We start from the raw sequence: 56306 nt of genomic DNA, 5'->3' as shown, positions 1-56306 counted from the left end.
GTGGCGGTGGTACTGCCCAACCGGGTGGAGCTGGTGGTCGTCCTGTTCGCCGCCTGGCGGCTCGGGGCCGCGGTCACGCCGGTCAATCCGGGCCTGACCGAGGACGACATCCGCTACCAGGTCGAGGATTCGGGCGCCGCGGTGGTGATCGGCGAACCGGGCCGGGCCGCGGTCACCCTCGATGTCGCGGCCCTGGCCGAGTCCGCGGGTCCGGTCGCGTCGGCCGCGCCGAATGACGGTCTCGCCCTGATCATCTACACCAGCGGCACGACGGGCAGGCCGAAAGGTGTTCTGCTCGGCCACGACAACCTCGCCGCCATGTGCGCCATGATCATCGACGCGCTCGGCCTCGACGAGACCGACCACAGCCTGCTGATCCTGCCGCTGTTCCACGTCAACGGGATCGTGGTGAGCGTGTTGTCGCCGTTGCTGGCCGGCGGCCGCACCACGATCGCCGGAAAGTTCTCCGCCTCCGGATTCTTCGACACGGTCGCGGCGGTCCGCCCGACCTACTTCTCCGCGGTCCCCGCCATCTACGCGATGCTGGTGGCCCAGCCCGAAGGCCCGGACCATGACGTTTCGTCGCTGCGCCTGGCGATCTGTGGGGCGGCACCCATGCCCGCCGAGCTCATCGGCCGCTTCGAGCAGCGCTACGGCGTGCCGATCGTGGAGGGCTACGGACTGTCGGAGGGCACTTGCGCGTCGACCCTCAATCCGGTTGCCGGGCAACGGAAACCGGGCACGGTCGGGGTGCCGCTGCCCGGCCAGGCCGTGGCCATCATGGATGCCGACGGTGTGCGGGCGGCCCAGGGTGAACCCGGGGAAGTCGTGGTCCGCGGTCCCAACGTGATGCGCGGCTACCTCGGCAAGCCGGGGGAGACCGCCGAGACCGTGGTCGACGGCTGGCTGCGCACCGGCGACGTCGGCTACTTCGACGACGACGGCTACCTGGTCCTGGTCGACCGGATCAAGGACATGATCATCCGCGGCGGCGAGAACCTGTACCCCAAGGAGATCGAGAACGCGCTCTATCGGCACCCGGCCGTGCATGAAGCCGCGGTCGTCGGAGTGCCCGACCCCGTGCTGGGCGAGGTACCGGTCGCCCACGTGGTGGCCGCCCCGCAGTCCGCGGTCACCGTCGACGAACTCCTCGGCCACTGCCGCGCCGAGCTCGCCGCGTTCAAGGTGCCCGCCGCGATCGTGCTCGTGACGGAGCTGCCGCGCAATCCGGTCGGCAAGATCGACAAGAAGCGGCTGCGAGCGTTGGCCGCCTCCGTCTGAGCGGTAGTGCACCGCAACCCAATTCGAACGAAAGACAGACTTTCGGTCGCGGTCGTCCGCGCCCGTGAGCAGGGAAGAAAGGAACCGGGCCATGGGATTCAAGACAGGCGATTTCCCGCCGGTGGATACCGAGACATTCTTGGATCTACCACTGCGCGAACGCGTTCGGACGCTGGCATTGCACTGGGCCGAATACGGCTTCGGCACGCCCAAGATGATTCACACGATCTATCTCGTGAAACTGCTCGTGCTCTACATCTTCGGCGGTGTCCTGATCGCCACCGCGACCTCGGGTGCCGGGCCGTTCTGGGATGTGGCGCAGTGGTGGAACCAGCCGATCGTGTATCAGAAGCTGGTCCTCTGGACGGTGCTGCTCGAAGCGGTCGGTGTCGCGGGGTCCTGGGGCCCGCTGGCAGGCAAGTTCAAGCCGATGACCGGCGGTCTGCTGTACTTCGCCCGCCGGGGCAGCATCCGGCTTCGGCCCTGGTATCGCGTGCCGTTCACCAACGGTGACTCGCGCACGACGGTCGATGTCGTCCTGTATCTCGGCTTCCTCGCGTCGCTGGCGATCGCTCTGGTCGCACCGGGCCGCACCACCGCCGCGCTGCTGGAAGTGTTGCCGGACAACACCTCCGGACTCGTACGACCAGCGCTGCTGATCGCGCCGATCGTGCTGTACATCCTGTGCGGGCTGCGCGACAAGACGATCTTCCTGGCGGCCCGCGGGGAGCAGTATCTGCCCGCGCTGCTGTTCTTCGCGGTGCTGCCGTTCGCCGACATGATCATCGCGGCCAAATTACTGATCGTGATCGTGTGGGTCGGGGCGGGCATGTCGAAGTTCGGCAGGCACTTCTCGAATGTGGTGCCGCCGATGATGTCCAACAGTCCGTTCCTGCCGTTCCGCTCGATCAAGCGCGCCCACTACCGGGACTTTCCGCGCGACATCCGCCCGTCGCGAGTGGCCTCGTTCATGGCGCACGTCGGCGGCACCGCGGTCGAGGTGATCACGCCGATCGTGCTGCTGTTCTCGACGAATTACTGGCTGACCCTGGCCGGTGTCGTCATGATGGTGATCTTCCACCTGTTCATCACCTCCACCTTCCCGCTGGCGGTGCCGCTGGAATGGAACATCCTGTTCGCCTACCTGACCGTGTTCCTGTTCCTCGGCTTCCCGAACTCCGCGGGCTACGGCGTTTTCGACATGTCCTCGCCCTGGCTGACGGTGGCCGTCGTCGCCGGGCTCGCCTTCTTCCCGGTGCTGGGCAATCTGCGCCCGGACCTGGTCTCGTTCCTGCCATCCATGCGCCAGTACGCGGGCAACTGGGCCTCGGCGCTGTGGGCCTTCGCCCCGGGCGCGGAGGCGAAACTGAACACCATCGCGCACCGTCCCGCCGACAATCAGGTCGACCAGCTGCTGGCCATGGACTACCCACCGGCGGTCGCCGAGATCACCATGCAGCAGACCATCGCCTGGCGCTCCATGCACAGTCAGGGTCGTGGCCTGTTCTCCCTGCTGTACAAGCACCTTCCCGAGATCGACCGCTGGACGGTGCGCGAGGCCGAGTTCGCCTGCAACTCGCTGATCGGCTTCAACTTCGGCGACGGCCACCTGCACAATCTCGACCTCATCGACGCGGTGCAGGCGCGCGTCGGGTTCGCACCGGGAGAATGGATCGTGGTGTGGGTGGAATCGCAGCCGATCCACAAGAGCACGCAGGAGTACCTGGTGATCGACGCCGCGCTCGGCGTGCTCGAACGAGGGACCTGGGAGGTCGCCGATGCGGTGGAAGCACTGCCGTGGCTGCCGAACGGGCCCATCCCGCACCGGGTGACCTGGCGGCGTGAAGACGTCACCGGCGCGGTCGCGCCGAACCAGGACACCGTGGTCCAGCCCGCCGAATAGGGCTGTGCCACATCACATCGTGAACGAGAGGACGAGTCGATGACAACGGCGACAGTGGTCGGCAGTGGCCCCAACGGGCTGGCCGCGGCACTCACCCTGGCCAGGGCGGGCGTGGACGTGACCGTGCTGGAGGCCGCCGACACGATCGGTGGCGGCCTCCGCTCGAGCGAGGCCATCGTGCCGGGTCTCCTGCACGACCACTGCTCGGCCATCCACCCGATGGCCGTGGGATCGCCGTTCCTGCGCGGTGTCGATCTGGAACGGTACGGATTGCGCTGGGCATGGTCGGAACTCGACTGCGTCCATCCGCTCGACGACGGCACCGCGGGTGTGCTGCACCGCTCGGTCGCCGAGACCGCCGCGGGACTCGGTGCCGACGAACGCCTGTGGCGCACACTGTTCGAGCGTTCGGTCGCGGGCTACGACAAGACCGGGGCCGACATCATGCGCCCCCTGCTGCGGATTCCCCGCCATCCGATCCGGCTGGCGCGCTTCGGTATTCCGGCGACCGCGCCCGCCACCCTGCTCGCGCGTGCCTTCCGTACCGACGCGGGGCGGGCGCTGTTCGGCGGCGTCGCCGCGCACGCGTTCCAACCGCTCGAACGGCCGTTGAGCGCCAGCGTCGGCCTCGGCATCCTGACCGCGGGACACCGCTACGGCTGGGCGGTCGCGGTCGGCGGCTCCCAGCGGATCGCCGACTGCCTGGCCGCGGCGCTGGCCGATCACGGTGGAAAGATCGAAACCGGTGTCCGGGTGCGCTCGGTGGCCGACCTCCCGCCTTCGGACATCACCATCTGGGATGTCGCGCCGACCGCCGTCGCGGAGATCTTCGGTGACCAGCTGCCGTCGCGAATCGCCCGCGCCTATCGACGATTTCGCTACGGCCCCGGCGCTTTCAAAGTCGACTTCGCGGTCGAGGGCGGTGTCCCCTGGACCGTCGAAGCCGCGCACCGCGCAGGCACCGTGCACCTCGGCGGCTCCTTCGCCGAGATCGCCGCGGGCGAACGCGATATCCACGCGGGCCGGATGCCGCAGCACCCGTTCGTCCTGGTCGGCCAGCAATATCTCGCCGATCCCCAGCGTTCGGCCGGCTCGGTCCACCCGGTGTGGACCTACGCGCACGTCCCGAACGGCTACACCGGCGACGCCACCGAGGCGATCATCGCCCAGCTCGAACGCTTCGCCCCCGGCTTCCGTGATCGTGTGGTCGGCCAGACCACCCGCACCCCTGCGGGATTCGCCGACTACAACCCCAACTATGTCGGCGGCAACATCATGACCGGCGCCAAGGACATCCCGCAATTGATCTTCGGGCCGCGAAAGACCCTGCAGCCCTACGACATCGGCATCCCCGGCCACTACCTGTGCTCGGCGGCGACCCCACCCGGACCCGGCGCCCACGGCATGTGCGGCGCCAACGCGGCCGAACGGGCCCTGCGGCAGCTGCCCTGAGGACCCACACCACGTGCCCTCCGGCGTGCGCTGGCTCACCTTCGGCGGCCGCGGGGCCGAATGTGTGGCATGGTGGGTGTCGAGTACGAGTTGTTGCAGTGATCGCTCGGCTTTCAACAGGAAGTAATACAAAGTTCATGACGCAAGGCAGTGTTAAGTGGTTTAACGGCGAAAAGGGTTTCGGTTTCATCGCGCAGGATGCCGGTGGTCCCGACGTTTTCGTTCATTACTCCGAGATTTCCGGCTCCGGATTCAAGTCCCTCGAGGAGGGACAGCGCGTCGAGTTCGAAATCGGCGAAGGCCAGAAGGGCCCGCAGGCCCAGGGCGTCCGCGCCATCTAGGAGCAGACACACCGAAACCCGCGCCACGGCGCGGGTTTCTTTGTCTTCCGCCGGTGATGCACAATGTGTGGGTGAGCGTAGGACCTGAGACGAAGCCCGGGGTACCGGCCGCCGTGCGATCGGCGGCCGTCGCGACCCCTGTCCGCGGCTAGTTCGATGTCGGATCAGGAAGTCGGTACGGGGTCCGCGATGGAGTCTGGCGGAAGTCCCTACGACGCGGTGGAGCGCCTGCGTCGGAAGTGGGAAGAGTCGAAGGCGGCCGAGGGTGGTCCGGACGCGGCAACAGGTGGCGCGTCGAATGTCGTCCGGCTGCCGAGGCGGCCGCGGCGCGGCGGCGAGGACGTCGGCGACGCTCGGCGCCGGCCGTGGTCCCCGGAGGCGGTGTACGACCCGGCACCCACCCGTCCGGTGACTCGCGCGGAGTTGCAGGGCGAAACAGGCACCTGGCCGGTCGACGCGCCCGCGCCGGTGGACGGCACCACCGAGCAGGAACGCAATGTCATCGATCTGGGCGCGTCACGCCGGAAACGCGCGGACGCTTCGCCCGGGGGTTCTCGGCCGAAGGTGAAGCCGCGCAGAATCGGGCACGGCGAAAAGAAGCCCGGCAGCAGCGAATAATCGCGTTCTCCGATCGGCCGAGCAGGAACACCGCACGCTATTCCGCACAGGTCACTCCGGAGGTAGATTCGATGGGCGGACAGTAAGCGCGAAACCACACTGCGAGGTGGAGTTTCCGATGACACCCGATGAACTCATGGAAGAGGCGTGCAGACTGGCGAAAGAGTCGGTCGACAACGATTGGGGCGGCCCGTTCGGCGCCGTCATCGCCAAGGACGGCGAGATCATCGCACGCGGGCAGAACCGCGTGCTGCTCACCGGTGATGTCACCGCGCACGCCGAGATCGAGAGCATCCGCAGAGCGACCCAGATGCTCAACGGTGAAGCCCCGAGCATTGCCAAAGAACACCAGAACGAGTCGACGCTCGAATTGATCCCGCGGCCCGAGGGCTCGGTCGACAAGGTGCCGGAACGCGCGAAGATGTTGATGGGAATGGAGATCTTCATCAGCGGCGCTCCCTGTCCCATGTGCATGAGCGCGATCTATTGGGCGCGTCTGGACGCCGTGCATTTCGCGAGCGACCTGGCGGACACCAGCGAAATCGGCTTCGACGACGCCTATCAATACGAGGATTTCACCAAACCGCTGCCCGAGCGCCGGGTGCGAATCGAACAGTTCCGCAAGGATCTGGGCGCCGAAGCGTACAAGACCTGGGCGGAAAAACCCGACAAGCACCCGTACTGACATGTCGGCCGCGAACGCCGGATCGCCGAGGCCGGTGCCGGCGACGGTGGTCATCACGCAGCAGCTTCGAGCCGGTCGCGAGGCCGAGTTCCGGCGCTGGCAGGCGGAGGTGAACGAGGCCGCCGCGACCTTCCCTGGATTCCTCGGCGCCGACGTGACAGCACCAGGCGACCCGGAATCCGACTGGTCGGTCGTGTATCGATTCGACGACATCGGACACCTGAAACGGTGGCTCGACAGCGATACCCGAGGTGAGCTCATCGCGCGCGGAACCGGGCTCTTCGCACGGCCGTCGACCCAGCACGTACTGGTCGACGAACCGGACGACACCGTCGTGACGGTCGTCGTCTCGCATCCGGTGGCGGTAGACCGGGAAGCGGAATTCATCGCCTGGCAGGACCGCGTGACCGAGGTCGAGCGGACCTTTCGAGGGTTTCGTGGCTCGGAGCTGCACCGGCCGATTCCCGGTGTCCAGAACGAGTGGACGATCATCTACTCCTTCGCCTCGGCCGGCGACCTCGACGATTGGCTCGAGTCACCCCAGCGGCAGGCACTGCTCGCCGAAACCCCGGACTTCAGGGACTTCGAGGTCCATCGGATCGCCAACCCCTACGGTTCGTGGTTTCCGCCGACGACGACCGGCGAGCAGGGCGGTCCCGCATCGTGGAAGACGGCACTGTCGGTCCTGGTCGGGCTGTATCCGACGGTGGTGATCCTCACCGTGCTCATCGCCGAGATCTGGCCGGGTGCGCAACTGTGGATCAGCCTGCTGATCGGGAACATCCTGTCGGTCAGCCTGCTGACGTGGGTGGTGATGCCGCTGGTCACCCGCGCGCTCGGGTTCTGGATGCGACCGCGACCCCGGCGCGATCCCCGCATCGATGCGGTGGGACTCGCCTGCTCGGTGGGGTTCCTGACCGTCGCCGCGATCTTCTTCTACCTGGTGACCCGGGTGTTCTGGACGCTGCCGTGAGGTTCTCCGCGGGCGTTCCCGATGAGCGGGAGGACATGCGGGTGCCGCCGATGTCGCAGTCATACGGTGACGGACGGCGCGGCTCGGCGTCCGGTGAGAGAGGAATTCGTCATGGAGCTTTCGGACAAGGTGGTGCTGGTCACCGGTGGTGCGCGTGGGCTGGGTGCGGCCTTCGCACGGGGGATCGTCGCCGCGGGCGGCAGTGTGGTGATCGGTGACCTGCTCGACGAGGACGGCACCGCGGTCGCGAGCGAACTGGGGGAGCGTGCCCGGTTCGTGCACCTCGATGTCACCGACCCCGCCTCGTGGCAGCAGGCGGTCGACACCGCTGTCGAGGCGTTCGGGAAGCTGACAGGGTTGGTGAACAATGCCGGGGTGACGGCCTCGGGGGTGCCGCTGGTCGAGGAGCCACTGGAGACCTTCCAGCGGGTGATCCAGGTCAATCTGGTGTCGGTGAACATCGGCATCCACGCGGTGGTGCCCGCGCTGCGGTCGGCCGGTGGTGGATCCATCGTCAACATCTCCTCGGCCGCGGGATTGGTCGGCCTGGCGCACACGGGTGCCTATGGTGCCGCCAAGTGGGGCGTGCGCGGGCTCACCAAGGTGGCCGCGATCGAGCTGGCCGGCGACCGGATCCGGGTGAACTCGGTGCATCCGGGGATGGTGCTCACGCCCATGACCGCGCCGACCGGGATCGCCCTGGCCGAGGGTGGTTTTCCGAACGCGCCGCTGGGCCGGGTCGGTCGCCCCGAGGAACTCGCCGGAGCGATCGTGTACCTGCTCAGCGATGCCGCCTCGTATACCACCGGTGCCGAGCTGGCCGTGGACGGCGGCTGGACCGCCGGACCGCCGGTCGTGACGATGGGCTAACCCGTCGGCTCCCGCTGTGCGGGAACGGCCGATGCCGCGCGCGCTGTCGCGACGCTAGCTTTCCGCCATGATGCAGCTGACTCTTCTCGACGGTGTGACCTTGGTTTTCGGCGGCAGCGGTGGTCTGGGCCGCGGTGTCGCGACGGACTTCGCGCGCGCGGGCGGTGACGTCGCGATCTGCTATCGCAGCAAGCGCGAGGTCGCCGAGGCGACCGTGGCCGAACTGCGTGGACTGGGAGTCCGGGCGAGTGCCCACCAGGTCGACGTTCGCGATGCGGCCGCGGTCGACCGGGTGGTCGGCGAGGTGATCGCCGAATACGGGCGGATTCGCACGCTGGTCTGGGGTGCGGGGCCGGTCGTCGACCAGATCACCCTCGCCGAGACCGAACCCGCCCGCTACCGGGAGTCGATCGAGGTGGAGACGCTCGGCATGTTCACGGCCGTGCACGCCGTGCTGCCACACCTGCGCGAGCACGGCGGCGGTTCGGTGATCCACCTCGGCTCCGCGGGTGACCGGTGGTGGCCGCGGCTGGACGGGCTCTCGGTGCTGCCGAAGGCGGCGAACGAGGCGCTGGTGCGGGGGATCGCGAAAGAGGAAGGCGTGCACAACATCCGGGCGAATTCGGTGCTGGTCGGCGTCATCGAGGCGGGCATGTTCCTGGAATTGAAGGCCGCGGGCGTCGTCGACGAGGCGTGGGAGGCCGAGGCGCGTCGTTTCGTGCCGATGAAACGCTGGGGCAAGCCGGCCGATATCGGCGCGGCCTGCGTGTTCCTCGCGTCCGAGCAGGCCGGTTACATCACCGGCCAGCAACTGTCGGTCTCGGGCGGATTCGGCGTCTGATCGGGTCGGAAGGCCCACGCCGGCCCGCGGTCAGTACGGAAGTGGCTTGTTCGCCTCCGCCCAGCCGCGCTCGATGTCGCTGCCTGCGGCCGGCGGGAACATGCCCGCGATCATCCAGGTGTCCCTGGGGACCTCGGTGACGTTGAACTCCAGATGTAGTCCGCGATCGTGGGTGTAGGGCGCGATGAGGTCGTGCAGGCGCTCGGTCATCTGCCGACGCAGGTCCGGATCGTCGAGCTGTCGGGCCAGGTGGTCGATGGTGATGCGCACCGACGGCATCGATACCCCGCCCACGTAGCAGGAGTCCGCCGCGATCTCGTGGAACAGTGCCACCGCGTAGAAGGGTGGCAGTCCGAATCGGGTGTAGAAAGCGGTGATGTCGGTGGCGAAGTTCTGCTTGTCCTGGACAGTGAGGGTATCGGGGGTGTGGTGGATGTGCCACAGGGGCATGACGAATTCCTTTGGTAGAACGTGGGTTTCAGCGGGCGAATGACAGCGCCAGGTCCTCGACCGGGCCGGACAGCGAGGCCTTCACCTTTCGAGTGAACTCGTCCACGAGCACCTCGGTCGCGCCGGTCTCCAGCCCGTCGGCCATCGCCGCGGCGACCTCGGCCGGACTGATCTTGGGTGCCGAAACGGCCTTGACCATGTCGGTGTCCGCGAACCCGAGATGCACACCCACGACCTGTGTGCCCTGTCCCGCCAGTTCGATGCGCAGGGAATTGGTGATCGACCACAGTGCGGCCTTGGACGCCCCGTAGGCGGCTGCTCCGGAACTCCACGACAGCACCGAATGGATGTCCACCAGTGCCCCGCCGCCGTTCGACGCGAGGATCGGCGCGAAGGCTCGTGCGATCCGCAACGGCCCGAAGACGTTCGCCTCGAAGGTCTCCACCACACCCGCCATCTCGCCCAGCAGCAATGGCGCGGGCCGCAGGACGCCCGCGTTGTTGACCACGATGTCCACATCGCGTGCCCGCGTGGCGAGTGCCGCGATCGACTCCGGGTCGGTCACCTCCAGTTCGAGCGGCACGATTCGTGGATCGTCACTCGGGCGTGGTGCGCGGGCGGTCACATACACCTTCGCCGCGCCCCGGTTCAGGAACTCCTGTGCGAACGCGTGGCCGAGACCGCGCTGCCCGCCTGTCACCAGTGCGATCGAACCCTTGATGCTGGTCATATCTGCCTTCCTCCGTCGTTCACTATCTGACTATAGTGAACTATAGCCACATGGAGCGGATTGCGACAGTGCCGGAGATCTTCGAGTGATCGACTCGGCGCATCTCGCAATGTGCTTGCGCTGCGCCGAATCCACTGCGTGCGGCGATGCCGTTTCCGGCCGGTTCGAGCAGCGGGAAGCCGCCGCGCACTCAGTAGGGTGTGCCCAACTCGATACGTTCAGGAGGTCCCGCCGTGGCGGTTCGCACGCTCGCCCAACAGGTGGCTACGGCCGACGGTGTCGCCGATGCCTTCCTCGCCCATCCGGACGACGGCGCCCCGCACCCCGCGGTGCTGGTGTTCACCGACGCGTTCGGGCTGCGGCCGGTGGTCCGCCGTGACGCCGAACGTCTCGCGGGCCTGGGTTTCACGGTGCTCGTGCCGAATGTGCTGTACCGCAACGGTTCCGCACCGGTGGTCGACCTGCCCGACTTCATCGGTGCCGAAGACCGCGGCGAGATCTTCGGCACCCTGCGCCCGCTGCTGACCGCGTTGACACCCGAACTCGTCGTCGCCGACGCGGCGGCGTACCTGACATGGCTGGCGGATTCACCCCTGACCACCGGCGCCCCCGTGGGCCTGTCCGGCTACTGCATGGGCGTGCGCAACGCGCTGCACACCGCCGCCGCCCACCCCGACCGGGTGGCCGCGGTGGCGGGCTTCCACGGCGGACGCCTGGCGACCGATGACCCCACCAGCCCACACACCGTGGTCGACCGGATCACCGCCGAGGTCTACCTCGGTCACGCCGACGCCGACCCCGGCCTCCCCCCGGACCAGATCGAACGCCTCGACGCCGCCTTCACCGCCGCCGAGACCACCTTCCGCACCGAGGTGTATTCCGGTGCAGGCCACGGCTTCACCCAATCCGACACCGACGTCTACAACCCGCAAGCCGACGCCCGCCACTGGACCGAACTGACCGCCCTCTTCACCCGCGTCCTGCACTGAACCGCTGGGAGTTCCAGCGTCGGCGCGCCGATATCCTCCTGCCCATGACGCAGAACTGGACGTCCGCATGGACGCCCTCACCGACGGTGACAAACCGGGTGTGGGTGTCGAAGGTTCCGGTGGGGGAGCGGCGTGTCGGTGATCACCGCTAGGCTCGACGGAATCAGCTCGGCCCACGAACCCAGGGGGAACACCATGATCGACCCGCAGTCGGGCTCCGCTGACAGCATGCCGGTGCCGCTGTTCAGCGCACCGCACCACAGCGACGCATCGTCGTCGACCACGGACCCGGTCCCCGGGAACGTCCTGCCGACCTTCCTGGCGGCTCCGCTCGCCTCGGACACCTCCGGACAGGATCGACCGTCCTGACCCTGCCGTTCTCGGTGATCGTCGGCGCCGAGGTGACAGGTGGCCGCTCAGTTCCCACCTGGAGTGGTCTCACGCCAGATAGCCGTCGGGGCGGATGAGGATGCGGTCGCCGGGGGCTGCGTCGTAGGCGGTGAAGGCGTGGCCGTCGATGTCGGTGAGGGAGCGGGCGGCGTTGTTCGCGCCACCGGATGTCGCGCAGCCGGAATCCGGTCGCAGGATCGTCCATGCGTGTGTTCGGGCTGTGGGCGCCGGGGGCTGGCAGTCGAAGCACAGGAGTGTGGCGTGCGGCCCGCGAAACAGGTCGAACAGCCGGGCCGGGCGGCCCGCGGCGTCGCGCAGTGGCGCGTCCGGTGCGCGGTCGCCGGTGGTGAGGCGAGCCGGGAGATCGGGGTCGCGGTAGCTGATATCGAGCTGCTGGGTTTCGGCGCCGCGGCGGTGGGCGTCGTCGGCGCCGTCGGCGTGCTTCCGGAGCAGCGCGGTGCTGATGCCGAGCACGCGCGCCGCCACCTGCCTACGCTCGGTCTCATAGGTGGCGAGCAGGTCCCGGCTGCCGTCGGCGAGCTTCCAACCGAGGTTGTAGGCGTCCTGGATGCCGGTGTTCAGTCCCTGCCCACCCGCGGGCGGATGGACGTGCGCGGCATCGCCGGCGAGGAAGACCCGGCGATCCGCGAAACGTTCCGCTAGCCGAGTGTTCGGCCGCCACACCGTGCTCCAGCCCAGGTCGTCGATGCGCAGATCCGTTCGGCCCGAATACTTGTCGAGGTAGCCCTGCAGGGTTGTGGCATTCGGTTCGACCTGTCCGGACAGGGGCGTCCCGAACTGGAAGTACCGCCCGCCGGGCAACGGTGACAGCACGATTCCTTCCCGCGGATTGTCCGGCGCCGCGAACCAGTAGCCGTATCCGTGGTCGAGGCCGGTGACCTGAACGTCGCCGAGCAGCATGCGGACGGATTCGTCGGTGGTGCCCTCGAAGGTGATGCCGAGCTGTTTACGGACGATGCTGGATGCCCCGTCGGCACCGACGAGATAGGCGGCTCGAACGGTTTCGCTGCCGTCGTCACTCGCGAGGGTGGCGGTGACCCCGTCGTCGTCCTGCACGAATCCGATGAGTTCGGTGCCCGATTCGACCTGAACGCCGAACTCTTCCAGGCGGTGGCGCAGCACGGCTTCGGTCTGCGACTGCCCGAGAACCCAGGGGTTCGGATAGGGCACGTCGGCGGTCGGATCCTTCGGATCGCTCATCCGTATCTCACGGATCTGGTGACCGCCCTGGAAGACCCGGAACACCGATTGTGGTGCACCCTGGGCGAGGACCGCGGGCAGCACGCCCAGATCGTCGAAGACCTCGAGCGTGCGCGGCTGGATGCCGTCACCGCGTGAGCCGTCGAAGTATTCGGTCGCCTTGTCGACGATGCGGACGGCGAGACCGCGGCGGGCGAGATCGATGGCGAGGGTGAGGCCGGTGGGTCCGGCACCGGCGATGAGGGTGTGGATCGGCATGGTGTGCTCTCCGGATCGGTTGGGGTTCGGGTCAGCCCGGGGTGACCAGGCCGATTTCGTAGGCGAAGATCGCGGCCTGGGTGCGGTCGCGCAGGTGGAGCTTGGCGAGAATGCGGCCGACATGGGTTTTCACGGTTTCCTCCGCGATGACCAGGTCGGTGGCGATCTCGGTATTGGAGCGGCCACGGGCGATGAGTTCGAGCACCTGTGTTTCGCGACCGGTCAGCTGATGCAATCGGGTGTCGTCCGGCCGGGGGCGGGCGCCGCCGAGCCGGGTGAACTCGTCGAGCAGCCTGCGGGTCACCGAGGGTGCGAGCATCGCCTCGCCCCTGGCCACGGTGCGGATGCCGTCGGCCAGGGCAGCGGCGGGAGTGTCCTTGAGCAGGAATCCGCTCGCTCCCGCCCGCAGGGCACGGAAGACGTACTCGTCGAGGTCGTAGGTGGTCAGCACGATCACCCGGGTCCGGCTTCCGGAATCGACGATGCGGGCGGTCGCGTCGAGCCCGTCCACACCCGGCATGCGGATATCCATGAGGACCACGTCGGGGTCGAAATCGGCGGTGAGTTGTTGTGCCGCCGCGCCGTCGGCGGCCTCGCCGACGACCTCGATGCCGGGTTGGGCGCCGAGCAGCACCGCGAGTCCGTCGCGGACCAGGGCTTGGTCGTCGGCGATCACCACTCGGATGGTCATGGTGCGGTCCGTTCTTCCAGGGGCAGCGCCGCGCGAACCCGGTAGCCGCCGTCCGGCTCCGGGGCCGCGGTGAATCGACCGCCCCAGAGCGCGACCCGTTCACGCATGCCGACGAGTCCGTGGCCACCGGCACAGGATGTGGCGGGAGTCGAACCCGGACCGTTGTGGACCTCGATCCGGAGTTCCTCGGTCCGATAGTGCAATTCGACGGAAATCGCGGAGCCGGGCGCATGCCGGAGCGCGTTGCTCAGCGCTTCCTGCACGATGCGATACGCCGACACCGCGATCCCGGAGGGCAGCTCGGCGGGTGTGCCGTGCCGGAGCAGGGTGATGTCGCGGCCGGCGCCGCGAATGCGGTCGACGAGTTCGTCCACCTCCTCGAGCTGTGGTTGCGGTTGGGTCGGGGACTCCCGATCGGCCCGCAGGACGCCGAGGATGCGGCGCATCTCGCCGAGCGCGGCCGCGGCACTGGTCCGGATGGCGGTCAGACTGTCGAGCAAGTCCTGTGGTGGGTCGGCTACCCGGTACTGCGCGGATTCGGCTTGGATCGCGACCACCGACATGTGGTGAGCGACCACATCGTGGAGTTCGCGCGCGATCCGGGTGCGTTCCTCGAGCAGCGCGTTGCGCTGTCGTTGCCGCTCGGTCTCCCTGGCCTGGGTGATGGCGTCGTGGCGGGCCTCGAACAGGGCGCGCAGGGCGGCTCCGGCGAGCAGCACGATGCCGGTGAGCAGAGTCGTGGCGACCACGTCGGCGAGCCCGCCCCCTGGTACCGCCGCGACGAGCGCGATCCCGGTGACGGCGGTGGCGGCGAGAACTCCGAATGTCCATCGCCACGGCACCAGCAGCGCGAAGATGCCGACGACGAGGAGGTAGCTGTTGAACATCGCGTCCACCCAGGGGGTTTCGCCCACGAGGAGAGCGGCGGCAACGACAGCGCCGAGGCTGATCGCCCAGCCGAGCAGGGGAAGCCGGATCTGCAGGACGATGGCCAAGGCCTGACCGAGCGCCAGTGCGGCCGCGGGCCGACCGCCGAGATCGGTGTCGGAGACCAGCGTGTGGCAGACGACGGCGAAGACGAACGCCGCCGTGACGACCAGGGCGGGCAGGCGCCAACGGTCCGCCTTCGTGATGCTCACATGTCCTCGCGTTCCAGGATCCGCCGGGCGATCATGATGGCGATCAGGGTGGTTCCGATGACGATCACCAGTCGTGGCCAGCCGCCCAGCGATCCCATGAGTTCGGCCGCGCCGTCCGAACTCTGTGACAGTTTCGCCACCACCGCGCTCGGTGCGAAGAGCGTCACGACCTTGTGCAGATCGCCGAACGCCTGCGCCGAGGACAGCTGCGGTAACAAGATGTGGGTCCCGACGACGGCCACCGCACCCACCGAACTGCGCAGCATCACCCCGGTCGCCAGTCCGAGCAACGCTACCGCCGGGAAGCAGGCATGAATGCCGAACATGCCGGGCAACGCCGTCCCGTGCGCGTACTGTCCGGCATCGATGGTGGCGCTGCCGACCAGATACGCGGACGTGGTCGTGAGCAGACCGATCACGGTGGCGACGAGGGTTACCACGATCGCCTTGGCCGCCAGGACGACGCCACGCTGCGGCGTGGCCGCCAGCACGGGACGGATGGTTCCCGAGGTGAACTCGGTGGAGATGACCAGGGCACCCCATGCGGCGACGACCGCCAGTGCCAGGGGGATCGCGGTGAGCGCGCCGCCGAGCACGGTGTCGTCGGCTTGGAGACTGCCGGTGTAGCCGACGAAGACCGCGGCCACCGGACCGAGGACGACGGCGATGATCGGCAGCAACGTCAACGAGCGCGCCGAGCGAATCTTGATGATCTCGGAACGCAACTGGTTGCGGAGATCGGCTCCTACGGTGCGGGAATCGGCCAGGGCGGTCATGCGGCGGTGCCCTTCGGCTCGGCGCCGTCGAGGTGGGGCGCGGTCGGCTCGCGATGACCGAACTGTTGATGGTCGGTGACGAGGCGGGTGAAGACCTCCTCCACGGATTCGTGCAGCGGGGTGAGTTCGTCGAGCACGACGCCGGATGCCACGGCGCGGCGGCTGATCTCGCGTGAGCCGATCCCGCGCACCGTGGCGGTGTCGCCGCGGACCTCGGCGCCCGGGCCCAGTCGGTCGAGCAGGGGTGCCAGTGCGGCACCTCGGATCCGGACGACCGGCTCGGTCCGGCTCTCGATGAACTGCGCGGTCGACTCGTCCGCGAGCAACCGGCCCGCGCCGATGACGAGGAGATGGTCGGCGACCAGCTGGGTTTCGCTCATCAGATGACTGGAGAGCAGGATTGTTCGACCTTCGTCGGCCATGGCTCGCAGCATGGTGCGGATCCAGCGGATGCCTTCGGTGTCGAGGCCGTTGACCGGCTCGTCCAGGATGAGGATCTCCGGGTCGCCGAGGACGGCGGCGGCGATGCCGAGCCGCTGCCGCATACCGAGGGAGAATCCCTTGACGCGTTGGTCGGCGACATCGGCGAGCCCGACCATCGCGAGTACCTCGTCCACTCGGCGGCGCGGAATGCCGTTGCTCGCCGCGAGGAACGCCAGATGCGCGGCGGCCGAGCGGGTCGGCAGAACGTCGCCCGCGTCGAGTAACGCGCCGATCGTGTGGAGTGGCCGCACCAGGTCACGGTATCGCTGACCGGCCACGGTGATCCGCCCGCTCGACGGAGTGTCGAGACCGAGCGCGAGCCGCATCGTGGTGGTCTTGCCCGAACCGTTGGGCCCGAGGAAGCCGGTGACCCGACCGGGCCGCACGGTGAACGTGAGCTCCTCGACGGCGCGGGTGCGGCCGTAGTACTTGGTCAGATCTCGTGCTTCGATCACATGTCGACGGTAGGACGCCGATTCCGCGATGCCATCCCGCTCGAGGGTGGTCTTGCCCGTAGCTCTCGAGAGGGATGGGTCCGCGTCGCCGGCGACGGGTGTCAGTGCTGGTTCACGCCCGCGCTGAGCCCGGCCGCCACGAATCCGGTCAGGTTGTCGATCCCGGCATCGGGATCGCCGTGCCAGGTCTGGATCATCGTCTCGGCGGTCGCCGCGATCATCGCCGCGGTGGTCGCCGGGTCCGTCGGCAGGTGCACCCCACGGTCGGCCAGCTCGGTGAGCCACGCGATCCACGGCTGCAGCTGTTCGGCGCGGAACGTCCGCATCCGTTCGGCGAAGACCGGATTGGCCAGCGCCGCCTGCTCGATCGCGGCGAACACGTCACGGTGGGCCGCGTAGGTGCGCCAGAAGACGGCGATGTGCCCGCGGGCGGAGTCGTGGATCGACACCGCACCGGATTCGGGCCGCGCATCCTGTGCGTCGCCGGCGATCTCGTCGGCCTCGGCGCCGAGATCGACTGCCAGCGCGGCAAGGATCTCCTCCTTGTTCTCGAAGTGGTTGTAGAACGAGCCCGCCGCCCTTCCCGCCTCGCGGGTGATGTCGACGATCTTGGTGTTGAGATACCCCTGACGTGCGAAGACGACTCGCGCCGCGGCCTTGAGATCTGCGGTCGTCTGAACAGCTTTGAGCTGTCGCATGGTCGGCCGGTTCACGGGGGTGTCGATGGCGATCACTCCTTGACAGTGTTCAGCAGGGGCGTACGATAATGAATCGTAGCTCACTGAATCGTCATTCATCGAAATTCTTCACAGGGGGACCCGTGAAAGCTGCGGTACTGCATCGATATGGTGTGCCGGAACTCGGGGATTTCGCCGCCCCCGACCCGGCTGCCTACCCTGACAGCGTGCTCGTCGAGGTCCGCGCGGCGACGATCAACGCGATCGACCGGGTCACCGCCGCGGGTCGGCACTATCTGAGTCCCACGACCTTTCCGGTCGTCGCCGGGATCGAGGGCGCGGGCGTGACCGCCGACAATCGGCGCGTCTATTTCGGAAGGCCGGTCAGTCCATTCGGCTCGATGGCCGAAAGTGCCGTCGTGCCCGCGGGATTCGTGATGCCCATTCCGGACAGCGTGGACTTTCCCGTCGCCGCCATTCTCGGCAACAGCGGAATGGCCGCACTCATGCCGCTCACCGATGCCGCGCGAATGAAGCTGGGCGACAACGTCGTTGTGCTCGGTGGCAGTGGTGTCGTCGGCAAGCTCGCGATCCAGGCCGCACGATTACTCGGCGCAGGCACGATCACCGTGGTCGGCCGCGACGAGGCCGCGCTGGCGGCCACGCTACCGCTGGGTGCTTCGGCGATCGTCTCGACCGAGGGACTCTCGGCGGTGCAGTTGACCGCGGCCATTCTCGAGGCATCCGGTGGCGTGGACGTCATCGTGGACTACACCTGGGGCGAGCCCGCGTCGGCCGCGCTCGCGGCGGGCAATCCCGGTGTGCACCTGGTTCAGGTGGGGGATCGGGCGGGTGCGACCGCGGTCCTGGCAGCCCAGCGGTTGCGATCGCTCGGCGGCTCGGTCACCGGTTTCATGCCGGTGCACCACGGGCCGGAATCCATGATCCGCGCCTATCGACAGCTGGTCGGATGGGCCGACCGCGGTGACCTGATCGTCGACTACGAGATGGTCCCCCTGGCCGACGTCGCCGCCGCCTGGGAACGCTCGGCCACTGTCCGGCACAAGCTGGTACTCGCTCCGTGAGCCACTCGGGGGTATGGATCGACCGCAGGCCGCTGGCGTACCCGGCGTTCCGTCGACTGTGGCTCAGCGGGGTCGTGTCGATCTCGGGTGCGCAGCTGACGGTGATCGCGGTGCCGTTGCAGGTCTACGCGATCACCGGATCGTCGGCGTATGTCGGCCTGGTCGGTGTTTTCACGCTGGGGCCGTTGATCGTGTTCGGGTTGTGGGGCGGTGCGCTGGCGGATGTGATCGACCGGCGTAAACTGCTACTCGGCAGCTCGTACGGAATGGTTCTCGCGACCGGTTTGCTTTTCGTTCAAGCGTTTCTGAGTTTGAACAATATCTGGCTGCTCTACGCGATCCTGGTATTGCAACAGGCGTGCATCGCGATCAATCAGCCGACCCGCAATGCGATCTTCCCGCGCATTCTTCCCGCCAAGCACATCGCTGCCGCCAATACGCTCGAGATGACCGTCATTCAGATCGGCGGCATCGTCGGCAGCATCGCGGCCGGAGTGTTCATCACGGTCGGCGGGCCCGCGCTGGCGTATCTGCTCGACTCGGCGGCCATGCTGGTCGCGGTCTGGGCCGCCTACAAGTTGCCGGCGCTGCCGCCGAGCGGTCAGGTGACGAAGTCGGGACTGCGGGAGATCTGGTTCGGCTTGGTCTACGTCTCGTCCCATCGCCTGATCATGGCGGTGTTCGTGATCGATCTGATCGCGATGGTCGCCGGTCTGCCACGGGCACTGTTCCCGGAGATGGCGGAGAAGAGCTTCCACGCGGGGCCCGGCGAGGGGAAGATGATCGTCGGCGTGTTGTTCGCGGCGATGGCGATCGGCTCGGTGCTGGGTGGTGTGTTCTCGGGCTGGGTGCCGAAGGTGCAGCGGCACGGGGTCGCGGTGATCGTCGGCGTCGTCATCTGGGGCGTCGGCATCACCGGATTCGGGCTCAGCGCCCTGCTCGGCAGTGGCGGGCTCGTCCTCGCGGTCTTCTTCCTCGCGATAGCCGGTGTGGGCGACCTGATCTCGGTGATCTTCCGCTCCACCATGATTCAGCAGATCGCCACCGACGACGTCCGTGGCCGCCTGCAAGGCTTGTTCAATGTCACGGTCGCGGGCGGTCAACGCCTGGGCGACTTCTCCCACGGCATCACCGCGGCACTGGTGGGCACCACCATCGCGGTGTCCGGCGGCGGTGTCCTCGTCGTCCTCGCCGCCATCCTGATCCTCCTGGTCGTCCCCATCACGTACCGCTACCGTTTCGACCCCACCCGCCCGATCGCCGAAACCCCGGCCCCCGACCGCGAGTCGGTGCCGGCCAAGGAGCCGTAAGGGCCACGACGGCCCAGCCGGCCGCGGCCATCGAATGGTGGCAGGTCGCAGGGTATTCCACGAACTCTCGCAGTGGGGTGCGCCGCCCGGTAGGTTGGGCCTCGATGACCGTACGACATGCCGTGAGCCTTCGACGACCAGCGATGCGTTCGAAGAGAGTTCTGGCCATCGGGCTGATCGGCGTGCTGCTGCTGGTGTTCAACGGGTTCGCGGCGCCGGCGGTGTGGGCGTTCACCGTCGGGCATCGGACCGAGGCGCAGATCGTCGACTGCACGCGCGGTACCAAACAACGGACGTGCGAGGGGGTCTGGACGACAGCCGACGGTGATCTCCGGCGGGACACCGTGCGCAGCGGCAGTGGTGGCCGGGTCGGCGAGCAGGTCGCGATCCGGATCGGCCCGTTCGGCGAGGCCTATCGGGACATCGTCGCGGGGTGGGGGAACCGCGTGTTCTTCGCGGTGGTCGTCGATGTGTCGGTTGTCGGCTCGCTGCTGTTCATGGCATTGATGTCCCTGCGCGCCCGCCGCCGTGCCGTGGAGTTCGCCGATGCCGCCGCCGGTGACGAGGTGCTGTGGCGGGTCGATGAGCACACGGTGACGGACCGTAGCGGGAAGCGAGTGTGGTCCGCCCAGCGTGTGGGGCGACGACTCGACGCCGTGCGGGCGGCCGACGGGGGAGCGGCGTACCCGGTGCACAGCTCGGAAGGTGCGCTGCGGATGGACCACCCGGCAGGTGGTTCGGTGGGAGGTATCCAGGTCCGGCGGGACGGTGGAAAGCGGCTGAGCTTCACCGTCTTCGACGGCGACGATGTGCCCTTCGCCGTCATCGCGAATGTGTCGGTCCTCGATTCTCGGTGGGCGGTCACCAGCACTGCCAGGGTGCGCTGTGCGGAGTTCGTCGTGGCGCCCGGTCATCACCGGATCGTGTTCGCGCCCACCGCACCCGCGCTGCTGTCTCCGCTCATGGCAGCCTTCCTGCTGGACTGCCGGCGCATGCTGCTCGAAGGCACACCTGGACCCTTCCAGCGGCGACGAGTGGTGTCGACTCCCTCGGACTCCCCTCGGCAGCCCGGACCCCGGCATGCCGGTGGGGCGAACAGGGTCACTCAGTCGATATGGTCCTGAGTTGGCGGTTCGGGCCACTCCTCGCCAACGCGCACTGCGTCGTGAGCGGACAGCCACCCCACCGAACATCCCAGCGCGCCCAGGCCGAACACGGTGGCGCCCGCCAGCTTTCCGAACCACCCGTCGTTGGCGACGAACGAGGCCGCGGTCAACGCGCCGAACAACGCGACACCGAGTCCGTAGTAGCGCGGTGCCTGACTACCCTTGCCCGACCCCGATCGACGGATGGCCGCTCTGCGTTGCATGGCCTGCTGCCACTGCTCAGGCGTCGGTGCCGGGCCCACCGCACCGGTGCGGGTGTGTGCCCGGGCACGCACCAGGTCCGCGATCGACTCGGCATCGTCGACCGGTAGCACCCACTCCTGACCCGAGCCGGTGATCCGCAGCCCGGGCCCCTCGGTGAGTGCCACGGCGGTGCCATTGGGCATTCGATGGAATTCGGGCACACCGGAGAGGTGGACGGGGCCGACCGATTCCACACGCGTGAACGGAATCGCCAGGGTGTTCAGTTCCTTGACCCGATTGTGCGCGGGATCGATCACCCGAGGCCGCAGGAGGCGGATCCGGTCCTCGGCCACGATCAACCGGGCGCCATTGCCGCGCAACCGAAACCGCAGGCGCACACCGGACTCGGCGACATCGAGGGCGAGCGGCCGGGTCAACACCCGCCCCGCCGCGGCGGCGAGCAGAAATCCCGCCGCGACCGTCAGGGCGCTCCACGCGGGCGCACCCGAGACCACCACCCGTTCGGTGCCGTGCAGGTACTTCGCGCCGATCGGTGGGAAGGCGGTGATCAGTGCCGTCGGCACCGTCGCCAGCAGCGAAACCCGCGCCCACAGTTGCGGACTGCGCCACAGCAACGCGAACGCCACCACGGCCCCGCCCGCCCACGGCAGCAGCAATTGCAGGGTCATCGGCGAGTCGACCAGTGTTCGCGAACGCCACCCCGGCCGCACCGCCGCGGTCAGGTCACCGGCGTGATCCGCCAGCCACAACCGACCCAGCACGATGGCGACGATCGACACCAGCAACAGTCCCGCCACCGACCAGCGCACCGACATTCCCGGGCCGGTCGGCGAATTCCCCGTCAACACAGGCGAACCCTACCGGGAACGGACGAACCGGGCAGTGGATGGCGGGTCGGGTCAGCGGGATTCGCGGGCGGCGATGGCGGCTTGGATTCGGCGAAGGGTGCGCAGGCCCTTCTTCGCGGCGACGCTCACCATGCCGTCGAAAACGGTCGAGCCCCGGTCCTGTGCCATGAGCCGTTCCAGCGTCGGCACGGCCCGATCGTCGCCGGTCGAACCGAGCGCGACGGCGGCCCAGTAGCGCTTGTCCGGGTCGTCGCTCTCGGCGGCCTCGCACAGTCGCGGGATGATGTCGGGGGTGAAGGTGGACAGCGCGCTGGCGATGTAGCCGATGCGGTAATAGCGGCGGTTCTCGAATTCGTCCCAGAGCGCGGCCAGGGCCGCGTCGCCGCCGATCTCGCCCAGCGCCTCGGCGGTCCGCTCGCGCATACCGGTGTTCGCGTCCCGCAGCAACGGTGCGAGCGCCGCGACCACCGATTCGTCGCCGAGCGTGCCCAGCGCGATCACCGCCTGCTCGCGCGCGATCTCCTGCGGGTGATCGAGCATCGCGACCAACCCCGGAACCGCCTCGTCGAAGCCGAGCGCCGCGCAGCCCATCGCGGCCCACGCCTGGCAGTTGTAGCGGGTGTCGGCCAGCGACGCGAGCAGCGGCGCCTTCAGCGAGTCGTCGCCGAAGACGGCCGCCCGGTTCAACGCCCGGCTGTACAGCGACCGGTGGTAGTCGGGATAGTCACGCACGAGGGCGCGCAGTGCTTCCTTGGCCGAGGTGTCGCCGTCGCCCGCCCGCTCGAACAGCAGCCGCAGATTGTGCTCGCGGGTTTCGAGATCGCCGTCTCTGAGGGCTCGCGCGTCAGCTGGATTCACCGCCCAACGGTACCCGGCGACGATCTCGTCCCCCCGGCTACGCCCGGTCTCGGGTCACCGCAGAGTGACCGTCGTCGGCAGCGCGGCGAACCCCCGGTTGTTGGACGAATGGATCCGCACCAGCCCCGCCGGGTCGATCTCGTAGTCGGCCACCGCCGCGACGATCTCCTGCAACGCCACCCGCAGCTCGAGCTGGGCGAGATTCGCGCCGAGGCAGTGGTGGCGACCGGTGCCGAAGGACAACGCGGCCGCGGTGTCGCGGTCCAGGTCGAAGACGTCGGGACGCTCGAAGACCGATTCGTCGCGGTGCGCCGAGCCGGTGAGCAGCAGGATCCGCGCGCCCGCCGGGAGCGGCACGTCGTGGAGCTCGATCGGCGTGGTCGTGGTGCGCAGTTGGGACTGGGTGGCCGGGTCGTAGCGCATGGACTCGGCGATCCACTCATCGATGCGCCCGCCGAAGGCCGCGCGGCGCTGGTCCGGATGCAGGGCGGCGCTGTGCCAGGCATTGCCCAGCGTCAGCATGACCGTCTCGATCCCGGCGCCGACCAGCAGGATCAGCACCCCGACGATCTCCTCCGGGGTGAGCCGGTCGTCACCGTCGGCGGCGTCGAGCAGGGCCGAGAGCAGATCACCGGTCCGGTGCTGGGCGCGGGCGATGGTCAGCTCGGTGTAGTAGCCGACGAGCGCGCCGATCGCCTGCATGGCCTCGGGCCGCAGGTCGGTCGATTCCGCGTCGGTGTACATGATCTCCATACCGAGTTTGCGCAGCAGCCCACGATCGGACTCCGGCACGCCGACCAGTTCGGAGATCACATCGGTCGGGTACGGGCCCGCGAAATCGGCGATCAGATCGAAACTGCCCCGCTCGAGCAGCGGCTCCAGCGTCGCGCGGGCGATCTCGCGCAACCGCGGTTCGAGCGTCTGCACCCGGCGCTGGGTGAACGCGCGCACGACGAGTTCCCGCATTCGGGTGTGCTTGGGTGGGTCCATGGCGACGAAGGAGAAGAACTTCTCGGCCTGCGGTCCCCAGAACGCCGGTTCCATCCGCAGCCCGTTGGCGCTGGAGAAACGGTCCGAGTCGCGCAACGCCGCGCGCACGTCCGCGTACCGCGACAGCGCCCAGAAGTCGTCGGTGTCGTTGCGGTAGACGGGGGACTCGGTCCGCAGCCTGGCATAGTACGGGTAGGGATCGGCGTGGACGTCGAAGTCATAGGGGCTGTATTGCAGGAGCATGGCCGTGCCTTTCGCGGCGGCGCGAAACGCGAACGCCGCCACCGGGTCTCGTATTCGGGCTGATGGAATCGACGGTAGTCGAGACAGGAGGGAAGGGCGCCTTGGATTTCGAATCCGCGGCTGACCGGGTGGATGTCACGCGACCACATCCGGCTCGCCGCTACGACTACTGGCTGGGCGGCAGTGCCAATTTCGAGGCCGACCGCCGATCGGCCGACGCCGTGGCCGCCGCGTTCCCCTCGATCCACTTCGCGGTACTGGAGAACCGCCGGTTCCTGCGCCGCGCCGTCGAGTACCTGGCCGCGACGGCGGGCATCCGTCAGTTCCTCGACATCGGCACCGGACTGCCGACCGCGGGCAACGTGCACGAGCTCGCGCAGCGGATCGCGCCGGAGTCCCGCGTGGTCTACGTGGACAACGACCCGATCGTGCTCTACCACGCCCGCGAGCTGCTCGACAGCACCCCGAGCGGCGCGACCGCCTACATCGACGGCGATCTGCGCGACCCCACCGCGATCCTGAACCACCCCGCCCTGACCGGCACCCTCGATCTCGACCAGCCGGTGGCCCTGATGTTGTGCGCGGTCCTGCACTTCCTCACCGACGAGATGCACCCCTACGACGTCATCCACACCCTCCGTGATGCCCTGCCCCCCGGCAGCTACATCACCCTGACCCACGCCACCAGCGACCACCTGTCCGTCGAAGACCTCGACGCCGCCGTCGAGGCCAACCAGCGCAGCGGAGTGCCGTTCCAGCTGCGCTCGACCGCCGAGTTCCACCGTTTCTTCGACGGATTCGACCTCGTACCCCCCGGCGTCACCTCGGTCATCGACTGGCACGAAACGGAATGGCGTCCCCACCCCCGCCGCGAAGCGGTGTCGATGCTCGGTGGCATGGGCAGGCTGGGCTGATCCGTCCGCCTGCCCGCCGGCATGCCCCTGGGCATGCCGGCGGGTTCGGTCAACGGTGGAAGGTGACGATATAGGCGGCGGCAGCAGGCAGGACGGGGTTGTCGCAACTCGGCTCGACACCGGTGCCCGCGACGGTGACGGAGGCGTCGGCGAAGCGGGTGCTGTCGGCGGTGACGGTGCCGGTGGCCAGGTAGGTGCGGTCGTCGGGGGAGATGTGGCCGGTGGTCTCGGTGACGGTCCGGGTGCCGTCGTCCCACTGGGTGGTGATCGAGGTGGTGCTGTCCCCGCAGGCGGATCCATCGATCTTCAGGTCCGAGTGGCCCGAGATCAAGGGCGTGCCCGAGGCATCGGTGCAGGTGATCGTGTCCTGGGCGGTGAACCCGGCCCCGAGGAGGTTCGGGACGACCGTTGTCTGGGCGGCGCACACGGCCTCGATGTCCGCGTCGGGAATCGGCTGGGCCGGGGCCGGTGCCGCGAACCCGGCACCGACGGCGAGCGCGATCCCCGCGCCGACACCGAGCCGCACCGTGCCACGGCCCGCGCCTGCCTCGGATCGGTGGGTGAACAGAGTGATGATCACAATCGTTCCTCTCATGGTCGTCTACGTGGATGGAACCGAACGCCGAACTGCCAGGTGGGGAGGAAAGAGTTCCGGGCTGTACACCTCGGTCAGGTGCAGCCGGGGCGTGCCGTCCGTACAGATCAGGTAGCACTTGCCCGCGGCGGGACCGGGCCCGCCACCGGGCCGACGGTGCTGCCCGGTGGACAGCACCCGCCGACGATGCGAGACATCGGCCGCCGCCATCGCGGGCCCGAGCGGCCGGGTCCGGTCGAAGCACAGCGGATACAGCGGATTGGCGGCCGTCGCGACGACCACCGCACGATTCCAGGAAACCGGGCGTCCACCGGGCGCCAGCAGGACCGAATGCCGCACCAGAACCCGGTCGACCCCGGAAAGCTCGAGCGCGCACCGCGGTTCGCGGGGGATCGCGGCGGCTCGCTGCTCGAACTGTTCCAGTACGTCGATGGTCACCGGTGCCCGCAACATCGCTTCCAGCAGCACGGTGGTCGAGCCGTCACACGCCAGGAGGGCCCGGGTGGTGGGGTCGGCGAAGTCCGAGACCGGGATCGGCACGGAGTCGAGCAGCGATTCCATGAGGCTCCTGGTCAGTAGGGGCTGTCGGGGATGCCGGCGTCCCTGGGGCCGTAGGGAATTCGGTCCAGCCACGCGCCGGCGGCCGCCGAACACCGGGCGGCGGTCGCGGCGGCGCGCTGCCGGGCACGGGTGGACAGGTCGGTGGCCAGCAGCTGGTGCAGTGCCTGAGCCGTGGCATCCCGGTTGCGTAGCGCCGCCGCGCGCCGGACGGTGTCGTACCGGGTGACCGCCTCGGCCCGGGTGACAGTGCCGGTGAGGCCGTCGGCCACGGCTTCGGCGGCAGCGGCCGCGTCGGCGATGCCGGAGTTGAGCCCGCGAGCACCGAAGGGGGCGAACAGATGCGCGGCCTCACCGGCGAGCAGCACCCGCCGCCCGGCGTCGACGAAGGTGTCGGCGACCGACTGATGGAACCGGTAGTGCGAGACCCAGGTGACGTCGACCGGTGTGGCGCTCGGCACGAGCGGTGCGACCCACGCCGCGGGGTCAGCGGTCAGTCCGGCGATGTCATCGGTGGGGCGGCATTGCAGATCCACGCGCAATCCACCCCGGAACGGCGCGGTCAGCACATGGCGGTATCCGGCTGCCGGATGCCGGTAGTGGAACACGCGCTCGCCCGGCGGGCCGGTGGGATCGTCGGCGAGGTCGACGACGATGAAGGAGGCGTCACTGCGCGTTCCGGTCAACCGGGTGCCGATCGCGGTGCGCACCGCGGACCGGGCACCATCGGCGCCGATCAGGAAACTCGCCCGATGCCCACTGCCGACTTCGACGTGACCGGGCCGCACCGTCACGGTCTCGACCGGGGTCTCCCAGGCCAGCCGAACCCCGGCAGCCAGACAGGCGCGCCGCAGCTCCATCTCGAGGTCCCGCTGCGAGAGACTGGTGAACGGCGGCGTCATCCCGCTCCGGGGCTGCGGATAGTTCTTGCGGTAGACCGTCCGGCCCGCCCAGAGCGTGTGCTTTCCGCTCCAGGTCAGACCCTGGTTCGAAAGGCGTTGTGCCAGTTCGAGGTCGGCCTTTCCGAGCGTGCGCAGGGTGGCGCCGTGCAGGAAGATCGCGCGGCTCCCGGCCCGCACCGCGGCCTCGGCTTCGGCCTCGAGCACCGTCACCACCAAACCCTGTGCGGCACAGAGCAGAGCCGTCGCCAACCCCACCGGGCCACCGCCCGCGACGAGCACATCACTGTGTTTCATGTCGGCGCCCCGACCGCGCGCGGCGCGGGCAGTTCCCGCCGCAACAGCTTCCCGGTACTGCTGAGCGGCAATTCGGGGACCACGACGATCTGGCGCGGCACCTTGTACCCGGCCAGGTGCGGGCGGCAGAACTCGGCGATCCGCGCGACGGTGAGCCGCGCCCCGGCGCGCGGCACGATCCAGGCACAGGTGATCTCGCCGCGCACAGGGTCGGGCAGCCCCGCGACAGCGACGTCCGCGACATCCGGGTGCCGCGCCACCACGCGCTCGACCTCGGCCGGATAGACGCTGAACCCGCCGCTGAGCACGATCTCCTTGGTGCGGCCCACGATTCGCACTAGCCCGTCGGCACCGATGCTGCCCAGATCGCCGGTGCGCAGCCAGCCGTCGCCGGTGACCGGGTCCGCGGCACCGAGGTGCCCCGGTGTCACCATCGGCCCGGCGACACACAGCTCGCCGGTGCCGGCGTCGCCGAACGGCCCATCGGTGTCCGCCCGCAGTCGCACTCCGGGTACGGCGGTGCCCACGGAACCGTGGCGGCCCGGCAGATCCGGTGCCGCCAGGGTCGCGAACCCGGCCAGTTCTGTCATGCCCCAGCCCTCCACGAACGCCCCGCCCATCGAACGTTCCCACTCCAGGGCCAGATCCGCTCCGGCGCTCTGCCCCGCCGACACCACGCACCGCAAGCTGGGCATCGACGCTGCCGGCCGGGCCAGGAGCCGTCGATACATCGTCGGCACCCCGGCCAGCACCGTCGCACCGCATCGGTGGGCCGTGTCGACGAAGTGCGCCTCGTCGAACCGGGGGAGCACCACCACCGTCGCGCCGGACACCAGGGCGGCATTGAGTACGTTCGTCCCGTAGGAGTGGGCGAGCGGCAGTGCGGTGAGCACGACATCGCCGGTGGTCAAACGCAACCGCTCCGCCATGCCGCGTCCGCCCAGGGTGACCGCCCGGCGGGTCTGCAGGACACCTCTGGGCCGTCCGGTTGTGCCGGACGTGTAGGCGATCGTCGCCACCTCGTCCGGACAATCCGGTCCGGGCGACATCCGGGCCTCCGTTGCCATCCCGTCCGGCCAGAACAGCCGATCCGGAAATCGGTCGGCCAGTACGGCCGCCATGGACGCGGGGACGAGGACCAACCGCGCACCGGAATCCTCGAGCACATGCGCGATCTCGTTGATCGCCGATCCCGCGTTCAACGGCACGCTCACCGCCCCGATCCGGGCGAGCGCGAGGTAAGCCGCCACCCACCGCACGTCATTGGGCAGGCACAGCACCACCGCGGTACCGGGACCGACCCCCGCGGCGGTGAATTCCGCGACGGCGTCGTCGATCAACTGCCCGACGACCTCGCTGTCATGGTGACCCGAGTCCGTCACCAGCACGAACAACCTCCTGCTGCCGCGTTCATCGATCGGGGGATCACAGCACGTAGGTCAGGAACGGTGCGCGTTCCGGGGTGGCCATGGCATCCCACAGCCGCACCTTCTCGCTGTCGCCGCGGATCTCCCCGGCCCGGAAGAGTCCGGCCGCCGATGTCCCGCCCAGCACGATCGCGCCCACGGCCGACACGTCGAGTTCCAGGTCCGGCTCGGTCGTGGTGCGATGGCACACGCCGACGCCCTTGCCGACCTCCAGGTGATAGGTGCCCGCCGCCCAGCCGCGCGCATCGTGCACGCGCACGGTCAGCGTGCCGTCCGCCGCCCACGACCGCGCGCCCAATATCGCCGGAATGTCCAACAGCCGCAGCCACATTCCGTCACGGCGTCGGCTGCGCAACCAGCGGGCATCGGTGACCCACCAGCGCAGCGGATCGTCCACCGGCAGCCGCGGTACCCGGATCTCGGCGACCATGTCGATCGAGAACAGGAAGCGCCACAGCGCACCCGCCGCCTCCGGGTCCACCGCCAGGAAATCCACCACGTGCACGACGCCGTCCGGGGCCTTGTCGGCGGACCACACGGGCGCGATGCGATACGAGACGAACCCGCGCCCGTCGAGGACGGCACACTGCCGCACGCCACCGCCGGGATCACCGAGCGTGCACAGCGCGTCCAGCGCGGGCGAGGCGGGATCGGTGACGAACCGGTCCCAGAAGCCGTCCGGCGGAATCAGTTCCCCCGGTGCGGAGTGCGACCTGCGGGTGAAGACATCGCGAGCGGTAGCGCGAGCATCGTTGCCCTCGACCCGGCGGAGCCGGATTCCCGCCCCCGGCACCTCATCTCGAAGACCGGCTCGACGGATATCGATGCGGACCGCGTCGTACCAGGCGGCGGGGCCGTGGCCGAACCGGCGATAGATCGGCCACTCCGAGGGCCAGTCGGCACAGGCCGCCTTGCCGTCGTCGACGGCTCGCTCGTAGATCCGGTCCAGCAGCCGGGTCATCAGACCGCGCCGGGTCTGCGTCGGATGACAGAACCCGCCGGTGCCGATGACAGCCGGAACCCGGGCGCCGCCGGGAAGTACGAGCTCGGTGTCGAGCGAAATATTGGTCGCCACCATGCCATCGGTATCCGCGATGGCCAGCCCGCGCTCCGCCGGGAAGGTTTTGCGGTAGAAATCGAGGACAGCGGGGTCCGTGCCGAGCGGTTCGGCGAGCGCGGTCAGCCAGCAGTTCAGCCACTCGGTATAGCGGTCTTCGGGGATCGGCTCGAGGTACTCGAAACCCGTCGGCAGTGCGTGCTTCACCGGCTGACCTCCATCGCTCGGGCGGGCAGAACATGGTTCGGCAGTGGCGGATAGCCGCAGAAATCGGTGGCCGTCGTACTCGCGCAGTACGCGCCGGTCGAGCCGATCAGCACCCGGTCACCCGGCGCCAGCGCCACCGGCAAGCGGTAGGGGGTCGCCACCCGGAGTTCGTCGAGCGGATCGCAGGTCGGTCCGCACAACCGCACCGGACGGTCCGGCGCGTTCGCGGGATGGTCGAGGGCGTGCACGGGATACTCCACGCCGCTGAGCAGGCATTCGACCAGCCCGGCATTCCAGATCCCGGCATCGAGCACGACAGCGACCCCGCCACCTCGTTCGAGCACCGACTTCACCCGCGCCACCGTGATTCCGGCCTCGGCGACCAGACTGCGTCCGGGCTCGACCACCACATCCACCTCGGCCGGGCCGAAGTGGTCGTCGACAGCGGCGAGAATCGTCGCGGTACAGGTCTCGACCGTCGGAACATCGCGGCGATAACGCGCGGGCACCCCGCCACCGACATTCAGCACACGCAGACCGTCGATCCCCGCCCGGCGAATCGCCGACCAGACCGCCGCGGCCTGTTCGATCGCCGTCCGCCACTGCGCCGGGTCGGTCTGCTGAGTGCCCACGTGCCAGGTCAGTCCCGCCACGTGGAGTCCGATCTCGTCGGCCAGCTGTGCCAACGCCACGGCTTCGGTTGCGTGACAACCGAAGCGCGGCAGCTCCGACCCGGCCGGTGCGCAGGTCAGCCGGAGCATCACCGACGCGCCGGGTGCCGCGCGACGCAACCGGGTGAGCTCGGCCGCCGAGTCGGCGCAGAACACCCGAACGCCGAGATCGAACGACTCGGCGATCTCACGTTCGTGCCGGAACACGTTGCTGTGCGAGAGGAGTTCCGGAGGACACTCCGCCGCCAGCGCCGCCCGTATCTCGTTGGTGGACGCGACATCGAGCCCCGCACCCCGGCGCACGAGTGCCTCGAGCAGTTGCGGTTCCGGTCGTGCCTTGACGGCGAACTGCACCCGCCCCCGGCCCGCCAGTGCGGTCAGGTATCGGTCGTAGGCATGCACGGCAACATCGACATCGAAAGCCGCATAAGGTGTTTCACGTTCTACCCGGGCGAAGCGACACAGCCGGTCACTCGGCATCCAGGGATCCCCTTCCGGTGAGCACAGCATCGGCAGGACAAACACGCTTGAGAAACCCCGACGCACACTACACGGCCCCCGGCACCGTTCAGGGAGCGGTCATCTCAGAAGGTCAGGTGCTGGCGGCCGGTGCCGGTGGGGCTGCCTCGACCTCGTCGGTGTCGTCCGGTTCGGTGTCGTCCGAGGGTGGTTCGGTGGCCGCGTCGATCTGTTCGCCGATGTAGCGGATGATCACCGCGACCATCGCGACGACCGGGACCGCGAGGAAGGCGCCGGTGATGCCGTAGAGGGAGGCGCCGCCGGTGACAGCGAGCAGGACGACGACGGCGTGCAGTTCCATGCTGCGGCTCTGCAGGACCGGTTGCAGCACATTGCCTTCCAGCTGCTGCACCGCGATGACGACGCCGAGCACGATCAGCGCCGTGGTGAACCCGTTGCCGACCAGCGCGACGAGCACGGCGAGCGCGCCGGCGACGAACGCGCCGACCATCGGGACGAATCCGCCGATGAAGGTGATCACCGCGAGTACCAGCGCCAGTGGGACATCGAGGATGAACAGTGCCGCGCCGATGAGGACGGCGTCGACCATGCTGACGATCGCCTGCGTGCGGATGAACCCGCCCAGGGTCGCCCAGACCCGTTCCAGGACCGCTTCGACGTGGCGGCCGCTGCGGCTGCCGAACACGGTGTGCATCCACGGCAGCAGCCTGCGGCCGTCCTTGAGGAAGAAGAACACCAGGACCAGCACCAGGAAGATGGTGATCAGGACCGAGGTCGCGGTGCTGACACCGGTGAACACGCCGTTGGCGATCTGGGTGCCGCTGGACTGCAGCCGGTCCACGATCGCCTCGACCGCGGAACCGAGCTGCTCGTCGCGAATGCGCAACGGTGGTCCCTGGACCCAGTCGCGGATCTGGTTGATCCCGGCGGTGGCCTTGTCGGCGAGCTGGGGTGCCTGCTCGGCCACCGAGGGCACGATCAGCGCCACGACCCCGGCCAGCAGCGCGAGGAACCCGAGCAGGGTGACCGACGCGGCCAGCGCGGGCGGGAACTTGTGGTCGGTCAGCCAGCGGGCAGGCGGCCACAGGATGGTGGCCACCACGATGGCCAGCGCGACGGGCAGCAGCACCACCCACAGTTTGGCCGCGACAAAACCGAGCACCCACGCTCCCGCCGCGATCGCGACGAGACACAGTGACCATTTGGCCAGCCACAGGAGCCCGTGTCCGATCACCTCCCCACGATCACGCCTCGGTTTCTCGTTCGGTTGCGCCCCACTGGGTTTCTTCGTCGACCCGCTCACGCTGCCAGTCTGGCACGCCCGGCCCGGAGTCGGCTGCCGCGGCGGACACGACGGATCGAGGAACCGGGCCCCGAACATGGCGCCGCGCCGCGGCCACCGGCCCTGATCGGGCAGGTCAGGCCGCGGGATACGCCACGGCGATGTCCAGGACCCAGGTGATACCGAAGCGGTCGGTGAGCTGGCCGTAGAGCGGAGCCCACTGCGCGGGCCCGAGCGGCTGGTTCACCTCGGCGCCGTCGGCGAGCTTGTCCCAGTAGCCCTGGAGTTCGGCGGGGTCGGTGCCGCGGACGGAGACGAAGAACGGGTCACGTCCCTGATCCCAGGCCAGGTGGGGGTAGGCGTCGTAGGCCATGACGCGGAAGCCGTTCTCGGCGACGACCTGGCCGTAGGCGACGTGGTCGGCGGTGGCGGGGTCGGGATTGCCCATGTCGGCGTAGCTGGCGATGGTCAGTTCGCCGCCGAACACGGTCCGGTAGAACTCCAGTGCCCGGCGGGCATCGCCGCGGAAGTTCAGGTGCGGGGTGACGCTGACGGTCATGTCCATGACTCCTTGTTCTCACTGTTGGCCCGGTGTTTCCGAGCCACATGTTCAGCCTCACAGCAGTACCGGTCATCCTTCGTCCGCTTCTCGGCGCAGAATGGTGCCATGGCCGGATCCCCGCAGCGGATGCTGACGCTGCTCTCGTTGTTGCAGACGCGGCGTGACTGGCCCGGCCGGGTGCTGTCCGAGCGGCTGGCGATCAGCGACCGCACCTTGCGCCGTGACATCGACCATCTGCGCGAGCTCGGCTATCGGATCACCGCGATCAAGGGCCCGGACGGCGGCTACCGCCTCGACGCCGGGTCGGAACTGCCGCCGTTGCTGTTCGACGACGACCAGGTCGTCGCGCTGGCGCTCGCGCTGCGGGGCGCCGCGGCCTCGGGTGCGGCCGACGCGGAAGCGTCACTGCGGGCGTTGGCGACCGTTCGTCAGGTGTTGCCGTCGCGGTTGCGTCACCGGATCGACGGTGCGACGTTCACGACGCTTCCCGCCGATTCTGCGGTGGTGGTCGACTCCGGCGTGCTCATGGGCGTCAACGCCGCGGTGCGGGCGCGCGAGGTCCTGCGCTTCGACTACGCCTCGGTCGGCGGCGACCCGGACACGACCCCGGCGGCGCGGCGGGCCGAGCCCCATCATGTGGTGTTCGGCAACGGGCGCTGGTATCTCGTTGCCTGGGATCTCGACGTCGACGACTGGCGGGTGTATCGACTCGATCGGCTCACGCCGCGCACCCCGACCGGCCCTCGCTTCAGTCCGCGCACGGTGCCCGGTGGGGACGTGAGCGACTTCCTCGCGGCTCGTTTCAAGGGGGCAGAGCGGGGGATCGGATGGCCGTGCGTGGGCGAGGTCGTGGTGGAACTGCCTGCACGCGAGGTGATTCCGTTCGTGCACGACGGAATCGTCGAGGAGCTCGACCGATGTCGGAGCCGGATCGTCGTCGGTTCGTGGTCCTGGGTGGCCTTGGCGGCGTCGATCGGCCGATTCGACGCGGCCGTCACCGACGTGGCGCCCCGTGAGCTCGCGGACGCCTTCGCCGTTCTCGCCCGCCGCTTCGCCGATGTCGCCGCGCCCGATCGCCCGCCGGGATGAAATCGGCCGATCCGCGGGTCAGGTGGTGCCGAGCTCGCGGACGGTGCGACGGATCTTCGTCGACAGGTCGATGAGGGTGTCCACCTCGTCGGGGGTCAATGCCTCGATGAGCGCCTCGCGGATGTGCCGGGCCCGGTGGATCTGGGCGTCACGGAAGGTGGACAGGCCGACGGAGGTGAGGGTGATGATCGTGCCGCGGCCGTCCTCGGGCGCGGGATGTTGTTCCAGAAAGCCGCGTGTGGTCATGCGGGCGGCGTGTTGATGCAGGCGGCTCTTGCTGAACTTGATCCGTTCGGCCAGATGGAAGGCGCGCAGGGAATGCCCGGGTGTGTTGCCGAGGATCTCGAGTACCTGCCAGTCGGCTTCGGACAGGCCGGTGTCGGCGCGCAGGCTGCGGCTGAGCCACTGCCACAATTCGGCCTCCATGGGGAAGAACGACGTCCACAGTGCCCATTCCTGCTCGGTGGCCTGGGGGAAGTCCCTGGCAGGGCGGCGTGGTGTTTCGGTCATGAGGCAACCGTCTGCGTGCGATCTCCGGCGCCGGGTTCACCGGACCAGAGGGTGGTGGGGCGTTCCGCGCGAAGGATCGGCGCGACCTCGGCGAAGAATCGCTCGAGATAGCCCTTCGTCGTGGCGAGTTCGGTCGTGTAGGTGGAGAAGAACCCTTCGACGCCGACCCCGAACACCTGGTTGCCGAAGGCGGTTTGGAGATCCAGCAGGCGCTCGGCCACCTGTTCGGCGGTGCCGACCAGCGCCGATCCGTTGGCGAGAAAGTCCTCGAGCGAGTCGAAGGGGAATCGGCCGCGGTCGGGGAAGTGATTCCGGACCGAGGCCTCGTAGAGCGGGCGGGCGATCGCCAGCGCATCCTGGGACCGGTCGGTGATGATCGGGGAGTGGACACCCACGGCGACGATCGCGGTGTCGGCATCGTGGCCGTGGAAGGCCGATCGTTCGCGATAGTGGCGAACCAGGTCGAGATAGGCCTGCACGCGGCCCAGCCCGTTCGCCGAGTACAGCGGATCGCCCCAGCGCGCCGCCAGTTCGGTGGACCTCGCGCTGGTGGCCGAGCCGTGCCACACCCGCGGCGCCGGCTGCTGCAACGGGCGCGGTTCGATGGTCGCCGCCGAGAGCGGGGGCCGAAATCGTCCCTGCCAGGTCACCGAATCTTCCCGCCACAGGCGGCGAAGCAGTTCGTAGGACTCCTCGAGGCGATCCCACAACTCCTCCGGCGGTACCTGAAAGACCGTGGGAGCCACCGGATCACCACCCTTGCCGATGATCAGATCGAGCCGGCCGTCGCTGAGGTGATCGAGTGTCGCGTAGTCCTCGGCGGCCCGCACCGGATCGGTCAGCGAGAGCACCGCGACGGTGGTGACGAGGCGGATCGTGCGGGTCCGCGCGGCGATGTGGGACAGGATGACCGCGGGCGAGGACGACAGCAGCGCCGGATTGTGCCGTTCGCCGACCCCGAACGCGTCGTAACCGATGTCCTCGGCCCATTGCGCCAGGTCGACGACCTCCTGGAACCGATCGCGGCGGCTCAACGGCCGCTGCGCGAGGCCGGTGCTGTGCTTGGGAACGAGAGTGCTCGCCAGGAACTTCATCCGCCGACCCCCGCCGAGATAGTAAACATGTAAACCACTTTAGCGATGATCGTCGACCGTCACGGTTGCGATACGAATACGGCCGGTGGGTCAGCGGACCTTGCTGGCTGTTTGCCGACCCGATAGTTTCGGCAACCGGCGGCGAACGGGTGGCATGTGCGATGGTCGTGCTGGCCGCCGTGGCGGAAGGTGGACCGAGTGGGCACCGAAGTGTTTCGCGCGAGGGCCGGAGTTGCCTTTGTGAGCGTGGCGTTGGCCGCGGGAACGGTCGCCGGGATCGGCGAGGCCGCGGCGCAGACGGGCGGGATTCAGCTCGCCGGTGTGGCGAACGACAACTGCACCGCGACGATCACCCTGACGAACTACACCAATTCGCGCTTCTTCCAACCTGATTGGTGGTTCGCGGAAGAGAACGACTTGGAGATGGTTGACGCGACTGGTCCGGTCGCGGACATGCCGCCGCCGTGGCGTGCGGTGCCGGATATCCCGTGGCCGATCGCCAGGTGGGTGGGCGATCCTCCGCTGCATTCGGGGGTTCCCCCGGAGGTGCCGTCCTTCCCGGACTCACCCTACAACCGCAACGCGCAGCCCGACGGCAACGTCACGCAGGCAACGATCGACCTGCGTGCCGTCGATGGCGCGCCCACGCCGTCGGCGGACGGGACCATGACGATCTACTTCCGGGTGAAGACGGGCCCGCAGACCGCGGATCGTCTGCCCAACCCGCAGGAACTCATAGTGGGCGGCTGCGCATCGAACGGCGGCGGATCGCATGGCAGCGGATCAGCCGACTGGGGTTCGTCGAATCTGGGGTCGACCATTCCCTAGAGCCGACGTGTATTCGACCGTGCGGACGGTCGGATCACCCGGCCAGATGGCGGCTGATGACCAGGCGTTGGATCTGGTTGGTGCCCTCGAAGATCTGGGTGATCTTGGCTTCGCGCATGTAGCGCTCGACGCGGAAGTCGCGGGTGTAGCCGTAGCCGCCGAGGACCTGGACCGCGTCGGTGGTGACCTTCATGGCGGCGTCGGTGGCGATGAGCTTGGCGACCGAGGCGTTGCGGGAATAGGGGAGGCCGGCGTCTCGTCGGCGCGCGGCGTCGAGGTAGGTCGCTCGCGCGGAGTCGACCGCGGCGGCCATGTCGGCGAGCAGGAACCCCAGGCCCTGGTGGTCGATGATCTTGCGGCCGAAGGCTGTTCGCTCCTGGGCGTAGGCGACGGCCTCGTCGAGCGCGGCCTGCGCGAGGCCAACGGCGACGGCCGCGATGCCGAGGCGTCCGGAATCGAGTGCGCTGAAAGCGATCTGCAAACCCTGGCCGTCGGTGCCGATCCGTCGCTCGGTGGGGAGGAAGGCATCGTCGTAGTGGGCTGAGGTGGTCGGTATGGCGTGCAGGCCCATCTTCTCCTCGGGCTTGCCGAAGCTCAGCCCGGCGGTGTCACCGGGCACCAGGAAGCAGGAGATTCCCTTGGAGCCTTCGCCGGTGCGGGCGAAGAGGTTGTAGAAGTCGGCGACGCCGCCATGGGTGATCCACGCCTTCGCGCCGGTGACGCGGTAGCCGCCCTCGACCGCGGTGGCCTTGCAGGTGAGCGCGGCGGCGTCGGAGCCCGCCTGCGGCTCGGACAGGCTGTAGGCGCCGATCGTGTTGCCGCCCAGCATGTCCGGCAGCCAGCGCTGCTGTTGCTCGTCGGTGCCGAACGCCATCAGCGGGTGACAGGCCAGGCTGTGCACGCTGACCGCGACCGCCACGGCGGCCCAGCGGGCGGCGATCTCCTCCAGCACCTGCAGGTACACCTCGTAGGGCTGACCGCCACCGCCCCACTCCGGCGGATACGGCAGGCTCAGCAGCCCGGCCTCGCCGAGCGTGGCGAAAACGCCCTCGGGGTAGGTCTCGGCCTTCTCGTGCTCGTCCACGATCGGCGTCAGCACCTTGTCGGCGATGTCGCGAGTCAGGTGGATGAGGTCGCGCGCCTCGTCGGTGGGGAGGAGGCGGTCGACTGCCACGGGGTTCTCCTTCGGCTGGTACGGGAAATAGTACTCTGTCACTCATGAAAGTACTGTCCGAGGATCAGTACCACAAGGGGTCGCGCAGTACTATCGCTGGCATGGAGCAGTCCTCGGTCTTCGCGACGGCCCGCCGAACCGAGCTGTTCGACGAGCTGGTCGACCTGTTCCTCGCCGAGGGATTCGCGCACCTGACGCTGGACACCATCGCGTCCCGGCTCCGCTGCTCGAAGTCGACCCTCTATACCCTCGCGCGCAGCAAGGAGCAGCTGGTCACCGCCGCGACTGTGCACTTCTTCAAACGCGCCACCGGCGATGTGGAGGCCGGTCTGGCCGCGACCACGGGCGCCAAGGAACGGGTTGCCGCGTACCTCACGGCCGTCGGGGCGGCACTCGCCGTCACCTCGCCGCAGTTCATGGCCGACCTGGACGCGTTCCCGCCCGCCCGCGCGGTCTACGAACGCAATACCCGCCTGGCTGCCCGGCGCGTGCAGGAGCTGATCGACGACGGTGTCGGCTCCGGCGAATTCCGTGGTGTGCACGCGGCTTTCGCCGCCGAACTGGCCACCACCATGATGGTGCGCATCCAGCAGGGCGGTGTCCGTGCCGGCACCGGATTGGATGACGCGAGTGCCTACCGTGAGCTCGCCTCCATCCTGACCCACGGCATCAGCGCGTAGACGGTGATCGACCCGCCACCGCGAACTAGCTCGTGCGTCTGCGTGGTGCGCCGATTCCGTTGAGCAGGGTGCGCACGGCGGCGTCGGCGATGGCGTGCGCGGGGATGCCGCCGCGCTGGGCGGTATCGGCGGACACGTAGATGTGGGCGTTGAACACGCCTTCGAGCCATTCGGCGGGGAGATCCGGATCGAGGTCCCCGTCGGTTTGGGCGGCGGTGATCAGCGTGCGCAGCGGGACGTCACCGGTGTCGGACCAGTGCGGGTTCCCGGTGAACCGGCCGGGATCGGCGAACAGGAAAACCACCCGGTCGCCCACTTCCACGAAGGATCGCAGCAGGTAGATGAGGTGGTCGAAGGCGGTGTCGGTGTTGTCGGCGGCGGCGCGCGCGATGCTGTCGAGTACGTGGAGGGATTCCAGCAGCAGGGCGTCGACGAGATCCTGGCGTTCGGGAAAGTATCGGTGCAGGGTGCTGCGGCTGACTTCGGCACGGGCGGCGATCTCGCTCAGTGGTGTGGCGAAGTCGCGGGACCAGAGGGCGAGCGCGGCGGCCATGATCGCGGTGCGGGTCCGGGTTCGCAGGCCACTCGGTACGGGTTTCGCTTCGTCGTCGAGCTTGTTGCGCACCATGGAGAAAAGGTACACCGAGCAGCGGTCATGAGATATTGGCGTAAATTGATGAGACATCGATGTCCTATTGTGGGTAGTGTCTGCACCGTTGAGAGGTTCGATGGGAGGTCGGGATGCGATCGAATGAAGATCCGGTCATGCCGATGGGTGATGCGCGGGTGGCGCGGCAACTGCCCGGCAGGTTGACGCATCCACTCACCGCCGCGCCGAAGACGATCCTGCGCCGAGGATCAGCGGACCGCAGCGACATCCCGGCCAAGCGGCGGATCATCTATACGGGACTGCTGGCGCTGCTGTGGTTTCCCGCGCTGGTCCTGGCATGTTTCATGGTCATCATGACGGTGCGCGGGCTCGGCTACGGGTTCGTCATCTCCGACGGCGGCTGGGTGGATGCGTGGGGTGGGCCGTCACTGGCCGGTGCCTGGATCGTGCACGCGATCGTGGGAGTGATCGGCACTGCGGTGGCCGCCGCGGGACTGCTCGGTCTGGGCGCGATGATCGATCGGGTCGATCGCCGGTATCTCGGTGCCGGTGGTCCGGTGTGGCCGATTCCGGTCGCGGTGGTGCTGGCCGCGGTGTCGGTGCTCTTTCTCCTCGCCTGGGTTCGCCAGATCTGACAGGAGGTGGGTCGATGTCGGCCACGGTCGAAGATCCGAGGTTCGAACCGGATTCGTCGGAAGCGGATTCGGCGCAGGCGGTCGCGCCGCGTCGCCGTCGTCGATGGCCGTGGGTAGTCGTCGGCCTGATGTCGCTGGTGCTGGTGGCGTGGCTGGTGGTGCGCGATACCACGCCGGTCGGCCATTTCACCTCGGCCGAGAACTATGACAGGTTCTTCACCGCCTACGACCGGGCGATGGACGACCTGCCCGATCCGGATGCGACGCTGGATCTGCGGACCGAGTACGGCGTGGTCCGGATGTACCGGTTCGACGGTGCGAATCCGGAACAGGCGCCCTTGGTACTGCTCCCGGGCCGGGCGGCGGCATCGCCGGTGTGGGCGGACAACCTGGCGTCGCTGCGCGACCTGCGGACCGTGTACACCATCGATCTGCTGGGTGAACCGGGTGCGAGCGTGCAGAGCCGCCCGATCACCGATGACCGGGATCAGGCGCGGTGGCTGCACCAGGCGTTGCGGCAGTTGCCGCACGAGTCCGTCGATCTGGTGGGGATGTCGATCGGTGGATGGACGGCGACGAATCTGGCGATTCACGAACCCGCCGGCATCGGCCGGGTGATCCTGCTGGATCCGGCGATGACGTTCGCGTCGATGCCGTGGGAGACGATCGTGCGCTCGATTCCGGCCTCGGTGCGATGGCTGCCGAAGAGCTGGCGCGACAGCTTCAACAGCTGGACCGCCGGTGGGGCACCGGTGGAGCAGGTGCCGGTCGCGGACATGATCGAGGCCGGTATGCAGACCTATGCGCTGAAATTGCCCCAGCCGACGCAGTTCGGTGCCGAGCAACTGGCGGGGTTACCGATGCCGGTGCTGGTGATCCTGGCCGGACGGTCGGTGATGCACGACAGCGCGGACGCCGCCCGCCACGCCCGCGAAACCCTGAGCGCGGGAACGGTTCTGGTGTATCCCGAGGCCTCGCATGCGATCAACGGCGAGTACCCGGACCGGATAGCGGCCGATATCGGCGAGTTCCTGCGGACATGACCTAGGGCCCGGACTGCCCGAACTCGATACCCGTGGCGGACAGGTCGTCGCGGAGGGTGTCGAGGTCGAGTAGTTCGTGGATCCAGGTTGGGGCGGTGATCGGGTGGTGTGCGGATTCCCGGACTGTGGCGGCGGCGACCGCGGCGGTGGCCAGGGACTGGCCGCGACCGGTCGCCCACCGTTGCGATCCGTTGGCGGTTCTGGCGAGGATCACCCAGCGGTCGGTGCCGGGTAGGTGCCGTGGGGCCACCGCGCGGAGTGCGGGCAGCCAGGTGAGGGCGGCCAGTCCGGCGGTGGCCAGGCGGGAGTCCAGGCGCAGGTAGGACCGGACGGGTACCGCGAGTTCCTCGGTGAGACGGTGCTGGTCGGCGAAGTCGGCGCGTACCGCGGGAAACGGTTTGTACTCGGCCTTTTCGGGAATCGTGAAGCGTGCCGGTCGGGTGAAGTTGCGGATGTCGGTGCCGTCGGGGTCGGGGAAGCGCCGCCCCAGCAGTTGGTAGGTCCAGGCCGTGGCGGCGGGGCCGTGGTGTTCACCGGACCCGAGGCCGATCATGATGTCGATCGGACCCGGGTCGCTCGCGAACGCGTCGACGGCGAGCAGGGTGGTCAGGCCGGGCGCCAAGCCGACTCCCAGAATGACCGGGCCCGCGACTGATTCCAAGGCTCGCACATAGCCGGATGTCGCCGAGATCTCGACGAAGACGATTCCGCGGCGGGCACACTCCTCGGCGACCCGGATGTCTTCGACGCCTGCGCAATTCACCACCATCGTGACTCCGGACAGGGCGGCGTCGAATCCGTCCGGCGCGGTGACATCGACGACGCGGTCGGCTCGAGCCGCGTCGCGTCCGGCCGCGAGCGCCGGGATGCCGTGCGCGCGGAGCAGTTGGACGAGGTGCGTGCCGACAGCCCCGTAGCCGCCCAGTACCAGTACATTCATCGGGCTGCCTCCGGTATGGGTGTTCCAGGCGCTTCCCCGTGTAGCGGTTGTGGCGGGAGCAATTGCAGGATGAGGGCATCGGCGGCCCAGGATTCCCACTCGGCGCCGGTCCAGCCGCGTTCGTGGACCAGCAGGTGGTACGTCTCGGGTGCGAGCACGGCGAGGGCGATGTCGGCGGCGCGGGCCGCGGTGTTGCCTGCTCGGAGTGGGGTTTTGGTGAGAAGGGCCTCGGCCAGGCGGAGCTGGACCAGGTGGCGCTGGGTGATGTTGGTCTGCCAGAGTTCGGCCAGTTCGGGATCGGTCGCCGCGGCCGCGCGGATCACCTCGAGGAGCGGGCCGACGCGCGCGTGGATCGTCGCGGCCGCGGCGACTTGGTGCCTGATCTGTTCGGCGGGATCGGGGTCGGCGACGGCCGCGGTGAACCAGGGACGGTCCATGGTGGCGACCGGTTCGGTGTCACCGGCGATCTCGACATCGAGGAGTTCGGACAGGATCGCGCGCTTGGTGGCGAAGGTGAAGTACAGCGTCTGCACCGCCATGCCCGCCTCGTCGGCAATGGCCTTCATCGTGGTCGGCGTGTACCCACGGGTGGTGAACAATTCCCGTGCCGCGGCCAGCATTTTCGCTCGATTGGCCGAGGTCCGGGCCGCCCGCACGCCGGTGTTCTTGGCTGCCATTCCCCGAGTGTACTTCACTGGAGTGAGACTCTAGTGAATCATTCGGATGGTGCGGACACCCGGCGCCGATCAGAACCAGCTCTCGTCGGTGTCGAGGGTGGTTCGGTCGAGCGCGGCGAGCAGGTCCAGTTGCGGTGTGGTCCTTGGCAGCTCGTAGCGGAAGTAGTAGCGCGCGGCTGCCCGCTTGCCGTGGTGGAAGTCGTCGTCCTTGCCGGTGGTCGCGAGTTCCTGCTCGAGCCAGATCCAGGCGATCACGATGTGCCCGAACGCTTCGAGGTAGACGGTGGCGTTGGCCATGGCCGCGGCGGTGTCGCCCGCGGCGAACATGGCGGCGGTGACGGCGAGCAGCCGCTGCCACGCGGTGTCGAGCTGCTCGGCGTGGTCGGCGGGCCTGCCGCCGGTCGCGCGAGCCGCGGTCACGGTCGCGGTGATCTGCTCGCCGAGCAGGGCCAGGGCGGCGCCGTTGTGCTGGATCACCTTGCGGCCGAGCAGGTCCAGGCCCTGGATGCCGTGCGTGCCCTCGTGGATCGGATTGAGCCGGTTGTCGCGGTAGTGCTGTTCGACGTCGTATTCGCGGGTGTAGCCGTAGCCGCCGTGCACCTGGATCGCCAGGCTGTTGGCTTCCAGACACCACTGCGAGGGCCAGCTCTTGGCGACGCCGGTGAGGATCTCCAGCAGCAGGGTGTGCTCGCGGGCGGCCTCGGCGTCGGCGGCGACGCGTTGCCGATCGATCAACCGGTTGCAGTACAGCAGCAGGGCGAGTGCTCCCTCGCTGTAGGCCTTCTGCGCCAGCAGCATTCGCTTCACATCGGGGTGCTCGATGATCGGGATCTGCGCGGTGGCCGGATCCCTGGTCGTGAGGGCGCGGCCCTGGTGGCGGGTTCTGGCGTACTCGACGGATTTGAGGTAGCCGGTGTAGCCGAGCGCGGTGGCACCGAGGCCGACGCCGAGGCGGGCCTCGTTCATCATCGTGAACATGTAGGACAGGCCGCGGTGTGGTTCGCCGACGAGGTAGCCGACCGCGCCGGGGGCACCCTCGGGTGTGTGCTTGCCCTCGCCGAAGTTGAGCACCGTGTTGGTGGTGCCCCGGTAGCCCATCTTGTGGTTGAGCCCGGCAAGCACGACATCGTTGCGTTCGCCGAGGGTTCCGTCGTCGGTGACGAGGAACTTCGGCACGATGAACAGCGAAATCCCTTTGGTGCCCGCGGGTCCGCCGGGGATCTTGGCCAGCACCAGGTGCACGATGTTCTCGGTCAGGTCGTGATCGCCGCCCGAGATCCACATCTTCGCGCCGAACAGGCGGTAGGTGCCGTCTTCCTGGGGTACGGCGCGGGTGACGATATCGGCCAGCGAGCTCCCGGCCTGCGGTTCGGACAGGCACATGGTGCCGGTCGCGGCGCCCTCGAGCATCGGCCGGACGAACCGCGCGATCTGGTCGGCGCTGCCGTGCGTGGCGATCAGGTTCGCGTTGCCGATGGTCAGGAACACATAGGCGGTGGTGCCGACATTGGCGGCCTGGAACCAGCTCATCCCCGCTGCCTGCACCGTCGCGGGCAGTTGGAGACCGCCGACGCCCTCGTCCATGCCCGCACCGATCAGGCCCGCCGCGGTGAACGCCTCGACCGCCGCGCCGACCTCCGGGATCAGGGTGACCTTCTCGCCGTCGAAGGTCGGCTCGTTGCTGTCGTTGCGCTTGTTGTGCGGGGCGAAGTAGCGGGTGGCGATGTCTTCGCACAGGTCGAGGAAGCCCTCGAAGGTCTGCCGCGAGTGCTCGGCGAACCGCGGGAACTCCGTGAGCTCCTCCACGCGCAGCCATTCGTAGAGCAGGAAGTCCAGATCACGGCGGGAGATCAGGGTCGAGCGCACGGTCGTCCTCTCCGGGGCCGCCGCCGCTCGGCGACGATCCCCTTCTGCTCGTACAAGTTACGCGCCGTCGCGGGCTGTTCCACGGTGATCCCTGTCGTGACGTGGCGATTTGTGGACCGGCACCGGGAGAACCGCACAGACGCAGGCAAGTGCGGGTGAGAAGTCCGTGATACCTGGGCAACTACGGGGATATTGAACAGAAATATCCGATTATGAGGATCTACTCATGGCCGGAGTCGATGGGTTGGAGCAGGTCGCGGGCGGTGCCGTCGGGACGGCGATGACCGCGGACGCGGTACCGGAGTGCGTGCCGCGGATCCCGGTTCCCGATCTCGCGATGGCGGTCCGTCGCGGACTGCGGCCGGTCGCGCCCACGACTCGTCCGCTCCGCGACGCGGTGGGTGCCACGCTGGCGCGACCGTTGCAGGCGCAGACCGCCGAGCCGCCCGTCGACGCCGCGACGCGCGATGGGTACGCCGTCAGCGGACCCGGTCCCTACTGGGTGGTCCGCGCGGGGAAGGTGAACTCGGCGACGCCGGCCCTGGCCGCGGGAGAAGCGGCGCGCATCATGGCCGGGACACCGACTCCGCTGGGCACCACCGCGGTGATCCGCGACGCCCACGTGGAGTTCGCGCGCGTTCTCGGTCAGGCGGTCCTGATGCGGGTGTCGGGGGCGCCGAAGTCCGATGACACCAGGGTCCGCGGCGCGCAGTGGCATGCGGGAATGGTGTTGGCCGCGGCGGGTGTCCGGGTCGGCCCGGCGGTGGTGTCGGTCGGATCGAGCGCGCAGGTCGACCACGCCGCGGTGCGGGGGCCGCTGTCGGCCGATGTGCTCGTCACCAGCGGTCGACTGGGTCGCGGCGGCACCCGGGGCGTGCGGTGGGCACCCGACGCGGTCGCTCCCGTGGTGTCGGACTTCCTGCGGTCCTGCGACATCCGGTCCGGGAAGGTGTGGCAGGTGAGCGACGGTGAACTGTTGCGCTCGTGGTTCACGCTGTCGGCCGATGCGGAGGTCGTCGTTGTCGTCGGCGCGCTCGACGAGGTTCGGTTCCTGCTGGCCGTCCGATCCCGCCGAAGCGATCGCCGCGCTCATGGTGACGGGGCGTTGTGTGCTGGAGGCGTTGACCGCGCGTGATCCGGTGGCGCCGCTGCTCGGGCGCCTGGTCGACCGCTGTGCCGCGACCGAGGACCTGACCGAGATCGTTCCGGTCGGGCAGGTGGGAGGTGGGATGTGGCGGGCCACCGGCCCGGTCGGCATCCCGCACCTGGCGCATCTGATCCACGCGCAAGCCCTCGCGTTGTTACCGCCGGGCGGCACCCGCGGTGCGCTCGCCGAGCTGATCCCGCTGCCGCGATGACCGGGCCGATCCGCACGGTCTGCTCCTACTGCGGTGTCGGCTGCGGCATCGCACTCGAGGTCGAGACCGGACCCGACGGTGCCAAGCGCGTCCGCAAAGCGCCCGGCGACAAACAACATCCGGCCAATGGCGGCCGCCTGTGCACCAAGGGCGGCAGTCACCTCGACCTGCTCGGGGTCGACGGCAGGCTCGAGTCGGCGCTGGTGCGCACCGAACGGGGTGCCGCGCCTGTCCCGCGACCGGTGGACGACGTCATCGCCGAGACCGCGCAGCGACTCCGGCGGCTGATCGACACGCACGGCCCCGACGCGGTGGCGCTGTATGTCTCGGGTCAGATGACCGTCGAGGCACAGTATCTGGCGAACAAGCTGGCGAAGGGGTTCATCGGAACCAACCAGATCGAGTCGAACTCGCGACTGTGCATGGCCAGCGCGGGGAGCGGCTACAAGCTGTCCCTCGGGTCGGACGGCCCGCCCGGCTCCTACGAGGATTTCGATCGCGCCGATGTGTTCTTCGTGATCGGCGCGAACATGGCCGACTGTCATCCGATCCTGTTCCTGCGCATGATGGATCGGGTCAAGGCCGGGGCGAAGCTGATCGTCGTCGATCCGCGCCGCACCGCGACCGCCGACAAGGCGGACCTGTTCCTCCAGGTCACCCCGGGCAGCGATCTGGCGCTGCTCAACGGACTGCTCCACCTGCTCGTCGAGGGCGGCCACCTCGACGAGGAGTTCATCGCCGAATTCACCGAGGGCTGGGACGGTATGCCCGAGTTCCTCGCCGACTACACCCCGGCGACGGTCGCCGCGCTCACCGGCATCGCCGCCGAGGATCTGCGGCGCGCCGCCGAGCTGATCGGCACGGCGGGGGAGTGGATGAGCTGCTGGACAATGGGATTGAACCAGTCCACCCACGGCACCTGGAACTCCAACGCCCTGATCAACCTGCATCTGGCGACCGGTGCGATCTGTCGTCCGGGCAGCGGGCCGTTCTCGCTGACGGGTCAGCCCAATGCCATGGGCGGGCGCGAGATGGGCTACATGGGTCCGGGACTGCCCGGGCAGCGTTCGGTGCTGGTCGACGCCGACCGCGCGTTCATCGAGAAGCTCTGGAAGGTGCCCGAGGGCACGTTGCGCACCGAGGTCGGCAGCGGAACCATCGACATGTTCGCCCGCATGGCCGCGGGTGAGATCAAGGCCTGCTGGATCATCTGCACCAATCCCGTGGCGACCGTGGCGAATCGCAAGACGGTGCTGGCCGGGCTGGAAGCCGCCGAGCTGGTGATCACCCAGGACGTGTTCGCCGAGACCGAGACCAACGCCTATGCCGACGTGATCCTGCCCGCGACGCTGTGGATCGAGGGCGAGGGCGTGATGATCAACTCCGAACGCAACCTCACCCTGGTCCCCAAGACCCTGCCCGCGCCGGGCGAGGCCATGCCGGACTGGCGGATCATCGCCCGAATCGCCTGCGCGATGGGCTATTCCGAAGCCTTCTCCTACGACAGTGCCGAGGAGATCTTCGAGGAGATCAAACAGACGTGGAATCCGCGCACCGGCTACGACCTGCGCGGCGCCACCTACGACCGGCTGCGCGAGGGATCGCTGCAGTGGCCGGTCGCGCCGGAGGGCCCGCGCCGCAACCCCATTCGCTACCGCAACGACGGCGTCAGCCAGGAACTGCGCACCCGCGAGGACGGGTCGACGCCGAGCCTGTGGTTCCCGACCCCGTCGGGGCGCGCGGTGTTCTTCGCCCGGCCGAATCTGGAACCGGCCGAACTGCCCGACGACGACTACCCGTTCGTCCTGAACACCGGTCGCGTGCAACACCAGTGGCACACCCTCACCAAGACCGGCAGGATCGCCAAGCTCAACAAGCTCAATCCGGGGCCGTTCGTCGAGGTCCACCCGGAGGACGCGGCCAGGCTCGAGGTGGGCGCCGGTGACTGGGTCGAGGTCGCGTCGCGGCGGGGCCGTGCGGTGCTGCCCGCGATCGTCACCGACCGGGTGCGGGTGGGTGATGTGTTCGCGCCGTTCCACTGGAACGACCTGTTCGGTGAATACCGCGCGGTCAACGCGGTGACCAATGACGCCATCGATCCGATTTCCCAACAGCCCGAGTTCAAGGTCTGCGCGGTGCGTCTGATGAAGGTGCCCGCGCCGATCGTGGTCGATCCCGTGGTCGAAGCACCGGTGGTCGATGCCGGAGCGGCCTCCGTCGCCACGACTTCGGTGGCCGTAGCCGGAGCGCCCGCCGGTGCGGTGTCGAACGCTGCCGCCGCACTCGGGCTGGGGGATTTGGGCGTTCCGCCCTTGTCGGAGACCGACCGGGCCTATCTGGCGGGATTCCTGTCCGGCATCGATCGACTCGAGTCAGCGGTGCTCCCCGTCCTGCCGGCGAACGCACCGTTGCCACCGCAGGCGGCGTCCTGGGTGAACGGGATGTTGGCCGGGGTGTTCGGGTCGCATCCCGGCGTGACCCGCGAGGTCGAGACCGGCGATCCTGTGCGGCAGGTCGAGGCAGGCCCGGCGCCCGCCGTGAGCGCGGTGCGTCCGCTGGTGGTGCTGTGGGCGTCGCAGACCGGAAATGCCGAAGACTTCGTCGCCACCGTCGCCATGCCCGCGCTCACCGGCACCGGTCGCGCGCCGGTGCTGCACGGTATGGACGAGATCACCGCGAGCGAGCTTCCTCCCGCCGCCGATCTGGTGGTCGTGTCGAGCACCTTCGGCGATGGCGACGCCCCCGACAACGGCGCCGCGTTCTGGGCGTCGCTGACCGAGGCGGGGGCGGGCGCACTGGCCGGTTCGCGGTTCGCGGTACTCGCCTTCGGCGACTCGAACTACGACGCGTTCTGCGGCCACGGCCGACGCCTGGACGAACGGCTCGCCGAGCTGGGTGCCGAGCGAATGCTGGACCGGGTCGACTGTGAGCCCGACTTCGAGGAGACGGCCCAGGCCTGGCTGGCCCAGCTACTGCCGGTGCTGCAGCAACCCCAACCCGAGGCAGCCCCTACGCAACCCGCCGCGACGGTCTCCGCCGACGTCCCCGGTTCCACCAGGACCGAGGTCCGTGCCGAGGCCCCGACCGGCCGCCTGGTCGGGAACCGGCTGCTGAGCCTGCCCGGTGCGCAGAAGGAGGTCCGCCAGTTCACCTACGACCTCACGGGTTCGGACCTTCGCTACGACGTCGGTGACGCCCTGGGCGTGCGCCCGGCCAACGACCTCGGCCTGGTGTGGGAGTTCCTCGCGGTCACCGGACTGGATCCGGCCGCCGTCGTCGAGGTGCCCAAGGCGGGAGCGATGCCGCTGTCGATCGCGCTCGAGGCCTATCTCGATCTCACCAGGACGACCACCGAGTTGCTGCGCTTCGTCGCCGAACAGACCGATGACCGCAACGTCAGATGGCTGCTGCGGCCCGACAACAAGGGTGAGCTCGCGAAGTGGCTGTGGGGACGTCAACCGGTGGACATCGCTGCCGAATTCGCCCTGTCCGCCGACCCGCAGCAGTGGGTGGGGCTGTTCAAACGCCTTCAGCCCCGGCTGTATTCGATCTCGTCGAGCCCGCTCGTCGACTCCACGATCGTGCGGACCACGGTGTCGGTGATCCGCTACGAGGGCCCGACCGGACGGCCACGCGGCGGGCTGTGTTCGGCCTACCTCGCCGACGCCGAACTCGAACAACCGCTGGTCCTGCACGTCCAATCGGCCCCACACTTCCGGCCACCCGACGATCCGGCCACCCCGGCGATCATGGTCGGTCCCGGCACCGGTGTCGCCCCGTTCGTCGGGTTCCTCGAACACCGCCGCGCCCGCGGCGATCAGGCCCCGAACTGGTTGCTCTTCGGCGAACAGCACGAAGCGACCGACTTCTACTACCGTGACGAACTGATCGAACTACAGGAACACGGTGTGCTGAGCCGCCTCGATGTCGCGTTCTCCCGCGACCAGCGCGCCAAGATCTACGTCCAGGACCGGATGCGCGAACACGGTGCGCACCTGTGGAACTGGCTGCGCGACGGCGCCCACTTCTACGTCTGCGGGGACGCGGCCCGCATGGCCAAGGACGTCGACGCCACACTGCGCGAGATCGTCTCCCACCACGGCGGCATGCCCGAGGAAGACGCCGACGCCTACGTCAAGAAACTCGCCGCCGACAAACGGTATGTCCGCGACGTGTACTGACCGGATCCGCGGTGTCGCGGATCTACGCTGATGGCCATGCGACTGAGCACACGAAACCAACTCGACGGCACCGTCATCTCGGTGACTCGCGGTGAAGCGATGGCCGTGGTCCGCGTCCGGCTCACCGGCGGCGACGAGATCACCTCCTCGATCACCCGCGACGCCGTCGACGACCTGGCCCTGGCCGAGGGATCGGTGGTGAAGGTCCTCATCAAGTCGACCGAAGTCACCCTCGGCATCGACTGATTCAGCTAGACGCCGAGGGGACGAGGGCCCTGTGCGGCGACGAGTGGTGTCGGGGTCGACGATTCGGGCCGAGGGTGTCCGCCGGCGAGGGCCGTGGCACCTGCGTAGCGCGCCTGCGTGCCGAGTTCGGTTTCGATCCGCAGGAGCCGGTTGTATTTGGCGGTGCGGTCCGATCGTGACAGGGAGCCGGTTTTGATCTGGCCGCAGCCGAAGGCGACGGCGAGGTCGGCGATGCTTGTGTCCTCGGTTTCGCCGGAACGGTGCGAGATGATCGACGAGTATCCGGCCCGGCGGGCGATGTCGGTGGTCTCGATGGTTTCGGTGAGTGTCCCGATCTGGTTGATCTTCACCAGGATCGAGTTTCCGATCCCGGCTCGGATGCCGTCGGTCAGCAGGGCGGGGTTGGTGCAGAAGACGTCGTCGCCGACGAGTTGGCAGCGCTCGCCGACAGCGGTGGTGAGCTGGGCCCAGCCCCGGTGGTCGTCTTGGGCGAGGGGATCTTCCATGGACACGATGGGATAGGCGTCGAGTAGCCGTACCAGGTAGTCGATGTGTTCCTCGACCGTCCGCACGGTGCCGTCCGCGCGGTAGTGATAGGCGCCGTCGGTGTAGAACTCCGAGGCGGCCGGGTCGAGCAGGAAGACGATGTCCTCGCCGGGGCGGTAACCGGTCTTCTCGACCGCCGCCACGATGTAGTCCAGGGCCTGCTCCGCCGAGCGCAGGTCGGGAGCGAAACCGCCCTCGTCGCCGACATTGGTGTTCTCACCGGCGGCGGCCAGGTCGGCTTTGAGGGTGTGGAACACTTCCGCGCCGATCCGCACCGCGTCCCGGAAGGTGTCGGCCCCGACCGGGGCGATCATGAATTCCTGGAAGTCGAGCAGGTTGTCCGCGTGGGCGCCCCCGTTGATGATGTTGAACATCGGCATCGGCAGCAGCCGGGCGGACGCCCCGCCGAGGTAGCGGTAGAGGGGGAGGCCGTGGGCCGTGGCGGCGGCCTTGGCGACGGCGAGCGAAACTCCCAGCGTGGCATTGGCGCCCAACCGGGACTTGTTCTCGGTGCCGTCCAGAGCGATCAGCGCGTGATCTATTGCCGCCTGGTCCTCGGCGTCCCGGCCGATCACGATCGGTGCGATCTCCGCGTTGACGTGTGCCACGGCGGTGAGCACGCCTCGACCGTGGAAGCGGGACCGGTCCCCGTCACGCAACTCGACCGCCTCCCGAGTGCCCGTCGACGCGCCCGAGGGCACGCTCGCCCGCCCGGTCGAACCGTCCTCGAGTACCACCGTGACCTCCACGGTGGGATTGCCCCGGCTGTCGAGGATCTCGTCTCCGACCACCTGCTGAATTCGCGTCACTTGCCGGTCCCTTCGTGTCCTGAACTGCGGGTGCCTGGCTGGCGTGATCAGTGTCTCGGGAGCGACCGTGCCTGCGGTAGAGCGTGTTTGCCCGGGTGCCCATAGGGTTGCCCTATGGGTTTGTCGTCGAGGGTCTCGGACCTGGGGCCGTACGAGCTGCTCGCCACGATCGCGGCGACCGGGAGCATCGGCGCCTGCGCCCGGCACCACGGGCTGTCCCAGCCCGCGGTCAGCACCCGCATCCGGGGCCTCGAACAGCGCCTGGGTTTGCGGCTGCTGGACCGTCATCCCCGGGGGACCACCGTGACCGAGACCGGCCAGTTGGTGTTGCGGTGGGCGCGCCCCGCGCTGGAGGCCACCGCCGATCTCGACCAGGCGCTCGACACCTTGACCGGAGTGTCACCAGCCCATCTGACGCTCGCGGCCAGCACCACCATCGCCGAGTTCTTCCTACCGACCTGGTTCGCCGCCCTGCGAAAACGGTTGCCCGGGACCAACATCAGCCTGCTGTGCCACAACAGCGCCGATACCGTCGCCCTGATTCGTCGCGGCGGTGCGGAACTGGGATTCGCCGAGGCGGGCCACATCTCCGCCGGGCTCGAACACCGCCCCGTCGTGCGTGACCGGCTCGTCGTCGTGGTCGCCCCGGACCACCCCTGGGCCGGGCGTGACGCGGTCACCGCCACCGATCTGGCCACCGCCCCGCTGATCCTGCGCGAACCCGGCTCGGCCACCAGATCGGTTCTCCACGACCGGCTCTCGACGCTGCCCGACCCGTTGACCGTGGTTCCCGCCATGGAGCTGACCTCGGCCACCGCGATCAAGAACGCCGCCGCGAGCGGTCTCGGCCCGGCGGTGCTGAGCGAGTTGACCGTTCGCGACGAGCTCGCCGCGGGCACCCTCGTCGAGGTGCCCGTCCCCGGCCTCACCCTGGAACGCAACCTGCACGCCTGCTGGCGACGTCACCACCGCTTCAGCGCACCGGCCCGCCACCTGCTCGAGATCGCCACCACCCACACCGACCGCCCACTCGCCACTACGCGGTGAGCGGGCCGCCCAGCTTCCAATAGCCGAGGAAGGCCACCTGGGGTTTGGGGATGTGGAGTTCGGCGGTGAGGTAGCGGCGAGTGCGCGTCACCATGCCGGATTCGCCCGCGATCCAGACGTACAGGTTCTCGTGGCCCGGTCGGGCGTCGCCCCAAGCGCGGACGGCGTGTTCGAGTCGCTCCCCAGGAACATCACCGGCCGGGACGACCTGTGCCGAGGGGACGAGCGCGTCGAGCGGATTCGTCGCCTCGACCAGGATCTCGACGTTCGTCCCCTCGGGCAGGCTCGCGTGGATGTTCCTGATCGCGGGATAGGCGGTTTCGTCGCCGATCAGCAGGAACCGGGTGGCATCGCCGGGCTTCCAGTGGATGCCGTATCCGGTGTCTCCGTTGCGGACATCGGGGCCGGTGATGACGAGCGGGTCGCCGGTTCGCGCCGCGAGTGCCCAGGCGGAGGCGGGTCCGGCGGGTTCGTGGATGAAGAAGTCGACATCGATCTCGTGCTGCTCCGGCCGGATGCCCGCGGGGGTGTAGGTGCGCAGGACATTGCGTTCGGTGTCAGGGAGTTCGCGCCATCGCGTGTACCAGTGCGAGGGGTGCGGGGTCGGCTCGTCGAGGAGGCCGAACTCGGCGATGCTGCCGTCGGGCCGAGGCAGAACGAGCTTGATCCGCTGGTCGACGCCCCACGGTGCGAAGTGGCGCAGATCCGGTCCGGTTAGGGTGATGCGGCGGAACCCCGGCGTGAGCGCTCGCACGGCACCGACGGTGACGCGGAAGGCACTGTATTCCCACGGGCGTTGTTGCTCAGGCACGGCGGCGGATCTCCTGGATGATGGTGACGACGAGGTAGATGCCGCCCACCGACACGGTGACGACACCCGCGGGCAGCGCGACGGGCAGCACATGCTGGGCGATCATGTCCGACCCCAGCAGCAGGACCGCGCCGAACAACGCCGACAGCGTGGGCGACAGATGCGGGGTGCGGGCGATGCGGCGCGCGATCTGGGGCGCGGCGAGGGCGACGAACGCGATCGGGCCGACCACCGCGGTGGCGATGGACACCAGCGCGACACCGAGGAGCAACGCCAGCGTGCGGACCCGATCCGGTCGCGCACCGGAGGCGGTGGCCATGTCGTCGCCGAGGTCGATCTGCTGCAGCGCGGGCGCCATCGCGCCGAGGACCAGCAGCAACGGCAGCGCGCAGAGCACGGCGCCGAGGACGGGGCCCGCCGTCACTCCGTTGAGCGAACCCGCGCCCCAGGCGGAGGCGAACATCGCGGTCTCGAGCTCGATCTGCAACAGCATCCACGTGTTCAGCGACGCGAGCATGGCGGAGATCCCGATGCCGACGATGATCAGCCGAAACCCCTGCACACCGCCCGTGCGGGCGAGGAACCAGATGGCGGCGGCGGCCGCCGCGCCCCCGGCGACGGCACCGAGCGTCATCACCGGCCAGCTCGCCGTGAAGACGACGACGGTGATCAGCATGCCGGTGAACGCGCCGTTGGAGAGTCCGAGAACATCCGGACTGGCGAGCGGATTGCGGGTGACGGTCTGGAACAGCGCGCCCGCGATGGCGAGCAGGCCGCCGAGAATGATCGCGGCCATGGCACGCGGCAGGCGCCATTCGTAGACGACGGTGCGGTCCAGTGCGCCACCACCGCCCAGCAAGACGCGCACCACTTCGGCCGGGGTGAGCGCGTAGGTGCCGAGGCCGAGCGTGAGCACCGTGAGTACCGCGAGCACGGCGACCGCGATCGTGCCGACGAGCACGCTGCGCCCGCGGACCGGGACGACGACGGGCCCGCACCGCAGGAACAGCCGACGATGGCCGACGTCCAGCGTCGTCGTGCTCATCCGAGTCCACTCGCCTTGCGTCGCCGCGCCAGCGCGATGAGCACGGGGGCGCCCACGAACGCGGTCACGATGCCGACCGGTACCTCGGCCGGTGCGATGATCACGCGCCCCAGCACGTCCGAGAACAGGATCACGACCGGTGCGAGCAGGACCGAGACCGCGATGATCACCCGCTGATCGACCCCGAACACCCAGCGCGCGATGTGCGGAACCATGAGTCCGATGAACGCGATCGGTCCGGCCAGCGCGGTCGCCGAGCCGGCGAGCAAGGTGACCGCCGCGATCACCGCCACCCTGATCCCGCGCACGTTCGCGCCCTGCGCGGTGGCCATGTCGTCGCCGAGGGCGAGCGAGTTCAACCCGGGCGCCACGACGAACGCGAGGATCAGCCCCACCACGATGAACGGCACCACGGGCAGCAGGACGTCATAGCCGCGGCCGAGCAGTGAACCGGCGTGCCAGCTGCGCATCGAGTCGAACGCGTCGGGATTGCTCAGGGCCAGCCCGGTCGTGATGCCGGAGAACACCGCGCCCAGCGCGACACCGGCGAGCGTCAGCCGAATCGGATCCGGGGCGCCGCGTCCCGACGACCCGATGAGGTACACCGCGACCGTCACCACCAGCGCGCCCGCGAAGCCGAGCCACACGAAACCCGAGATGTCGCGCATGCCGAAGAACGCCACACCCACCGCGACGGCGAACGCCGCCCCGGCGTTCACACCCAGGATTCCGGGGTCGGCGAGTGGGTTCCGGGTGAACGCCTGGATCAGCGCTCCCGCGACGCCCAGTGCGGCACCGGCCACGATGCCGGTCAGCGTCCGGGGTATCCGGAGTTCGTTGACGATGTAGCGCGCTTCGTCCGTGCCCGCACCGCGCAGCGTGTCGATCACGAGGTCCAGCGGCAGCGGGTTGGCTCCCACGGCGAGGGACAGCGTCACGGCGAGAACGAGCGCGGCGAGCAACCCGACGGCACCGACACGCCTTTTCAGGCGCGCGGCCGCCGGGCCGCCCGTGGCGACAACCGCCGTCACCGGTTGGCGTCGAGGAACTGCTCGATGTCGTCGAGCACCTTGTGCGCGCCCTTCGGGCCGACACCGGAGACCCAGTAGCTCGTGTCGACGAGCGTGACCGACCCGAACGCATCGGCGTTGTGCGTCACCGCCGCCGGGATCTTGGTCTTGTCGTTCACATCGGTGGCGGTCACGAACACCACGTCGGCGCTCGCCTTCCGGACGTTCTCCGGCGAGAGGTCGGCCTGGAGCCCGTCCACCCACTGCTGGTCCGGAATCGTGAAGCCGACGCACTCCAGGAGGCTGCCCGCGAACGAGGTCGGCCCGTACAGGCTCAGGGTCGTCTCGTCGCGCGGCCGGATCATCTGGACGGTCCGGCCGTCGACGGCGTGCTCGTCCGCGAGCTCGGCACATCGCGTGTCGACACCGTCGAGCAACTGCTGGGTCTGCTCCTGACGGTTCAGCGCCTTGCCGATGAGGAGCGCGTTCTGCCGCCACGGATCACTGTGGGTCGCCATGAACACCGTCGGCGCGATCGAGTTCAGCTGCTCGAACAGCTTCGAATGCCGGGACTCGGTCCCCAGGATCAGGTCCGGTCGCAAGGCGGCGATGGCCTCGAGGTCGGGTTCGGGCACCGTGCCGACCGGTTCGACACCCTCGACGCCGAGATAGGCGGGCATCTTGCTGACATTGCTCGCCACCGCGGCGCCCACCGGCGTCACGCCCAGCGCCACCGCCGTGTCCAGCTCCAAGGGCTCCAGCACGACGACTCGCTGCGGGTCCTCCGGCACCTGCGCGGTGCCGCGGGCATGCGCCACCTCGACCGTCCCCCCGGAACCCTGCGGCTGTTCCGGGTCCGCCGAGCACCCCACGAGCACCCCGACGAAAATGGCGGAAACCGCGGTACCTGCAACGGTCCGGCGTAGGACGGAAGACGAACGCATAGCAACCTCTCGACGACGCAAGGGCACCGGCGGAACCCGGAACGGCCCTGTCAGAGAGGGAAGCCTAGCCTAACGACTTGTGCGGATCTGCTGGGCGTTGCCACCCGCCTATTCGACGGTGACGCTCTTGGCGAGGTTGCGGGGCTTGTCGATGTCGCGGCCCAGCGCCAGGGCGGTGTGATAGGCGAGCAGCTGGAGCGGGATCGTCAGCAGCATGGGGTCGAGTTCCGGTGCGACCCTGGGGATTCGGATGACATCGTCGGCGACGTTCGCCGGGAGGTCGGCGT

The 56306-nt window shown here is 68.8% G+C and carries 57 protein-coding genes (2 of these 57 cut by a window edge); 25 read left to right on the top strand and 32 right to left on the bottom strand.

Annotated elements, in window-relative coordinates; genetic code table 11:
* The 9 genes from ACFVVM_RS08255 to ACFVVM_RS08215 form a co-directional block, all read left to right on the top strand.
* On the top strand, positions 1–1281 hold the 3' portion of the coding sequence (locus tag ACFVVM_RS08255; protein ID WP_387614641.1) for a class I adenylate-forming enzyme family protein. The gene continues 162 nt to the left of window position 1, outside the view; only the last 1281 of its 1443 coding nucleotides appear in the window; the start codon falls outside the window, past its left edge; it ends in the stop codon at positions 1279–1281.
* Positions 1282–1372: 91 nt separating this feature from the next.
* Entirely contained in the window at positions 1373–3184 is a 1812-nt protein-coding gene (locus tag ACFVVM_RS08250; protein WP_387614638.1) for a DUF3556 domain-containing protein, read from the top strand.
* Between the two features lie 39 nt (positions 3185–3223).
* Entirely contained in the window at positions 3224–4636 is a 1413-nt protein-coding gene (locus ACFVVM_RS08245) for a phytoene desaturase family protein (protein ID WP_387614635.1), read from the top strand.
* A gap of 137 nt (positions 4637–4773) precedes the next feature.
* On the top strand, positions 4774–4977 hold the full coding sequence (locus ACFVVM_RS08240; RefSeq protein ID WP_387614632.1) for a cold-shock protein: 204 nt from the start codon (positions 4774–4776) through the stop codon (positions 4975–4977).
* 189 nt (positions 4978–5166) lie between these two features.
* The gene (locus ACFVVM_RS08235; protein WP_387614629.1) at positions 5167–5595 is read left to right on the top strand and encodes a hypothetical protein; all 429 of its coding nucleotides are present in this window, start codon (positions 5167–5169) and stop codon (positions 5593–5595) included.
* A 118-nt stretch (positions 5596–5713) separates the two neighbouring features.
* The gene (locus tag ACFVVM_RS08230) at positions 5714–6280 is read left to right on the top strand and encodes a nucleoside deaminase (protein ID WP_387614626.1); all 567 of its coding nucleotides are present in this window, start codon (positions 5714–5716) and stop codon (positions 6278–6280) included.
* A gap of 46 nt (positions 6281–6326) precedes the next feature.
* Positions 6327–7253 (top strand): antibiotic biosynthesis monooxygenase, encoded by a 927-nt coding sequence (locus tag ACFVVM_RS08225; protein ID WP_387614623.1) that lies wholly within the window; start codon positions 6327–6329, stop codon positions 7251–7253.
* Positions 7254–7364: 111 nt separating this feature from the next.
* Positions 7365–8123, top strand: coding sequence for a glucose 1-dehydrogenase (locus tag ACFVVM_RS08220; protein ID WP_387614620.1), 759 nt, complete (start codon positions 7365–7367; stop codon positions 8121–8123).
* Between the two features lie 67 nt (positions 8124–8190).
* Positions 8191–8964 (top strand): SDR family NAD(P)-dependent oxidoreductase, encoded by a 774-nt coding sequence (locus ACFVVM_RS08215; protein ID WP_387614617.1) that lies wholly within the window; start codon positions 8191–8193, stop codon positions 8962–8964.
* A 30-nt stretch (positions 8965–8994) separates the two neighbouring features.
* On the opposite strand, the gene ACFVVM_RS08210 is transcribed toward ACFVVM_RS08215, so the two are convergent.
* The gene (locus tag ACFVVM_RS08210) at positions 8995–9414 is read right to left on the bottom strand and encodes a tautomerase family protein (protein WP_387614614.1); all 420 of its coding nucleotides are present in this window, start codon (positions 9412–9414) and stop codon (positions 8995–8997) included.
* 28 nt (positions 9415–9442) lie between these two features.
* On the bottom strand, positions 9443–10144 hold the full coding sequence (locus ACFVVM_RS08205) for an SDR family oxidoreductase (protein ID WP_387614611.1): 702 nt from the start codon (positions 10142–10144) through the stop codon (positions 9443–9445).
* Positions 10145–10377: 233 nt separating this feature from the next.
* Between ACFVVM_RS08205 and ACFVVM_RS08200 the strand changes: the two genes are divergently transcribed.
* Positions 10378–11133, top strand: coding sequence for a dienelactone hydrolase family protein (locus tag ACFVVM_RS08200; protein WP_387614608.1), 756 nt, complete (start codon positions 10378–10380; stop codon positions 11131–11133).
* A gap of 138 nt (positions 11134–11271) precedes the next feature.
* Positions 11272–11502 carry a hypothetical protein gene (locus tag ACFVVM_RS08195; protein WP_387614605.1) on the top strand — a complete coding sequence of 77 codons (231 nt, stop codon included), beginning with the start codon at positions 11272–11274 and terminating at the stop codon, positions 11500–11502.
* A gap of 69 nt (positions 11503–11571) precedes the next feature.
* On the opposite strand, the gene ACFVVM_RS08190 is transcribed toward ACFVVM_RS08195, so the two are convergent.
* The 6 genes from ACFVVM_RS08190 to ACFVVM_RS08165 all read right to left on the bottom strand — a co-directional run bounded on the left by ACFVVM_RS08190 (position 11572) and on the right by ACFVVM_RS08165 (position 17280).
* Positions 11572–13002 (bottom strand): FAD-dependent monooxygenase, encoded by a 1431-nt coding sequence (locus ACFVVM_RS08190; RefSeq protein ID WP_387614602.1) that lies wholly within the window; start codon positions 13000–13002, stop codon positions 11572–11574.
* A gap of 31 nt (positions 13003–13033) precedes the next feature.
* On the bottom strand, positions 13034–13693 hold the full coding sequence (locus ACFVVM_RS08185; RefSeq protein WP_387614599.1) for a response regulator: 660 nt from the start codon (positions 13691–13693) through the stop codon (positions 13034–13036).
* On the bottom strand, positions 13690–14832 hold the full coding sequence (locus tag ACFVVM_RS08180; protein ID WP_387614596.1) for a sensor histidine kinase: 1143 nt from the start codon (positions 14830–14832) through the stop codon (positions 13690–13692). The genes ACFVVM_RS08185 and ACFVVM_RS08180 overlap by 4 nt, the downstream gene beginning before the upstream one ends.
* The gene (locus tag ACFVVM_RS08175) at positions 14829–15608 is read right to left on the bottom strand and encodes a hypothetical protein (RefSeq protein WP_387614593.1); all 780 of its coding nucleotides are present in this window, start codon (positions 15606–15608) and stop codon (positions 14829–14831) included. The genes ACFVVM_RS08180 and ACFVVM_RS08175 overlap by 4 nt, the downstream gene beginning before the upstream one ends.
* A complete protein-coding gene (locus ACFVVM_RS08170) occupies positions 15605–16546 on the bottom strand; it encodes an ATP-binding cassette domain-containing protein (protein WP_387614590.1) in 942 nt (313 codons plus the stop codon). The genes ACFVVM_RS08175 and ACFVVM_RS08170 overlap by 4 nt, the downstream gene beginning before the upstream one ends.
* Before the next feature lie 101 nt (positions 16547–16647).
* Positions 16648–17280 carry a TetR/AcrR family transcriptional regulator gene (locus ACFVVM_RS08165; protein ID WP_387614587.1) on the bottom strand — a complete coding sequence of 211 codons (633 nt, stop codon included), beginning with the start codon at positions 17278–17280 and terminating at the stop codon, positions 16648–16650.
* A gap of 86 nt (positions 17281–17366) precedes the next feature.
* Between ACFVVM_RS08165 and ACFVVM_RS08160 the strand changes: the two genes are divergently transcribed.
* From ACFVVM_RS08160 to ACFVVM_RS08150, 3 genes are all read left to right on the top strand, one after another.
* The gene (locus tag ACFVVM_RS08160) at positions 17367–18308 is read left to right on the top strand and encodes a zinc-binding alcohol dehydrogenase family protein (RefSeq protein WP_387614584.1); all 942 of its coding nucleotides are present in this window, start codon (positions 17367–17369) and stop codon (positions 18306–18308) included.
* Positions 18305–19618 carry an MFS transporter gene (locus ACFVVM_RS08155; protein WP_387614581.1) on the top strand — a complete coding sequence of 438 codons (1314 nt, stop codon included), beginning with the start codon at positions 18305–18307 and terminating at the stop codon, positions 19616–19618. Before ACFVVM_RS08160 ends, ACFVVM_RS08155 begins: the two co-directional genes overlap by 4 nt.
* A gap of 143 nt (positions 19619–19761) precedes the next feature.
* Complete coding sequence (locus ACFVVM_RS08150) at positions 19762–20742, top strand: hypothetical protein (protein ID WP_387614578.1); 981 nt, start codon at positions 19762–19764, stop codon at positions 20740–20742.
* Here ACFVVM_RS08150 and ACFVVM_RS08145 read toward each other — a convergent pair.
* From ACFVVM_RS08145 to ACFVVM_RS08135, 3 genes are read right to left on the bottom strand one after another with little or no spacing between them, the layout of a single operon-like run.
* On the bottom strand, positions 20724–21836 hold the full coding sequence (locus tag ACFVVM_RS08145; protein ID WP_387614575.1) for a hypothetical protein: 1113 nt from the start codon (positions 21834–21836) through the stop codon (positions 20724–20726). The two genes, ACFVVM_RS08150 and ACFVVM_RS08145, sit on opposite strands and share 19 nt — an antisense overlap.
* Positions 21837–21887: 51 nt before the next feature.
* Positions 21888–22694 carry a HEAT repeat domain-containing protein gene (locus tag ACFVVM_RS08140; RefSeq protein ID WP_387614572.1) on the bottom strand — a complete coding sequence of 269 codons (807 nt, stop codon included), beginning with the start codon at positions 22692–22694 and terminating at the stop codon, positions 21888–21890.
* 54 nt (positions 22695–22748) lie between these two features.
* Positions 22749–23969: a cytochrome P450 gene (locus tag ACFVVM_RS08135; protein ID WP_387614569.1), complete on the bottom strand. Its 1221-nt coding sequence runs from the start codon at positions 23967–23969 to the stop codon at positions 22749–22751.
* A 59-nt stretch (positions 23970–24028) separates the two neighbouring features.
* On the opposite strand from ACFVVM_RS08135, the gene ACFVVM_RS08130 reads away from it, so the two are divergent.
* Positions 24029–24841: an SAM-dependent methyltransferase gene (locus ACFVVM_RS08130; protein ID WP_387614566.1), complete on the top strand. Its 813-nt coding sequence runs from the start codon at positions 24029–24031 to the stop codon at positions 24839–24841.
* Positions 24842–24890: 49 nt separating this feature from the next.
* On the opposite strand, the gene ACFVVM_RS08125 is transcribed toward ACFVVM_RS08130, so the two are convergent.
* The 8 genes from ACFVVM_RS08125 to ACFVVM_RS08090 form a co-directional block, all read right to left on the bottom strand.
* Positions 24891–25421, bottom strand: a complete 531-nt coding sequence (locus ACFVVM_RS08125) for a hypothetical protein (protein ID WP_387614563.1) — start codon at positions 25419–25421, stop codon at positions 24891–24893.
* Between the two features lie 21 nt (positions 25422–25442).
* Complete coding sequence (locus tag ACFVVM_RS08120; RefSeq protein ID WP_387614560.1) at positions 25443–25997, bottom strand: chorismate--pyruvate lyase family protein; 555 nt, start codon at positions 25995–25997, stop codon at positions 25443–25445.
* A gap of 11 nt (positions 25998–26008) precedes the next feature.
* The gene (locus tag ACFVVM_RS08115) at positions 26009–27190 is read right to left on the bottom strand and encodes an FAD-dependent monooxygenase (protein WP_387614557.1); all 1182 of its coding nucleotides are present in this window, start codon (positions 27188–27190) and stop codon (positions 26009–26011) included.
* On the bottom strand, positions 27187–28578 hold the full coding sequence (locus ACFVVM_RS08110; protein ID WP_387614555.1) for a class I adenylate-forming enzyme family protein: 1392 nt from the start codon (positions 28576–28578) through the stop codon (positions 27187–27189). The genes ACFVVM_RS08115 and ACFVVM_RS08110 overlap by 4 nt, the downstream gene beginning before the upstream one ends.
* Positions 28579–28615: 37 nt before the next feature.
* Complete coding sequence (locus ACFVVM_RS08105) at positions 28616–29881, bottom strand: GNAT family N-acetyltransferase (RefSeq protein WP_387614553.1); 1266 nt, start codon at positions 29879–29881, stop codon at positions 28616–28618.
* Positions 29878–30954, bottom strand: coding sequence for a hypothetical protein (locus ACFVVM_RS08100; RefSeq protein WP_387614551.1), 1077 nt, complete (start codon positions 30952–30954; stop codon positions 29878–29880). Before ACFVVM_RS08100 ends, ACFVVM_RS08105 begins: the two co-directional genes overlap by 4 nt.
* Before the next feature lie 190 nt (positions 30955–31144).
* On the bottom strand, positions 31145–32266 hold the full coding sequence (locus ACFVVM_RS08095; RefSeq protein WP_387614548.1) for an AI-2E family transporter: 1122 nt from the start codon (positions 32264–32266) through the stop codon (positions 31145–31147).
* A 184-nt stretch (positions 32267–32450) separates the two neighbouring features.
* The gene (locus ACFVVM_RS08090) at positions 32451–32873 is read right to left on the bottom strand and encodes a VOC family protein (RefSeq protein WP_387614546.1); all 423 of its coding nucleotides are present in this window, start codon (positions 32871–32873) and stop codon (positions 32451–32453) included.
* A 108-nt stretch (positions 32874–32981) separates the two neighbouring features.
* On the opposite strand from ACFVVM_RS08090, the gene ACFVVM_RS08085 reads away from it, so the two are divergent.
* Positions 32982–33965 carry a helix-turn-helix transcriptional regulator gene (locus tag ACFVVM_RS08085; RefSeq protein ID WP_387614543.1) on the top strand — a complete coding sequence of 328 codons (984 nt, stop codon included), beginning with the start codon at positions 32982–32984 and terminating at the stop codon, positions 33963–33965.
* Positions 33966–33983: 18 nt separating this feature from the next.
* On the opposite strand, the gene ACFVVM_RS08080 is transcribed toward ACFVVM_RS08085, so the two are convergent.
* Positions 33984–34475, bottom strand: coding sequence for a MarR family winged helix-turn-helix transcriptional regulator (locus ACFVVM_RS08080; protein ID WP_387614540.1), 492 nt, complete (start codon positions 34473–34475; stop codon positions 33984–33986).
* Positions 34472–35569, bottom strand: coding sequence for an LLM class flavin-dependent oxidoreductase (locus ACFVVM_RS08075; protein WP_387614537.1), 1098 nt, complete (start codon positions 35567–35569; stop codon positions 34472–34474). The genes ACFVVM_RS08080 and ACFVVM_RS08075 overlap by 4 nt, the downstream gene beginning before the upstream one ends.
* A 198-nt stretch (positions 35570–35767) precedes the next feature.
* Between ACFVVM_RS08075 and ACFVVM_RS08070 the strand changes: the two genes are divergently transcribed.
* Positions 35768–36397, top strand: coding sequence for a hypothetical protein (locus ACFVVM_RS08070; protein ID WP_387614534.1), 630 nt, complete (start codon positions 35768–35770; stop codon positions 36395–36397).
* Positions 36398–36431: 34 nt separating this feature from the next.
* Here the strand turns inward: ACFVVM_RS08070 and ACFVVM_RS08065 are convergent, their stop codons facing one another.
* The gene (locus ACFVVM_RS08065; protein WP_387614532.1) at positions 36432–37571 is read right to left on the bottom strand and encodes an acyl-CoA dehydrogenase family protein; all 1140 of its coding nucleotides are present in this window, start codon (positions 37569–37571) and stop codon (positions 36432–36434) included.
* 101 nt (positions 37572–37672) lie between these two features.
* Between ACFVVM_RS08065 and ACFVVM_RS08060 the strand changes: the two genes are divergently transcribed.
* Positions 37673–38251: a TetR/AcrR family transcriptional regulator gene (locus ACFVVM_RS08060; protein ID WP_387614529.1), complete on the top strand. Its 579-nt coding sequence runs from the start codon at positions 37673–37675 to the stop codon at positions 38249–38251.
* Positions 38252–38276: 25 nt separating this feature from the next.
* On the opposite strand, the gene ACFVVM_RS08055 is transcribed toward ACFVVM_RS08060, so the two are convergent.
* Positions 38277–38879 (bottom strand): TetR/AcrR family transcriptional regulator, encoded by a 603-nt coding sequence (locus ACFVVM_RS08055; protein ID WP_387614526.1) that lies wholly within the window; start codon positions 38877–38879, stop codon positions 38277–38279.
* A 113-nt stretch (positions 38880–38992) separates the two neighbouring features.
* On the opposite strand from ACFVVM_RS08055, the gene ACFVVM_RS08050 reads away from it, so the two are divergent.
* On the top strand, positions 38993–39496 hold the full coding sequence (locus ACFVVM_RS08050) for a hypothetical protein (RefSeq protein ID WP_387614523.1): 504 nt from the start codon (positions 38993–38995) through the stop codon (positions 39494–39496).
* 14 nt (positions 39497–39510) lie between these two features.
* Positions 39511–40539, top strand: a complete 1029-nt coding sequence (locus tag ACFVVM_RS08045; RefSeq protein ID WP_387614520.1) for an alpha/beta fold hydrolase — start codon at positions 39511–39513, stop codon at positions 40537–40539.
* A gap of 1 nt (position 40540) precedes the next feature.
* Here ACFVVM_RS08045 and ACFVVM_RS08040 read toward each other — a convergent pair whose 3' ends face one another.
* From ACFVVM_RS08040 to ACFVVM_RS08030, 3 genes are all read right to left on the bottom strand, one after another.
* The gene (locus ACFVVM_RS08040; RefSeq protein ID WP_387614518.1) at positions 40541–41479 is read right to left on the bottom strand and encodes an NAD-dependent epimerase/dehydratase family protein; all 939 of its coding nucleotides are present in this window, start codon (positions 41477–41479) and stop codon (positions 40541–40543) included.
* Positions 41476–42156 (bottom strand): TetR/AcrR family transcriptional regulator, encoded by a 681-nt coding sequence (locus tag ACFVVM_RS08035; RefSeq protein WP_387614515.1) that lies wholly within the window; start codon positions 42154–42156, stop codon positions 41476–41478. Before ACFVVM_RS08035 ends, ACFVVM_RS08040 begins: the two co-directional genes overlap by 4 nt.
* Positions 42157–42225: 69 nt before the next feature.
* Positions 42226–44022 (bottom strand): acyl-CoA dehydrogenase, encoded by a 1797-nt coding sequence (locus tag ACFVVM_RS08030; RefSeq protein WP_387614512.1) that lies wholly within the window; start codon positions 44020–44022, stop codon positions 42226–42228.
* A 226-nt stretch (positions 44023–44248) separates the two neighbouring features.
* On the opposite strand from ACFVVM_RS08030, the gene ACFVVM_RS08025 reads away from it, so the two are divergent.
* From ACFVVM_RS08025 to ACFVVM_RS08010, 4 genes are read left to right on the top strand one after another with little or no spacing between them, the layout of a single operon-like run.
* Entirely contained in the window at positions 44249–45157 is a 909-nt protein-coding gene (locus ACFVVM_RS08025; protein WP_387614509.1) for a hypothetical protein, read from the top strand.
* Complete coding sequence (locus tag ACFVVM_RS08020) at positions 45132–45380, top strand: hypothetical protein (RefSeq protein ID WP_387614506.1); 249 nt, start codon at positions 45132–45134, stop codon at positions 45378–45380. The genes ACFVVM_RS08025 and ACFVVM_RS08020 overlap by 26 nt, the downstream gene beginning before the upstream one ends.
* Positions 45377–49561: a molybdopterin-dependent oxidoreductase gene (locus ACFVVM_RS08015; RefSeq protein ID WP_387614504.1), complete on the top strand. Its 4185-nt coding sequence runs from the start codon at positions 45377–45379 to the stop codon at positions 49559–49561. Before ACFVVM_RS08020 ends, ACFVVM_RS08015 begins: the two co-directional genes overlap by 4 nt.
* A gap of 36 nt (positions 49562–49597) precedes the next feature.
* Positions 49598–49807, top strand: a complete 210-nt coding sequence (locus ACFVVM_RS08010) for a molybdopterin-binding protein (RefSeq protein ID WP_387614501.1) — start codon at positions 49598–49600, stop codon at positions 49805–49807.
* A 5-nt stretch (positions 49808–49812) separates the two neighbouring features.
* Here the strand turns inward: ACFVVM_RS08010 and eno are convergent, their stop codons facing one another.
* Positions 49813–51162, bottom strand: a complete 1350-nt coding sequence (eno, locus tag ACFVVM_RS08005) for a phosphopyruvate hydratase (RefSeq protein WP_387614498.1) — start codon at positions 51160–51162, stop codon at positions 49813–49815.
* Positions 51163–51276: 114 nt separating this feature from the next.
* Between eno and ACFVVM_RS08000 the strand changes: the two genes are divergently transcribed.
* On the top strand, positions 51277–52209 hold the full coding sequence (locus ACFVVM_RS08000; RefSeq protein ID WP_387614496.1) for a LysR family transcriptional regulator: 933 nt from the start codon (positions 51277–51279) through the stop codon (positions 52207–52209).
* Here the strand turns inward: ACFVVM_RS08000 and ACFVVM_RS07995 are convergent.
* The 5 genes from ACFVVM_RS07995 to glmS form a co-directional block, all read right to left on the bottom strand.
* Complete coding sequence (locus tag ACFVVM_RS07995; RefSeq protein ID WP_387614493.1) at positions 52199–53020, bottom strand: siderophore-interacting protein; 822 nt, start codon at positions 53018–53020, stop codon at positions 52199–52201. The two genes, ACFVVM_RS08000 and ACFVVM_RS07995, sit on opposite strands and share 11 nt — an antisense overlap.
* Positions 53013–54065 (bottom strand): FecCD family ABC transporter permease, encoded by a 1053-nt coding sequence (locus ACFVVM_RS07990; protein WP_387614490.1) that lies wholly within the window; start codon positions 54063–54065, stop codon positions 53013–53015. The genes ACFVVM_RS07995 and ACFVVM_RS07990 overlap by 8 nt, the downstream gene beginning before the upstream one ends.
* Positions 54062–55096 (bottom strand): iron chelate uptake ABC transporter family permease subunit, encoded by a 1035-nt coding sequence (locus ACFVVM_RS07985; RefSeq protein ID WP_387614487.1) that lies wholly within the window; start codon positions 55094–55096, stop codon positions 54062–54064. The genes ACFVVM_RS07990 and ACFVVM_RS07985 overlap by 4 nt, the downstream gene beginning before the upstream one ends.
* Positions 55093–56019: an ABC transporter substrate-binding protein gene (locus ACFVVM_RS07980; RefSeq protein WP_387614484.1), complete on the bottom strand. Its 927-nt coding sequence runs from the start codon at positions 56017–56019 to the stop codon at positions 55093–55095. Before ACFVVM_RS07980 ends, ACFVVM_RS07985 begins: the two co-directional genes overlap by 4 nt.
* A gap of 108 nt (positions 56020–56127) precedes the next feature.
* A protein-coding gene (gene glmS / locus ACFVVM_RS07975) for a glutamine--fructose-6-phosphate transaminase (isomerizing) (protein ID WP_387614481.1) crosses the window boundary here: on the bottom strand, positions 56128–56306 show its 3' portion. 1654 nt of this gene lie beyond the right edge of the window; 179 of the gene's 1833 nt are visible here — the last part of the coding sequence; its start codon lies beyond the right edge, outside the window; it ends in the stop codon at positions 56128–56130.

This window comes from Nocardia sp. NPDC058176, from assembly GCF_042883805.1.
GTDB lineage: Bacteria > Actinomycetota > Actinomycetes > Mycobacteriales > Mycobacteriaceae > Nocardia.
The sequence above is the reverse complement of the archived record's forward strand: the minus strand, read 5'-3'. Positions and strand labels throughout refer to the sequence as shown.

Excerpts from the sequence above, each read along its gene's own strand:
- ACFVVM_RS08250 (WP_387614638.1), top strand. The coding sequence starts at position 1,373 with ATGGGATTCAAGACAGGCGATTTCCCGCCGGTGGATACCGAGACATTC.
- ACFVVM_RS08245 (WP_387614635.1), top strand. The coding sequence starts at position 3,224 with ATGACAACGGCGACAGTGGTCGGCAGTGGCCCCAACGGGCTGGCCGCG.
- ACFVVM_RS08240 (WP_387614632.1), top strand. The coding sequence starts at position 4,774 with ATGACGCAAGGCAGTGTTAAGTGGTTTAACGGCGAAAAGGGTTTCGGT.
- ACFVVM_RS08235 (WP_387614629.1), top strand. The coding sequence starts at position 5,167 with ATGGAGTCTGGCGGAAGTCCCTACGACGCGGTGGAGCGCCTGCGTCGG.
- ACFVVM_RS08230 (WP_387614626.1), top strand. The coding sequence starts at position 5,714 with ATGACACCCGATGAACTCATGGAAGAGGCGTGCAGACTGGCGAAAGAG.
- ACFVVM_RS08220 (WP_387614620.1), top strand. The coding sequence starts at position 7,365 with ATGGAGCTTTCGGACAAGGTGGTGCTGGTCACCGGTGGTGCGCGTGGG.
- ACFVVM_RS08215 (WP_387614617.1), top strand. The coding sequence starts at position 8,191 with ATGATGCAGCTGACTCTTCTCGACGGTGTGACCTTGGTTTTCGGCGGC.
- ACFVVM_RS08210 (WP_387614614.1), bottom strand. The coding sequence starts at position 9,414 with ATGCCCCTGTGGCACATCCACCACACCCCCGATACCCTCACTGTCCAG.
- ACFVVM_RS08205 (WP_387614611.1), bottom strand. The coding sequence starts at position 10,144 with ATGACCAGCATCAAGGGTTCGATCGCACTGGTGACAGGCGGGCAGCGC.
- ACFVVM_RS08190 (WP_387614602.1), bottom strand. The coding sequence starts at position 13,002 with ATGCCGATCCACACCCTCATCGCCGGTGCCGGACCCACCGGCCTCACC.
- ACFVVM_RS08185 (WP_387614599.1), bottom strand. The coding sequence starts at position 13,693 with ATGACCATCCGAGTGGTGATCGCCGACGACCAAGCCCTGGTCCGCGAC.
- ACFVVM_RS08175 (WP_387614593.1), bottom strand. The coding sequence starts at position 15,608 with ATGACCGCCCTGGCCGATTCCCGCACCGTAGGAGCCGATCTCCGCAAC.
- ACFVVM_RS08150 (WP_387614578.1), top strand. The coding sequence starts at position 19,762 with ATGCGTTCGAAGAGAGTTCTGGCCATCGGGCTGATCGGCGTGCTGCTG.
- ACFVVM_RS08120 (WP_387614560.1), bottom strand. The coding sequence starts at position 25,997 with ATGGAATCGCTGCTCGACTCCGTGCCGATCCCGGTCTCGGACTTCGCC.
- ACFVVM_RS08115 (WP_387614557.1), bottom strand. The coding sequence starts at position 27,190 with ATGAAACACAGTGATGTGCTCGTCGCGGGCGGTGGCCCGGTGGGGTTG.
- ACFVVM_RS08090 (WP_387614546.1), bottom strand. The coding sequence starts at position 32,873 with ATGACCGTCAGCGTCACCCCGCACCTGAACTTCCGCGGCGATGCCCGC.
- ACFVVM_RS08085 (WP_387614543.1), top strand. The coding sequence starts at position 32,982 with ATGGCCGGATCCCCGCAGCGGATGCTGACGCTGCTCTCGTTGTTGCAG.
- ACFVVM_RS08080 (WP_387614540.1), bottom strand. The coding sequence starts at position 34,475 with ATGACCGAAACACCACGCCGCCCTGCCAGGGACTTCCCCCAGGCCACC.
- ACFVVM_RS08075 (WP_387614537.1), bottom strand. The coding sequence starts at position 35,569 with ATGAAGTTCCTGGCGAGCACTCTCGTTCCCAAGCACAGCACCGGCCTC.
- ACFVVM_RS08060 (WP_387614529.1), top strand. The coding sequence starts at position 37,673 with ATGGAGCAGTCCTCGGTCTTCGCGACGGCCCGCCGAACCGAGCTGTTC.
- ACFVVM_RS08055 (WP_387614526.1), bottom strand. The coding sequence starts at position 38,879 with ATGGTGCGCAACAAGCTCGACGACGAAGCGAAACCCGTACCGAGTGGC.
- ACFVVM_RS08050 (WP_387614523.1), top strand. The coding sequence starts at position 38,993 with ATGCGATCGAATGAAGATCCGGTCATGCCGATGGGTGATGCGCGGGTG.
- ACFVVM_RS08045 (WP_387614520.1), top strand. The coding sequence starts at position 39,511 with ATGTCGGCCACGGTCGAAGATCCGAGGTTCGAACCGGATTCGTCGGAA.
- ACFVVM_RS08040 (WP_387614518.1), bottom strand. The coding sequence starts at position 41,479 with ATGAATGTACTGGTACTGGGCGGCTACGGGGCTGTCGGCACGCACCTC.
- ACFVVM_RS08035 (WP_387614515.1), bottom strand. The coding sequence starts at position 42,156 with ATGGCAGCCAAGAACACCGGCGTGCGGGCGGCCCGGACCTCGGCCAAT.
- ACFVVM_RS08025 (WP_387614509.1), top strand. The coding sequence starts at position 44,249 with ATGGCCGGAGTCGATGGGTTGGAGCAGGTCGCGGGCGGTGCCGTCGGG.
- ACFVVM_RS08015 (WP_387614504.1), top strand. The coding sequence starts at position 45,377 with ATGACCGGGCCGATCCGCACGGTCTGCTCCTACTGCGGTGTCGGCTGC.
- ACFVVM_RS08010 (WP_387614501.1), top strand. The coding sequence starts at position 49,598 with ATGCGACTGAGCACACGAAACCAACTCGACGGCACCGTCATCTCGGTG.
- ACFVVM_RS08000 (WP_387614496.1), top strand. The coding sequence starts at position 51,277 with ATGGGTTTGTCGTCGAGGGTCTCGGACCTGGGGCCGTACGAGCTGCTC.
- ACFVVM_RS07990 (WP_387614490.1), bottom strand. The coding sequence starts at position 54,065 with ATGAGCACGACGACGCTGGACGTCGGCCATCGTCGGCTGTTCCTGCGG.
- ACFVVM_RS07980 (WP_387614484.1), bottom strand. The coding sequence starts at position 56,019 with ATGCGTTCGTCTTCCGTCCTACGCCGGACCGTTGCAGGTACCGCGGTT.